Here is a 57,671-nt window from a genome sequence, read left to right on the forward strand (position 1 = left end):
TCGACGACGTGCTGAACGTGTCGGGCCACCGGCTCGGCACGATGGAGATCGAGTCGGCGCTGGTGTCGCACGAGCTGGTGGCGGAAGCGGCCGTGGTCGGCCGGCCGGACGACACGACGGGCGAGGCAGTGGTCGCGTTCGTGGTGCTCAAGCGCTCGCGCCCTGAAGGTGACGAGGCCGCGGCGCTGGCCAAGGCGCTGCGCGACTGGGTCGGCAAGCAGATCGGGCCGATCGCGAAGCCGAAGGACATCCGCTTCGGCGACAACCTGCCGAAGACGCGCTCGGGCAAGATCATGCGGCGCCTGCTGCGCTCGCTCGCGAAGGGCGAGGCGATCACGCAGGACACCTCCACGCTCGAGAATCCGGCGATTCTGGAGCAGCTCACCGAGGTGCGGTAAACGTTCCTGTCGCGCGCGTTGCGCGCACGAGCCCCTGCGCGGCAATCCCGATTGCTCCGCGCAGGGGCTTTTTGCTAAATAACGGCATGACCGTTTCGTCCCGTCCGGCGCGCGCTGCGCCGCCGCCCGTCCCAGAGCCGCTCGCGCGCGCCCATGCGCGCTATTGGCGCTTCAACGTCGCGCTGATCGCGGTGCTGATGACGATCGGCTTCACCGTGTCGTTCGTCGTGCCGTTCTTCGCACCCGCGCTCGCGGGCATTCGCTTCGCCGGTTTCAGCCTGCCGTTCTACTTCGGCGCGCAGGGGGCGATCCTCGTGTACCTCGTGCTGATCGTCGTGTACATCGGCCTGATGCAGCGCGCCGATCGCTTGCTGCGGCGCGCGTACGACCAGCATGCCGCGCATGCCGACGACGTCGGAACCGGAACCGGGCGCTGATCCATGCTCACGCATCGACTGATTCGCGCCTACGCGCTCTACACGCTGGGTTTTCTCGGCTTCGTGCTGCTGCTGTGGCGCATCGAGCGCGCGACCGGCTCCGGCGTGTGGATCGGCTACGTATTCCTGTTCGTGCCGATCGCCGTGTATGCGGTGATCGGGTTGCTGTCGCGCACGTCCGATCTCGTCGAATACTACGTGGCCGGGCGGCGCGTGCCGTCCGCGTTCAACGGGATGGCGACGGCGGCCGACTGGCTGTCGGCGGCGTCGTTCATCGGGCTGGCCGGCTCGCTCTATGCAACCGGTTACGACGCGCTCGCCTACGTGATGGGGTGGACGGGCGGTTTCTGTCTGGTCGCGTTCCTGCTCGCGCCGTACGTGCGCAAGCTCGCGCGGTACACGATCCCGGACTTTCTCGGCACGCGCTTTTCGAGCACCGCGGTGCGGGCGCTCGCGGCGGGTGCGGCGATCCTGTGCTCGTTCGTCTATCTGGTCGCGCAGATCCAGGGGATCGGGCTGATCGCGACGCGCTTCATCGGCGTCGATTTCGCGATCGGGATCTTCTGCGGACTCGCCGGCATTCTCGTGTGCTCGTTTCTCGGCGGCATGCGTGCGGTCACGTGGACGCAGGTCGCGCAGTACGTCATTCTCATCAGTGCGATTCTGGTTCCGGTGTCGCTGATCGCGATGAAGAACGGGCTCGGGCCCGTGCCGCAGTTCAATTACGGCAAGCTGATGGAGCGCATCGCGGCGCGCGAGGCGCAGGTGCGCGACGCCGCCGACGAGCAGCAGGTGCGCGCTGAGTATCGGCGGCAAGCCGCGCTCGTGCAGGCGCAACTGGATCGCCTGCCGGCGTCGTATGCGGACGCGCGCCGGCGACTCGTCGAGCAGCTGGCGGACCTGCGGCGTCACAATGGGCCGCTGCGCGAGATCAACCAGCGGGAACGGGAGCTTGCCGACTTTCCGCGCGACCCGACGGCGGCGCGCGTGGCGTGGGGCCAGGCGCGCGACGACCTGCTCGCGCGGGCCGAGCCGCCGGTGCCGATGCACGCGCCGTTTCCCGCGGCGAGCGAAGATGCGCGCAAGCCGCGCGAGCGGAATTTTCTTGCGCTGCTGTTGTGCCTGTCGCTCGGGACCGCGAGCCTCCCGCACATCCTCACGCGCTACAACACGACGACGTCGGTGGCATCCGCGCGGCGCTCCGTCGGCTGGACATTGTTCTTCATCGCATTGTTCTACCTGAGCGTGCCCGTGCTCGCGGTGATGATCAAGTACGAGATTCTGACGAACCTCGTCGGGCGGCCGATCGCGGAGCTACCGGCGTGGGTCACGCAGTGGCATCACTTCGAACCGGACCTGATCAGCGTGGTCGAGGTGATACGCGACGGTATCGTCCACTGGTCGGAGATCCAGATGCAGCCGGACATGGTCGTGCTCGCTGCGCCGGAGATCGCGGGCCTGCCGTACGTCGTGTCGGGGCTGATTGCGGCGGGCGCGCTGGCGGCGGCGCTGTCGACCGCGGACGGGTTGCTGCTGACGATCGCGAACGCGTTGTCGCATGACGTCTATTACTGCATGGTCGCGCCGCACGCCACGAGCCAGCGGCGTGTGACGATTTCGAAGGTGCTGCTGCTTGGCGTGGCGCTGTTCGCGTCGTATGTCGCGTCGCTCAATACGGGGAAGATTCTGTTTCTGGTGGGCGCGGCGTTTTCGCTCGCGGCGTCCAGTTTCTTTCCGGTACTCGTGCTCGGTGTGTTCTGGAAGCGGACCACCACGCGCGGTGCAATCGCCGGGATGGTGACCGGGCTCGCGGTGTGCGTGTATTACATCGTGTCGACGTATCCGCTTTTCACGCAGCTTACCGGGTTTGCGGGGCCGACCTGGTTCGGTATCGAGCCGATCAGTTCGGGCGTGTTCGGCGTGCCGGCCGGGTTTGCGGTGGCGATCGCGGTCAGTTTGGTCGATCGGGAGCCGGATGAGTATACGCGGGCGTTGGTGGATTATATTCGGCATCCTTGAGGGGGAGGGGCGCCCCATCTTGGTTCGCGAAGTTTGCGGACCAGGGGAGACGCCTTTTAAGGATACATATATTCGGTGTGATGCCCGATGAACTTGTCTCCGACAAATTCGAAGCAGAAGTTTCCTTCTTCGAACGACCGGTAGACCAATATTGCGCCTCTGATGCAAACCTTGTTGCTGTTTATAGAGTAACTTATCTGCCCTCCGTCTTTGGCTGTTGGGCGGCCGTGCATGAATCCGGAAAACGAGTCAATTGGAAGTGGGTATGCCAATCCCGATTGAGTGTCGATCGCGACAACCGACTTTTGGTGGTATTTCTCAAATTCCGGGCGCGCTAAAATTATGTAGTGACCGTTGAAATTAGCGGGTGCCGAGTTCAGCGTATTGTTGTATGCGGCGACGTGCTCGTCGTCACAAAAATTGATTGGGCTGTATTGGAATGAGCATTTTGTCAACTCCGACGTTGCGTATGCAATCTTTACTCCGGTGTATGCGTGATTGCGCTGTGAGTTTGACGATTTTGCAAAAACATCGGGCAGAATGAGGGAAGTGATTGTCAGGATGAGGGTGATGAATAATTTTCTCATTTCTCTGTCGGGCTGGATTCCGGTGAGGATTTATCGAAATTTTTTGGTGGGGATCGTGTAGGTGCGGATCCTTGTCAATGGTGTGCGGCTCGTGTGACGTTAATTTTCGTAAGATTGGCTATCGATTGCTGGCTCAATTCACTATTTTTGAAGCAGCGTCTTTAAATAATCAACCCGCTGTTTTGTTATCGTAGTGAGGCATTCTTTCGTAATTAGGCTGGAGCCGATGCCTTGAGATGCCGACGCCTCAGCTGCAACATACCCAGTACACTGCTTGCTCCGGTAAGCGAGCCAAGCTTCCTGCGCTTGCTGAAGCTCGTTCTTGTATCGTGTGGATAAGTATAATTTTTGATATGTCGAATTTAATTCGGTTTTTGATTTATTTAGTTCCGCATTGATGCGTGATAAGTCGTCGTACGCATTCCCATTGTTGATGGCTGCGTCGGCAAAAGCGATTGCCGGTAGGGCGATAAATGCAAGTGTGATGGTTTTCTTCGTGATATTCATCGGGTGTCGCATTTGTGTTTGTGGCCTGGGCGGGAATTTTGCGAGGTGATATAAGGCAGAATAAATCAGAAGGCGCGTACTTTTAATTGGTGCATCCTGGATTCCGGGGAAATGTGTCAATTTCAGGTTTCGAGTTGCTCTGGCTGAGTTCGTCGCAGTTCGAGGCTGCCATCGATGGCTAGTGGATGCAATTCGAAATGAATTTTCGTAATTTCACCTCATCTACTCCTAGTATGTCTGGATGCTCGGGGTCTCGTGTCAGATCCAATGCTTGCATCGAATTCTTATCCAAGTTTATCCAACCGATAGTAACTTGTTTGTCAAGATTGTCGGGGCTATCCGCAGCGACGTACAGTCTGATGCTATAGACTCCGTTAGCCGCATCGGCAATATCCACGTGAATGTCTTTCTTGTTCACCGCAACATGCTTGAGCGGAGGTACAACCAATTCTCTTAGCTCGTTTTTGCAGATATCGGCTCTGGCATGGGCTCCGCATGAAATGGTCAGGAGTAGGGGGAGCGTTGCGATTTTGTAAAGAATCCTCATGTTCGATGAAAAGTGGATTTGTGGTTCACAGTGTTATGAAGCGGAGTAGCCCGTATCACCTAACGACTCGATCGGTGACTTCGACAGCAGGCGGGGCTGTTTTTCCGAGACTGCTGATTGGTGTGAGCCGCGTGCGGTGTTCCATCTCCCAATCACGCCAGACTCGAGATCAGGTGACAGCCGCACGTAGCGCGATGGCCATGCCGTGCGATCGGGATGCCGTCGTCCGTCATCGACGGGTCGCCTTCCTCGATGAGGTTCGGTGAGACATCTGGATGCTGCGGGCACGATACGCGGTCGCCCTTGCGGGCGACATAGCGGCCGTCGAAGCGCATCGAAGTTGACGCTGTTTCGACCTTGCCGCCGTGGTCCGTGTCGTCACCGATACGAATCAGGTCCATCACGTCAGTCCTTCGTTTTCCGAGAAGAGGCTTCAAATAGTCAACTCCCTATCTAAGTGGCGCAGGCAATAGTTCGTGTTTAGGCTGAGTGGGCATCGCGGAATTTTGGAGTGGTCGAATGCTAAATGAAATCATGGTCTGATTTTATTGTCGGGATAATTTATGTCGATACATTTCACCCATTTTTCGATAATCTTCCCATTTTTCGCTATGTAGCGAAATTTGATATATCCATCGTGAGGGCTTCCCAGTGTTTCAACTTTGTCGCCAGCTATTAGGTACGCCTTTCCTGCGGCTTGAGGGAGTGGTCGGTCATAGAGGTACGCACGTTCGCTCACTACTAAAAAATAATTATTGCTTTCGTGATCAGCAGCGGCTTTCCATGAGGGAAGTGTTCTTTTGGTGATGGTTGTTAAACTATTTTTGTCCGATTCGCTGAGGCCAGAGAAATAGGATCGGTTGTTGACTTTTTTACCATCCTCGATGAAATTAATGCTGCCGTCTCTTTCTACAACATAGATCGTGTCGTAGCAATATGGATCCTTTTCTCCGGCTGATGGTTGCTTGTCGAGCAATATAAATGTGCTTTGATCGATCATCTTTTTATCCGCCGGTTTGCACATGGAATGCGATGCCATGATGTCTGGCACCATTGGACTTAGATTTTCCGAGAAAAATGATCGGGGAAAACGGCGGCCAATCTCAAGGCCAATAACCGATCCATTGCGAGCAACAAACCAGTTCTTATTGTCCTGCTCAGAACAATTGCATGAACATGATACTAACGTCCAACTGCTATTTTTGTTCCAAGAAATCTGCAGTGGTGCATTCGGGCACAGGTTTTTTGCTTCGTTGGTGATGGTCGTTGTGCATTCGTCACCAGGCCCACATTCAACGGTATCGTATTTTACCTCCGCTATTGCATTTACGGCACTTGTCGCGATAACAATTACGAGCAACAGTCTTATTAATGATTTTTTACAATCCGCAGACATTTTTATCCGCCTTTCCACTAAGTAATTTGAAATTGATGTTGTCTCTTGGCATGGGCTTCTCACCCTTGACTGGTGGGTGTGGGTATGGCTTCTGTTGTATAATTCCCATTCGCCGGCTGGTGGCGTCGAATATCCATTTAGGGTTGGCTGTTTTGGCTCTCTCTTGAACTGCGATTTTAAGAAGTTCTATCTGTGTGGCTGGTTTTTCCGTGGCAACGCGTTCTGCTATCTGATGCGATGCTTTGCTTAAGTCATGCTGCTGTACGCATAAATCATAGAGGGCGCAGTAGGTAACGAGCTGCACGGATTTCATCAGGTCGGGGCGCAGTTCCCGTAAGAGCTTCAGGCAGCTTAGAATATCTTGATGATATTTTGCTGCCTCTTTAATTTGAATCTCTTGAAATTTTTCATTCGATCCGATGGCCTTGAATGTTTTCTGCCAATTATCCCTATTGCTATTTTGTTGCGCAATCGCCCAATTTTTTTGGGCGGCGAAATCCCCGCTTATTATCGCGCTCCAGATGGCTTGATAATTCGTTCCGGGAGCAAATGCAGCTTCAAACGCTTGAGGGTCGGCATCATGCATCTTTTTGAGGACGGGGCCAAGCGTATTCATTCCAAAATTCCACTGGATCAGTCCAAACGACATGCCCATGCCGTCAAAATTATCGGCGCATCCGTCAAATTTTGGATTTCCGTTTTCGAACGATGCCGAAATAAATAGTGCGATCCGCTGGGCCTCAACCAACGGAATGCAGTCTCCATCGCCGCACGCGAAATTCCCAATCAACCCGATCGGATGAAAATGCCATGGCTTCGGCTCTTTCGGAAGAATCGTTGCGTCGATCCCTTGAACCTCTTCCCACCACTGGAGCTTCTTTATCCGCTCCATCTCGTTCTGCCATTTCCATGGCACGAGCTTCATGTAAGGCGTGATGTCCTCCCACTTGCCCATGTTGCCGCCCCATTCGCTCTCGCTCTTCACGACAATGTGCGAGATCGCTTCGGCCAGCCAGGGCATTTTCTGCGCGTCCGCCAATTCCGCTGCGGTCACCTTGCCGTCGTGGTTGGTGTCAATTGCCTTTTCGAGCTTCTGGATAAGGTCGCTGGTGGCCAATGCGTCCGCACTAGGCTTGAAGTTGTCCTGATCCTCTCCCATGGCGAGCCCGGCGACAAACAGATACCGCTTGAACATATCGACCATCGTGGTCGAACTGTTATCGACGAGTTCGAACCCCGGCCAGTCCCACGGACTACACAGCGTCACCTTGGGGTGGTCGCGTTCGCGCGCCCAGCCTTGAAGCGTTCCACCGTCTTTCGTGCCCAGGGTCACATTCCACCAGCGTATCGCTTTTCCGCTCGCGTCCTTGTCTTCTCGGGCAAAGTTTTGCGGGCCAGGCTTCTCGAGTTCGACGATCTGGAACACGTTGCGAAAGTCCGCTGCGGGTCCGTCTGCCTGACTCACTTTTAGCGGAAAGTCTTTCCAACCCTTGATGGGTGCCGTGGTCAGTTGATTGATCAGCACCACGCCGCTGTCAATCCAAAAGGGGCTCCCGATCGGCGTCTCGATGGGCTCCGGCTTTTTCGCCGGCTTCGGCTTGTGCTTTTTCCCGGTCCCAGCCGGAGCAGGGGGCTCCGGCTGCGGGGCAGGCATCTTGACAGTTTTGGGCTGCACCTTGACCCACCGCGATTTCGAATCGCTGACCGGCGCCAGTTTCAAACCAGTCTGCTGAAGAACGTAGTCCGGTTCCCGGACCTTCGTTACCAGTTTTGCGCCGGCCAGAATTTCCAAAAATGGCTTTTCCATATTCGGATCTGCCTCTGACAACTCTTTTGCGCGTAACTGGCTCTTGGCAATGAACGTCGGAAGGTCGGGACCCGCAAAAACTTCGAGGTGCAGCAATGGCCGCGTCGGCAGCGGAGGAGTGTGCTTCGCTTCTCTGTACCGTTGGTATTGTCCGATATGCGCGACGATGTCTCCCGCTTTGACCGGGTATGGCTTCTTGAGTACAACGACCTTATCGACGGGGCCCGACTGAGGAATCGGCTCGAGCTCTGAGACAAAAACGTAACCCCACTTCAGTTGTACATCAGGAGGCTGCCCGACGATGGGGCCAACCGGATCCCCTTTAATGATCTTCGTGATTTTTGCCCAACCGTTCCGGCCGCCATTATCCGCCTCATTCACGGTCAATTCCGTCCCCTCGGGTAGCAACCCGAGCAACTTTCCGTTCGGAATAATGCGAACCCGGACCCCTGATACTGGTTGGGGAAGCGAATCGTTCCCGTCTGGTTGCGGCAATGAATCGTCGCCCGCCGCGCTGGGATCGACCGGCTTCGGTTTCGGAACGCCCTGCGCGTTTGGTTTCAATGCTCGATACGAGCGCTCCACTTCGAGATACGGCGGAAGCGTGAACTGCGACGCCTTGGCAGCCGCATTGTTCGTTTTGGTCTCATCAAGCATCGCCTTATACGTTTTCCAGTCGAGCGTATGCATGTACAAACTGAAGAACGTCAGCGTTTCACCGGGCGGCGGCCCGGACGGCGCCGGCGACTTTGTCGGAGCGGGGGCCGGAGGAGTCGCATTGTTTCCGGAGGCGGGTGCTGTCGGCGCATTCGACGGTGCCGGCGCGGGTTCGGGCTTTTTCGGTGCGGGCGGCAATTGCAGTGTATGGCGGATCAGCACAAAGCCGCGCGAGTACAGCGCGTGGCGCTGGTCCTGATAGGTCAGCGTGGGGTATTCCTTGTCGAGCCGATAAGCGACGACCTCTCCCGTGGCGATTGCCCGTATTCCCTCGTCCTGCTTCAGCGCTTCACCTGTCTTCTGACCGAAGTGAATGCCGCCATGCCAGATCCCGCTTGCTCCCAGTGGATAAAAGCCGTCCTCTGCAGTCGCAAGCACCTGCATATAGGTGAGGGGATCCGTGGTGTCCGGAGCTGCACCTCCCTGAGTAGAAGGAGAAAACGGATAGCTCCATGCAAGTGGCGTGTACGCCGGCTTGGCGTCCGGCTCAGGCTTTTTCGGCGGTTGTTTGGGAGGGTGCTTGTCCGTCATGTCAGATTGAATCGCAAGTCGTTATCGTGCATCAGAAGCCGGCATCCGCTCAGCCAGAAAAATCGTCCGCGTAACCGCCGTGTTTGGACACCGGCGTACCGTTTAGTGGGTCTCGCAACGTCATGGTCGACGCACCGGGCTTGTCCCAGGATGCGCATTTTTCGAGAATCTGGCCCGACGTCCCGTTTTCGATCATGTTCGGCGTGATCTTGATATACGAGGAGCCGACGTTGAGAATCAGTTCCTTTTCCGCGCGCAGGATCACCCGCCCTGACGCGCTCTCGATCTTGACGTCCTGTTGTGCCAGCATTGTCAGCGCATCGGTTTGAGCTTGGATCTCGATCGCGCCTTTCGTCGCGAAGATTTTCACTCCCAGGTTTTGGGCGTACAGGCTGATCTTGTCCATTACGCTGGCGAGAAACGACTTCCCGGCTGCGAGGTTAACGTTTTTCCCCGCCACCAAATTGACCTGCTGATTAGCCGATGTGTGAATCGATTGATGGCTCGACAGTCCGATGCCGGCCGGGCTCGACAGTAGCAGCGCGGGTTTTGCAAAGCCATTGGCGTTCCCCGTCCCGCCGCCAGCGGTGCGCCCGCCTTTTGTTGCAGCGGGCACCGTGTGCTGCGTCATCTCGGTAAAGGCTTTCAACGCATCGCTGCCGTCCTGCAAGCTCTCGGCCCGATTCGTTTCGCTCGCCTGCGACACCGTTTCGAGCACGGCTTCCGAAGCCGCGAGCTGATCGGTCGCCGCGGACACGTTCATTGGTTGTACTGCGGCGGGGTGGGTCGAGATAGACATACCCTGAACGGCCCGGATCGCACCATGAGCCTCCGATTTGAGGTCGAACCCACTGCCCACGAACGACCCCCGCGTGTTGTCGCTCTGTTCGATCAGATAGCCCAAATGCAGGTGCGAACTGTAGCTCGACGAGTAAAGGTGGACCCGGTTCTGACCGGTAGCATCGTCCATGACGAGCTGGTTGAAGCCGTCGCCGCCATACTCACGCGAACGAAACCCGGACAGCAGGCCGTGCGTGTGCCACACCGGCATCGTCGCGCCCCCATGCAAACGCGACACGATGACGGGCCGGTCGCAGTCGCCATTGACGAATCCGAGGAGCACCTGATCACCTTTGCGCAACGGGAAGTAGCCGCCGCGCTTCGAGCCTGCGTCCGGCATCGCCGCGCGAATCCACGACGTCGACTTTGTATTGCGATCGTTCCGGCTGTTCGACGTCCGGACCCGCACGCGATTGCCATCGTCCGTGGCGATTTCTTCGTCGCTGTCGGTTACGACGATCGCCGTCTGCAAGTGCATCTCCGGCTTCTCATGCTCGAACGGGCTGCGGAACGGCGTCTTGCGGCGTTGCGCTTCGATCTCGACGTGGAAGAATCCGATACCGCCATCGCGGTGGCTCACAGTCGCGCCGGCCCCGGCCGCCTTCACCTGTTCGATCTCGCTGCGCAGGCTGCGCGGGAAGCGGGTGAGGGCGTCCATTCCTGGCAAGTTGTTTTGAATCAGCCAATCGCTCGCGATGATCGACAGCTCGCGCTCTTCGTCAGGCAATGCGTCGAGGACGGGATGCCCCGACACTTTGAACCAGTAGCCGGGCAGCGCGTAGCGGGGACTACCGATCGCAAAATAGCGCTTTGCTCTGGACGCCCATTCCTCGGTTCGAATACGCGCCTGTTGTTGTCCGGCATCGGATTCGGCCCAGGTCTGTGAGCCGGTATATAGATAATCCTCGCCTTGGCCCGGCAGATCTTCCAGGTCGGCCGCCGGCATGCTGATTTGTTTGTCGAGATCCGGGCGCTTGTAGTCGACGGTGCCGAGCGCAAGCGTTGCGCTTTGTGCATCTTGCTGCTCGCTCAGCTGCGTGAGGCCATCGAAATCCTCGTCGGTACCCGCGTGGCTGAACTTCATCTCCGAATTCGGCAGTGACGGCCCGAAATACAGGTCGTCCATCATCACGACCTTGTGCGACTTGCCATCCTTCGCGAAATCGAAGCGCGCAAATACGCCGACTTCCTCCAGGCTGCGATGCACGAAATTCCAGTCGGTTTCCCACTGCACGCGGTGCGAATACGAGCGCATCGCCGCGCGCAGTTCCTGCCCATAGTTACCGGAAGCCTGCGAATGCTTGTCGAACACGTCGGTGAGAATTTGCCAGCCGCTCGCTTCCTGCCAGTCGCGCCGATCGCTGCTCAGCTTCAGAAAGCTCAGCCACGAAGAAAACTGAAGCTGGAAATACGAGACGCTCCCGTCGTTTCCGAGGCGGCGAGCCCGCTGCACATAGCCATGGATCGGCAGATAGCCGCCGTCGGTCTGGCGAATCCACAGCGTGACGGGTTGCAGCATCAGCGCGCTGAGCTTGATCTTGTCGCCCATGACGGACGACGCGTCGACGGTCACTTCGAAATTGCGCCCGAGTCGCGCGTTGACCTTGACGTACAGCGGCGTGAGCCAGTCCTCGCCGAGCGGCGTGTCGAGTTTGACGATGCGATCGAACTGCGCGTAACCGCCGCGCAACACCTTCAGCAATACTTCCCCGCTCATGCCATTACCCCGTTTCTCGAGAACGCGATCGTTATCCGACATCCCGGCGCCGGAATTGTGTCAGTGCCAAATGAATCTTTCAAACAAATAACGATTTATTTGGATTTGCTTTCATTTTGGTGCGGAAATCCTAAAAGCCGCGCCTCGGCTGATCGCGCGAAAGATCATATCAAAGGGAATTCAATACGGTAAATGTCCGGTAACCATTTTTGAAAGTCTTCTCGAAACCATCGGGCATGTAATTTTTACTATTTTGTGGCTGTCTCGTTATGTGGTGAGTAAATAATTACCGATTTTCGATGCGGCGTCATATCCCGTCACCGGATGATAAGGGGCACATCGTCTTTCCGTCGGCAACGTCGAGCACGAGTGCGCACGCGCCCCCTACCTGGACGTACGCCAGCATCAGTCACTTTCCTGACCGGAGTTTTCATCCGGATAAGACGGATGGGTGCTTGATATCCTGCCTTTGATATAGGCGATTCGGTTGCGATATGCGTCGAGTAAGCACGCACTGTCTGCGCAGGAATTGCGGACCGTCCTGAGCCATTCGATTTGATCCAGCCGAATCGGGTCCTGATATGAGATTTCTTTCGAATCGGCTTGGCGCATCGCGACGTAGCCACGATTGACGGTTGCATCCAGCTTGAGCAGTTCTCGGTTTCTACAAATGAGAGATGCTCGCCATTCGTGCCGGGCTTACTGCAATCAAAAACTCTCCCTGCATGCGCCGGCGCACGGGTCGAGCGCTCGAACACGTATGCCCAGGAACCGTCGAGGAGTACCAGTTTGTCCGGCGATCACTCGTGCGTAACGAAATTGACCGTTCGCCGGTGACGCCTGCCACGGAGGCTTGGGCGGAAGTAGAGAACGCCGAGCTGCGATGTAGCGACGTACGAAGAAGATAGCGCGAAGGCGGGTTGATCCACGAAAAACTCAGGCTCGCTTGGCGAAACGAGTGTCGTGAACCAATGAAAAAAGCCCTTGAAGACTCATGGGCTTTTAGGGTGTTCTGGCGGAGAGAGGGGGATTCGAACCCCCGATAGGCGATTAACCTATACACGCTTTCCAGGCGTGCGACTTAAACCACTCATCCATCTCTCCGGAAGACCGAGAGTATAGCAAACTCTGGCGGCGGCCCGCCAGCCCCTCGATTTCCCGGCAGAGCGTCCCACGCTGGCAGGGCTGCCGGGGTCGGTCATGCGTCTTCGGCCCGCCAGGGAAGTCGTGCCTGCCACCGGGCATCGGCGCTCTCTTGGATCAGGCGATCTATGCGCATCGATCGCATCCAGGCGAAGACGCGAACACGCATGCAATCGCGCGTCGCACACCTCCAAGTCGACACCCCCGACGCCGGCCGACATCCACTGCACACTGCGCACGCAGACCAATGCAATCCCTTCGCTCTACTGCGCATGAAGCCCGCCTTCATCGTGACGAGCAATTCGACGTACTACGCGGTTCATCACGGCCAGCTTGCCGCGCTTTATTGCCCGATCAGGGTCAATCAAGCCAGCCGCCGAGCATTCCCTCTTCCGAGCATCGAATGCCCACCGATCCGTCGCGCCACCCCTTCGAACCCCGACATTTCATTTCTCTTTCGCATTCGTCGCGCGTGTAAGGTTGTGCGCCTTCCGCAGTCCCGAAAACTGCCCCGATAGCGGAATAACCGCAGCCTTTTCACCACCAAGCTCGCACAAGACCTTACAAAACGAATGGAAATTGTAAAAATCACGTCGCTTGACGCGATGCGCGTCGGCATTTATTGTCCGTCTGCCGTACGTGAGAGAGCACGTACGTCAATCGCAGATGCGCGCATCTGCGCACACCACAACGCGTAGCAAAAAGCAGAAAAGGAAACGTGGTAGCCACATGAGGCCGCTATTCGACGACAAGAAATCCGATGCGGTCAACGATCGTCCTTCCATGCCGTCTTCGGCGCCCGTCGCAGTATCCGCCGCGGCCGATGCAGCCAACACAGCCAACGTTCTTCGCGTGCCGCCGGCGCATCCGACGGAGCCCGCGCGCCTGATCACCGTCGACGAAATCGATCAGCTCGGCGCCACGCAGGGCGCGCGCATCGCCGGCTTCTCGCAGCAGATCCTGGCGAGCGTGCGCGCGTCCGACGCCGACCAGTTCGGTGACAAGCTCAACGAACTGATCGCGACGGCAAAGGGGCTCGACCCGCGCGGCGCCGACAAGGGCGGCCTCCTCACGCAGGTCACGCGGCTGTTCCGCTCGACGAAGGAGAAGCTTCTTTCGCAGTACGAGTCGGTGAGCAAGCGCATGGACACGCTCGTCGTCGAGCTCGAACACCACGCACAGCGGCAGAAGGCCGGCATCGACGAGCTCGAGCGGATGTACAACGACAACTACGCGCTGCATCAGGATCTCGCACAGGCCAAAGCGCATGGCGAAGCGGCGCTTGCGGCGTTGCGCGCGCACGCCGCGGCAGGCCATCCTGCGGACGACGCGTTCGCCGCGCAACGCCTGCTCGACGTGAAACGCAAGATCGACGCGCTCGAAAGCAAGCTCGACGACCTCGATCGCGCGATGCTGATGTCGAAGCAGCTTGCGCCGCAGATCCGGATGGAGCAGGACCAGAAACGCACGCTCACGTCGAAGTTCATGACGATCAAGACCGTGCTGATCCCGGCATGGACCAATGCCTTCGCGCTCTACCTCGAGCAGCTGAGCACGAAGCGCGCCGCGGCGCTGGCGAACGCGACCTACGACGCGGCCGCCGAGGCGATCCGCGCCCAGGCCGACCTGAACCGTCAGAACGCGCAGGAAATCGCGAAGCTGGGCCAGCGTCCGGTGATCTCGACCGACACGTTCGAATACGCACAGCAACAACTGTTCGGCGCATTCGACGACGTCACGCAGATCATCGCCGACGGCAAGCGTCAGCGCGAGCAGGACGCACCGCGCCTGCGCCAGCTCGAACAGGAACTGATCACCCGATTCGCTCCGAAGCACAACTGAGAGAACCCCGCATGATTACGCTTGAGAAACGCGCGGCGAAGGTCGCGATCGTCCTCGAAAAACGTCAGCTGCTGAAGCCGCCCGTCGTGCGCGTCGGCGCCGCGCTCGATATCTCCGGCTCCGCGAAGCCGCTGTACGAATCGGGCGTGATCCAGGAGACGCACGACCGGATCCTCGGCATTGCGCTGAAGTTCGACGACAACGGCGAAGTCGATACGTGGACCTTCACCGAAGGCTACGACCGCCTGCCGACCGCGACGCCCGACAACTACGGCGCGTACATCTCCGACCACGTGCTGAACGCGCGGATCGACAAGTGGGGCGGCACGCAGTACGCGCCGGTGATGAACGACATCGTCGACTTCTTCTTCAGGGCGCCGGAGCCGAAGCACGCAGCGAAACGCGGCTTCCTGAGCCGGCTGTTCGGCGCCGCAGAGGAGGCGGCGCCGGCCGCGTCGACGCCCGCGAACGGACACCTGCCCGCATGGGTGCTGTTCGTCACCGACGGCCAGAACCCGAAGAACGACCGCAAGCGCGTACGTCAGCTGCTGGCCGAATCGCAGCACTTCCCGCTGTACTGGTCGCTCGTCGGCGTCGGCGATCCGAGCGAATTCGACTTTCTCGCGGAAGTCGCCGATGACATGCCGAACGTCGGCTTCCTGCATCTCGAATCGCTCGACGTCAGCGACGAGCAGATCTACGAGCAACTGATCACGCAGGAATTCTGCGACTGGGTGCGCGCGAAGTAAGCGCGACCCGCTCGCCCATTTTTCCCCAACCCGATTACTCCATCATGTTGAAAGACTTCAAGATTCCGCTGGCCCTTACGGTGCTCGCACTGGTCGCCGCCTATCTGCTCGGCGGCGTGAAGGACATGCTGATCGTCGCCGTGCTGTCGGTGCTCGAAATCTCGCTGTCGCTCGACAACGCGGTCGTCAATGCATCGGTCCTCAAGAACTGGTCGGAGAAGTGGCGCAACCGCTTCATGGTGTTCGGCCTGCCGGTCGCGGTGTTCGGCATGCGGCTCGTGTTCCCGCTGCTGATCGTCGCGGTGATCGGCCATATCGGCCTGCTCGACGCACTGACGCTCGCGATCGAAGCGCCGGAGAAGTACGCGGCGGTGCTGACGTCCGCGCATCACGAGGTGTCGGCGTTCGGCGGCGCGTTCCTGCTGATGGTGTTCTTCAAGTTCATGCTCGACAAGGAGAAGGACGAACACTGGATCGGCTTCCTCGAAGGCCCGATGCGTCATCTCGGCCGCATCACGGCGCTCGAAGTGGCGCTGACGCTCGCGATCGTGATCGTCGCGTCATTCTACGTGCCCGCGGCCGAGCAGGTCAGCTTCCTGCTCGCCGGCGCGTTCGGCGTGATCGGCTTCGTGATCGCGCATGGCGTGGGCGACCTGGTCGGCGGCGAGGATACGGGCACGCGCGTGGTGCGCGAAGGCGTCGCGGGCTTCATGTATCTCGAAGTGCTCGACTCGTCGTTCAGCTTCGACGGCGTGATCGGCGCCTTCGCGCTGTCGAACAACATCTTCCTGATCGCGCTGGGCCTCGGCGTCGGCGCGGCCTACATCCGCGAGATGACGCTCGTGCTGCTCAAGAAGGGCACGCTCGCGCAGTACCGCTATCTCGAGCACGGCGCGTTCTGGGCGATCGGCGCGCTCGCGACGATCATGTTCGTCGGCGTGAAGCTCGACGTGCCCGAGGTCGTCACCGGGCTGATCGGCGCGGCGACGATCGCAGCGGCGGTGGGGTCGTCGATCGTCGTGCAACGCAAGGAAGACCGGGCCGCCGTCGTGGGCGAGTGAGTGCGCGGCGCGCAGCGATCAAAGAAGGGCCGCGCGGTGCGGCCCGGCATTGCCGCCGGCGCAACGGCGGTTCCAGCAGAAGAGGTTCAGATGATCAATTTGTCGAAAGGCGGTCGCGTCAACCTGTCGAAGGAAGCGCCCGGCACGCAGAAATTCCGCATCGGTCTCGGTTGGGACGCGAACGGGACGGACACCGGCACGGACTTCGATCTCGACGTGTCGGTGTTTCTTTGCAAGTACGACGCGCAGAGCAATCCGAAGCTGATCTCGGATCAGCACTTCGTGTTCTACAACAGCGAGGTGCGCACGATGGATCGCAACGAAACGTTCATCCAGCCCGGTGACGACTTTCCGAAGCGCGGGATGCCGGCGTCGAAGTGTCTGGGCGTCGTGCACAGCGGCGACAACCGCACGGGCAGCGGCGACGGCGACGACGAAGTGATCTTCATCGACATGACGAAGCTGGCGGCCGACATCGACGAGATCTCGGTGATCGTGACGATCGATCAGGCTGAAGCGCGCCGCCAGAATTTCGGCCAGGTGCGTAACAGCTACATCCAGATCGCCGACGAAGTGTCCGGCGCGGTGATCGCGAAGTACGCGCTCGAGGAAGACTTCTCGATGGAGACGTCGGTGCAGGTCGGCAGCTTCTATCGGCGCGATGGCCAGTTCATGTTCAAGGCGGTCGGCGCGGGCTACAACCGCGGGCTCGGCGACTTCGTGCGCGCATACGGCGGCGCCGTCTGACCGGCGGCCGCGCCAAGCGAACCGCCGCGGGGCAGGACACACGCGATGAAGAAGCCGTCCGACGGGCCGAAGCCGCTCGAATTCGACACGACGCCCGTGCGCACGGTCGGGCGACCGCTGTTCGACCCGCAGCCCGCCGCGGGCGCGTCGGGCGAACGCGCGCCCGCGCGGCCCGTGCCGCAAGCGCTCGAGTTCGGGCCGGTGCCCGAGCGTGCGCCGCGCGCGGCGCCCGTCGATGCGCCCGGCCGCGCGCTGTTCGGCGAATCGAATCACCCGCAGCTCGACGCGTGCTTTCGCGCGGCGCAGGCGCGCTTCCCGAATCTTTATCCCGATTGCGCGCCGCGCATCGAGCGGCACATCCGGCAACTGGTGCCGCTCAAGCTCGCGACGGTCGCGACGATCGGCGACGCCGCGCTCGAGACGGCCGGCAACCTCGTCGAGGCCGTCGCGGCGACGACCCGCGAGTTCAACGCGCTCGGCGCGGCCGACATGATGGCCGGCATGCTCGCGCAGGCGACGCGCAAGGCGGGCAGGTTCGAGCGCTGGTTCGGCGCGGCGTCCGCGGAGGTCGACTACCGCGCGGCGCTCGGCGCGCTCAAGCATTCGCTCGGCTTCTTTCCGCGTCGCACCGAAGAACTCGCGGCGAAGGTTCGCCACGCGGAGGAGCATCTCGTGATCGTGCTCGCCGCGTTGAGCGCAGTCGCGGACGTCGTGCGCGCGCCGGATGACGCGGGCGTCGAACGCACGCTGCACGATCGCCGCAACATCGTCGCGCAGGCGGTTCGGCAGATCGGGATGCAACCGGCGCAGCTGCGCGCGCTCGACGAACGCGTGACCGATCTGTTGTCGCGCGCGGATCATCTGATGAACGTCGTGTTGCCGGCGGCGCTGGCGGCGCGGCCGCAGCGCTGAGCGGGGGCGGCGAGCGCACCGACAGCACCGATCACAACGCCGGGTGACACAAGCAACGCCAGCAACACCATCGACGCCAGCAGCGCCCCACCATCCCCGCATGCTCCACCGCACGCGATCCGGTTTCGCGCGTCTTGCCGAGAGTCTGCTATCTTCCCCGGCATTTCATCGCTTTCCCGTTGCCATGACCGACCGCATCGTCGCCGCATTCGATTTCGACGGCACCATCACGACCTCCGACAGCTTCCGTCATTTCGTTCGCTACGCGGTCGGCACGCGGCGATTCGCGTGGGCCGGCCTGCGCGCGCTGCCGTGGATCGTCGCGATGAAAGCGGGGCTGCTGTCGCGCGGCGACGCGAAGGCGAAGTTCGCATGGTTCGCGCTCGGACCGGCCGGCGAAGCCGCGCTCGACGCCCTCGCGTGCAGCTTCGTCGCCGACTATCTGCCGCAGCTCGTGCGCGCCGACATGCTCGAGCGCGTGCGCGAGCATCACGCGCGCGGTCACGAGGTCGTGCTGGTCAGCGCATCGCCGTCGCTGTATCTCGAGAAGTGGGCGAAGACGGCCGGCATCGATACGGTGCTCGCCACGCGCCTTGCCTTCGAGCGCGGCAGGTTCACGGGCCGGCTCGCGGGCGAGAACTGCTGGGGTCCGCAGAAGGTCGTGCGACTGCGCGGCTGGTGGGGGAACCGGCCGCCCGCCACGCTGTTCGCGTACGGCGACAGTCGCGGCGACAAGGAAATGGCCGAACTCGCGAACCACGCATGGATCCGCGGACAAGGCCCGCTGCCGCCCATCGCCGAATGACGCGATCGGCGCATGCCGTGCTCACGCGTCTTGCTGCAAGTGCGGCGCGCCGCCGGCCGGACCGCGGCGCGCACCCCATCGGTTCGCACGCTTGAACGTCCCGACGTCGTTGAAGCGCACGCCGACGTCACGCAGCGCCGCGTGTGCGGTGCGCGCGGTCAGCTGCCGGATATAGAACGGATCGCGCACCACGAAGTGATGGATCGCGTGCGTGCTGCCGAAATTGCAGCAGAACAGCTGAAACGGCAGCATCCACCACGGGTTGAGCACCTGGGTCTGCTGGATCACGTTACGCGGATCGATGTCGCCGAAATAATGCATGTTCGAGCTGACGAAGTTGATGCAGAAGCTGCGCACGAAGTTCGGCGCCAGCCACACGACCGCGACGAAATCGACGACGTGCATCGCGCGCGCGATGACGACCGGCACGCTCGCCGCGTAGCCGAACGCATGCAGCACGAACGACCCGGCGTGGTAGACGATGAACGCATGCCACAGCGCGTAATACAGGTGTGCGAGCGGCATGTACGACGACACCTGCTCGACGCGCAATTGCGCGCGCTCCGCCGCGTCGCGCACCGGTTGCGCGGCCACGTACTGGCCGACCTTGCGGCGCATCGCCTGCGACCGCAGCACGACGGCGAGCATTCCGTCCGCGAGCATCAGCAGCCGCTTGATACCCCACGGCTCGCCGTTGGTGATGCCGAATTCCTCGAGATCCGATTCGCCGCCCGACACCTTGTGATGATGCAGGTGCATGCGGCGGCGCGTCCACGGGTTGATCGTGCCCGGCCGGGCGAGCCAGCAGAGCGCCATCATCAGGTGATGGGCCCACGGCGTCTTCTTGAAGTACATCAGATGGATCAGGTCGTGTTCGAGCTCGTGAATCAGCGACGTGACGAACGCGACGGCCGGCACCGCGACGTACCACGCGATCGCGCCGCGCGCGTACAGCTACGCGATCGCGAGCATCGCAGCGACCGATACGGCCATCACGGTCGCACCCACGAGGCTCTGCTGGTCGAGCAACGGAAAGCGCGCGCGCAGCGCGTCGCTCGCCGCATTGACCTCGCGGCGCACGTACGCGACCTTGTCCGCGTCGTCGCGAAAAACGGGTGGTGCGGGTTGGCTCATCGACCGGAATCCATGTGGAAAAGTGAGGCGCAATGCCGATCCCGGCAGGATAGGCCGCACGAGCCGCGCGCGCGAGGGCCGCCGGTGCCAATTGCGGTGTCATATCGGGCCATCGCGTGCGGGGCGCCCGCCATTGCCGCAGGCAGCAGGCCACAGGCCCTAGAGGCGCGCCGCGGTGTCATCACGGGCCGCCGACGCTACAATCCGCCGAAACCGCCCGGGAGTCCGCCGCATGGCCCAGTCAGTCCCGGATGCCGCGCGCCAGCTGCACAAGGCGACGGTGTCCTCCGCGTATGCGCTGTTCATGCTGATGCTGGCGGAGGAGCGCGGCATCGACGGCGATCGCATCCTGGCCGGCTCGGGCGTCGAGCGTGAGCGGCTCGCGCAACCCGACGCGCGCATCACGCCGTTGCAGCAGGCGGCGATCGTGTTCAACCTGCTCGACGCGACGAACGACCCGTCGATCGCGATCGAGATCGGCCTGCGCAGCAGTCTGACCAAAGCCGGCTTGATCGGCTTCGGGCTGATGAGCTGCGCAACGCTCGGCGAGGCCATCGCGCTCGGGATCCGCTATCTGCCGACCCGTGTGCCATTCTTTTCGGTGCGGCTCGTGCAGCTCGACGGGACGGTCGACATCGACGTGTACGACGCGTTTCCGCTCGGCCGGCTGCGTCAGTTCGCGGTCGAGAATTTCCTCGTCGAGACGGCGATGCTGTTCAACTCGCTGCTCGACCCGGCGCCGGCGCGCACGTGGCAGTCGCGCGCGGAGCTGCATTTCGAATGGCCGGAGCCGCCGTGGTTCGAGCGCTACCGCGCGCGGTTGCCGCGCTGCCATTTCGATGCGAGCGCGAATCGCATCCGCTGCGACGCCGCGCTGCTCGACGAGCCGATCGGCACGGCGAACGCACAGACCGCGCAGATGATCGTGCAGCAATGCGACGCGGAGCTCGCGCGGCTCGGCTATGCGGAAAGCATCGTCGAGCGCGTGCGCAACCTGCTGATCTGCGGCGCGCACGGCTATCCGTCGGTGGACGACGTCGCGCGCGAGCTGCATGTGTCGACGCGCACGTTGAAGCGCAAGCTCGCGGAATTCGGCGCAACCTATTCGGCGCTGCTCGACGAAATCCGGCTGCGCGACGCGCTGCGGCTGCTCGAGGGCACGCAATTGCCGGTCGACGAGATCGCGGCGCGGGTCGGCTACACCGACCGCGCGAATTTCACGCGCGCGTTCAAGCGTTGGACCGGCGTGGCCCCAAGCGCGCGGCGCTGATCGCGCCGGCGGCGCGGCCCGTCGGCGGTCCGATCGTTCAAATCATCGCGATCCAGTTCGCACCGCGTCCGCCCGCCACGCGTGCATGCGGCGTGAGCGTGCCGTCGTCCGGCGCGATCGCGTACACCGACACGTATTCCGACAGCTCGCCGCACGCGACGAGCCAGCGTCCCGACGGATCGATTGCGAAGCCGCGCGGCTGCGTTTCGGTGGGCGTCGCATGCGCGGGCGCGTACGTGCCGTCGGGCGTACGGCGATAGCACAGCAACTGGCTCGACGTCCGCTCGCTGACATAGGCGAACCGTTCGTCGGGCGTCAGGTGCAGATCCGCCGCCCATACGGACGGCACGGCGGGCGCCGGCGGACGCGCATGGCCGTGCGCGAGCCCCGCGACGGCCGGGTGATGGGCGCTGACCTGCGCGTCGCCGAGGCGGCCGCTCGCCGCGTCGCGCGTGAAGGTCGCGAGCGTCGCCTGGAATTCGCTGACCGCGACGAGTGCATGGCCGTCGCGCGCGAAGTGCAGGTGACGCGGCCCGAAGCCGCCCGGCACGCGGGTTTCGCCGTGTTCGAGCACACGCAGGCCGTCGGCATCCTCGGCCAGCGCGAACGTGAAGATCCGGTCCGAACCGAGCGAGCTGACGTAGGCGAAACGATTGTCCGGCGACACGACGACCGCATGCGCTTTCGCGAGGTCGGTCACGACCTGCAGCGGCGTGCCGTCGCCGTCGCGCACGCGCGCGGCGTCGTAGACGCTCAACGAGCTGCCGCCGTACGACGCGCCGAGCAGCCAGCGGCCGCTGCGGTCGAGCGACAGATAGGCATGGCTCGCGTCGATCGCGGTCGCGCCGACGCGCGCGAATGCGCCGCTCGCCGGCGCGATGCGGAACGCGACGATGGCCGGCTGCTCGCCGCGGGCCGCGACGTACAGACGCGCGCGATCGGGCTGCACGGCGATCGGCATCACGGCGTCGCCGGCCGGGTAGCGAGCGAGCGGCGCAAACGCACCGTCGGACGTGAGCGAGAAGGTGGCGAGCTCGCCGTCGGCGGCATTCGATACGACGACGGTCAGGCGGTCAGTGTTCGGCATGGCGGAGCATCGTGGTGGGCGTGATGAGGCTGGGGTCGGCGGGCCGCGCGGTCGGCATGAGCGGGCGCACGTGCGACTTCACTTTCGGGACGGCCGGTGCGCAGGCGGCGCGGGCGGGCAGAGCGGGCGAGGTCAAGGAGTCTCCAGTCGGGCGACGCGCGGGGCGAAGGCCTTGGGTGGCGTCAGCGGTGGTGTATCGAGTAGCGGACGGGTATTTGTGGTATGTCGTCGTATGACATGGTACGACGTTGACTTCGAGGTGGCGTCACGGGTTTACCCGAGAGGCCGCGGCGAAGGTCGCCCCCGCGCAGCTTTTCGGCGTACCCACAAGCGGTTGCGGCAAAATACGCGCCGCAACCGCGCGCCATCGGCAGCGCTATTGCGCGGCGCGGTTCGCGTGCCGGAAGATGATGGGCAAGGAGCGACGCGCCATGCGAACGCCAGCGATTTCACGCGCCGACGAAGGGACAACGGATCATGCAGGAACAACGACAGGGGCGGCACTTCTTCGCGTTCAACGGCGACGCGGATGGCTTGTGCGCGCTGCAACAACTGCGGCTCGCGGAGGGCGAGTGCGGCACGCTCGTGACCGGCGTGAAGCGCGACATCAGGCTGCTCGAGCGCATCGACGCGCGGGCGGGCGACTGCGTGACCGTGCTCGACGTGTCGCACGACCAGAACCGCGACGCCTGCGCACGGTTGCTGCGCGACGGCGCGGCGGTGCGCTATTTCGATCATCACTTCGCGGGCGAACTGCCCGGCGCGCCGCATTTCGACGCCCATATCGACACGTCGGCCGACGTATGCACGAGCGCGCTCGTGAACCGCTACCTCGCCGGGCGGTACGTGCGCTGGGCGATCGTCGCCGCGTTCGGCGACGAACTGCCGGCGCTCGGCTGCGCGCTCGCGCGCGACTGCGGGATCGACGAAGCCGACCGCCGCACGCTCGCCGAGCTGGGGCTGTACCTGAACTACAACGCGTACGGCGACTGCGTCGACGATCTGCATTTCGATCCGGCCGCGCTGGCCGATGCGATGCTGCCGTGTGTCGATCCGCTCGAATTCGTGCGCGACACGGCGGTGTTCGCGGCGCTGCGCGACGGCTATCGCGACGACATGGCGCGCGCCCGCGCGCTCGTGCCGCTGCGCGACGTGCCGGGCGCGACCGTGATCCGGATGCCCGCTCAGCCCTGGGCGCGCCGCGCCACCGGGATGCTCGCCAACGAGCGGATGCGCCATGCACCGCATGCGGCGCTTGCGGTGCTGTCGCCGTGTGCGCAGGGCGGGCTGGTGGTCAGCGTGCGCGTGCCCGATGGCCGGCCGCTCGGGGCCGACGACTTCTGTCGCGCTTTCCCGACCGGCGGCGGACGCAAGCGCGCGGCGGGCATCAACCATCTGCCGGAAGCCGAGTTCGACGCGTTCGTCGAGCGCTTTGAAGCCGCGTTTCGCCTCGACTGACCGACGCGCGCGACGCGCATGTGACGCTCATGTGACACGCCCGCCGCGGCCGGCGAACAATCCGGCGCACTGGCAGTGGATGGACGGCTGCGGCGCGGACGCCGCGCCGTACTTCCGCATCTTCAACCCGGTCACGCAGGGGCGGAAGTTCGATTCGCAAGGTGCCTGCGTGCGCCGTTGGGCGCCGGAACGCGCGGGCCTCGACGCGGCGACGCTCCATGCGCCGTGGCACGCGTCGCCGCTCGCGCGCGCGGCGGCCGGTGTGCGGCTCGGCGTCGACTATCCGGCGCCGATCGTCGATCACGACGACGCGCGTCGCCAGCGCTCGATGCCTCGCCACGTTGCGGAAGCCGCGTTAAGCGCTGCACACACGCCGGCTTGCCACATCAGTTGCACGACGCCGCGCGCTCGAGCAGCGCGAGCGCGACGCCCGCGTTGAAGTAGGCCGCGCCGCACCACGCGACGAACGCAAGCATGCCAGCGGCCAAGGCCGCGCGCATCATGCCCATGCGGCCCCGCGCGGCGCGGCGCGCACGATGCGCGCATCGTCGATCGGCAGGTGCAGCAGCGCGGCCAGCACGCCGAGCGCGATCGAGCCGATCCACAGCGGCAGGTACGAGTGCGTGGCGTCGTACACGCGTGCGCCGAGCCATACGCCGAAGAAGCTGCCGAGCTGGTGGCCGAAGAATACGAAGCCGAACAACGTCCCGATGTAGCGCACGCCGAACACCTGCGAGATCACGCCATTCGTCAGCGGCACGGTGCCGAGCCACGTGAACCCCATCACGGCCGCGAACACGTAGACGCTCGCGGGCGACAACGGCGCCGCGACGAACACGGTCATCACCAATGCGCGCACGAGATACAGCACCGCCAGCAGATACTTGCGCCGCAGCAGCCCGCCGAGATGACCGCACGCGTACGTGCCGGCCACGTTGGTCAGCGCGATCAGCGCGAGCGCGACGCTCGCGTGCCGCGCCGGCAGGCCGTGATCGAGCAGGTAGGCGGGCAGGTGGGTCGCGATGAACGCGAGCTGGAAGCCGCAGGCGAAGAATCCGATGTTCAGCAGCCAGAAGCCGTGGTGCGCGAATGCCTCGCGCAGCGCCGCGCCGATCGACTGGTCGGCGCCGTGCGCTCGTGCGGCGGCCGCTGCGGGCCGGTCGCGCACCAGCACGGCGAGCGGTGCGAGCAATGCCGCGACGAGCGCGAGCGCGACGAATGCATGCTGCCAGCCGATCCCGCCGATCAGCACCTGCGCGACCGGCACCATGCAGAACTGTCCGAGCCCGCCGATCGCGCCGGCGACGCCGAGCGCCCAGCCGCGCTGCTCGGGCGCAAACAGCCGGCTGAGCGCGCCGTAGATCGACGCGAACGCCGAGCCCGACAGCGCGATGCCGATCACGAGCCCGGCACCCACGGTGAAGCTGCCGGTCGATGCGGCCAGCGCCATCGTGACGAGCCCGGCCGCATACAGCAGCATCCCGACGACGATCACGCGCACCGACCCGAAGCGGTCGGCAATCATTCCGGTGAACGGTTGCGCGACGCCCCAGACCAGGTTCTGCAGCGCGAGCGCCAGGCCGAACGCTTCGCGCGACCAGCCGTGCTCGAGCGTCACCGGCGTGAAGAACAGCCCCTGCACGTGGCGGATGCCGAGCGCGGCGCCCATGATCAGGCCGCCCGCGAGCACCGGCAGCCAGCGGCGGCGAGTGTCTTGTTCGATCGGGGTCATGCGTGTCTCCGGATGAAGGCGTGCGGCGCGACGGCCGCGTTCGAACCGATTAGACGATCGCGCCGCGTCGTCGCTCAAGCGATCATTCGGTCGGATTCGCATGCGTGACGGGAATGTGAGTCCGGGCGGCTACGGGCACGCCGGGCGCGGCGATGCAAACCCGGCCGGGGCGAAGGCGGTCGGCCTCGGCGATGCAGACGCGGACGGGGCGCAAGCGGTCGGCGTGTAATCGGATCGACGTGAGAGGAGGGTGAGCCGGTTCGGCTGCAAGTGCGCCGCGCGCGGAGATGCAAGCGGGACAGGCCGACAGCACTCGGCGCGAAGCGGATCAACGTGACGGGAATGCGAGCCGATGCGACTGAGCTGAGCGCGGCGATGCAGACGGGACAGGCCGCAAGCGTTCCGCGCGCAGCAACTCAACGCGGCGCGCGCCAACGATTGGGCGGCGTGCCCCGGCTCGCTGCCCGCCGCCGCGATCACCCCTGCGCGACGTCGTACGCGCGCATCGCGTCCGCGCAGTCGGCGGCTTCCGCGAGAATCCAGTCGCGTACGTCGGTCACTTCGCGGCGCGGCGCCGCATCGTGCCGGAACAACCAGTAGCCATACGCATTCGAGCGCACGTGCGAGTGCGGGCCGACGACCGCGAGGCGGCCGTCGGCGAGCATCGGCGCGACGAGCGCGAGCCGTCCGAGCGCGATGCCCTGGCCCGCGATCGCCGCGTGGATCACCTGATCGTACTGGTTGAAGCGCAGCACGCCCTTCGGCCGCGCGTCGCTGAGGCCCGCCGCGTGCAGGTGCGCGCGCCACTGCAGCTGCGTCTGCGGCGGCCCGTCGAATTCGAGCAGCACGTGGTCGGCGATCGCCGCAGCATCGGCGACGGGGCGCGCGGCGAGCGCCGGGTGCGCGACCGGCACGACGATCTCGTCGAACAGATGCAGCGCGCCGGCCGGCGCGCGCTCGCGCGGGCAGTAGCGGATGCCGAGGTCGATGCCTTCCGCACGCAAATCGAGTACCTTGTCGTTCGCGGCCACGCGCAAGTCGATGTCGGGCAGGCGCGCCTGCAGGCGGCCCAGCCGCGGCAGCAGCCATAGCGCCGTCACGCCGATGCTCGCGGTGATCGTCACGGGCTGGCGCTCGCGCGCGGCGGCGAGCGCGGCGACGGTGTCCTGCAGGCTGAGCAGCGCGGCGTCCGCGACGCGGAACAGTCGCTCGCCCTCGGGCGTGAACGCGATCTTGCGATAGCCGCGCTGCAGCAGTGCGACGCCGAGATGCGCTTCGAGCGCATGCACCTGTCGGCTGACCGCCGACTGCGTGACACAGAGATCCTGCGCGGCGAGCGTGATGCTCATGCGGCGGCCGACGGCGACGAAGCCGCGCACGAGGTCGAGCGACGGGAGACGGACGAGCGGCGTTGACATGCGTATGGCTCATGCGAACGGAGCAGCAAAGATTGGTTGAGAACGCCGCATGCGTCAAGTTCAATGGAAGCCGGTCGAGCAGATGGAGCGCCGCCGCATCCGCGGCGGCACAGGAGACGGGATGACGAATTCGAACCAGGCCCGCGAGGCCGTGCACCACGCCGCGCCGGCCGACGAGCGTACGGCCGATGCGCTGCCGCCGCAGGCCGTGACGCTGACCGCCGCCGACGGCTACACGCTGCGCGCGCACGTGTGGCGGCATCGCGGCGGCGCGAGCGCCGGCCGGCCGGTGACGGTCGTCAATTGCGCGACGTCGGTGCGCTGCGACTATTACTTCCGCTTCGCCGCGTGGCTGTTCGCGCATGGCCGCGACGTACTCGTCTACGACTACCGCGGGATCGGCGGGTCGCGCCCCGCGCGGCTCGCGACGCTGCGCGCGAACTGGCTCGACTGGGGGCGGCTCGATTGCGAGGCCGCGTTGCAGTACGCGCGCGATGCGTTTCCCGGCCAGCCGATCGACGTCGTCGCACACAGCATCGGCGGCTGCGTGCTCGGGCTCGCGGCGTCGAACGCAACGGTGCGTCGCGTGGTGACGGTCGGCGCGCAGTACGCGTACTGGCGCGACTATCGGCAGCAGCAGCGGCGCCGCATGTGGTGGAAGTGGCACGTCGCGATGCCGGCGCTCGCCGCGGCGTTCGGCTACGTGCCCGCGAAGCGGCTCGGCTGGATGGAAGACACGCCGCGCGGCGTCGCGCTGTCGTGGGTGCGCTCGCAGGCTCGCTTCGAAGACGCATACACGCGCGGCCCGCTCGCCGAGACCGCCGCGAGCCGCGCCGCGCTGCCCGGCCGCTTCGCACGGCTGTCGGCGCCGATGCTGGCGATCGGACTCGACGACGACGCATTCGGCACGATCGACGCGATCGAACGACTGGCCGGCTACTACACGGGCAGCGACGTCACGCATCTGCGGCTTGCACCGCACGACATCGGCGTCGCCGAGATCGGGCACTTCGCGTTCTTCCACAGCCGCTTCGCCGACACGCTGTGGCCGCTCGCGCTGCACTGGCTGCAGCACGGCGCGTTGCCGGCCGATGCGCCGGGCCGCGTCCACGCGCGCCGTCGCGCGACGGTCGCGGCAAGCGACATGCCGGGCGCCGCGGCGCAGGGGTGACGCGCCACGCACTTGCAGCTGCGCGACGCCATCGCCCCAAGCCCGCGATATGCACGCGATATGAACCCAATACGCCCGCGACCGGGCGCGCACCGTGACGATGTTCGAGCGCGCATTCGATTAACATCGGACGTTTGATTCGACCACCCCCTACGTGCCGATGTCCCGTTCGCCCGCTTCCCCCTCCGACTCCGCCCCCGATGCCGATCCGTGCCGCGCGTGGCGCGTGCAGATGCTCGATCTGCCGCCGGCCGCAGCGCATGCCGGCGTGCGCGTCGCGCGCGTCGATTTCGACTGGCGCGTGCCGCTCGCGTCGCCCGCTTACGCGGCATTGAGCGACGTCGAGCGTGCGCGCGCCGCGCGCTATCTGCGCCACGAGGACACGATACGCAGCGCGTCGACGCGTGCCGCGCTGCGCGACGTGCTCGGCGCGGCGCTCGGCATCGCGCCGCGCGAGGTCGCGCTCGTCGTCGACGCGTCGGGCCGGCCGTCGCTGGACCCCGTGCATCGCGCCGCGCTCGACTTCAACGTGTCGCACGCGGGCGCGCACGCGCTGATCGCGTGGGCCGTGGCGCGCCGGGTGGGCGTCGACATCGAAAGCTGCAAACGCCCGGCCGACTGGCGCGCGTTGACGGCCGAAGTCTGCGCGCCGGCCGAAGCCGCCTACCTCGACGGCCTGCCGCTCGCCGCGCGAGCCGACGCCTTCATGCGCGTATGGTGCGCGAAGGAGGCGTTGCTGAAGGCATTGGGCACCGGCATCGTCGGCGGACTGCGCGCGTTCGCGGTCGTGCCGCCGCGCGACACGGCGACGCCTGCGACCACCATCGTCGAGCCTGCTGCGCCTGCTGCCGGCGTGGCGGCGTTCGACGCCGGCTGGTTCGACGCGGCGCCCGGCTATGTGGCGTGCGTCGCGTGGGCGCGCCGAGCCGAGGACGCTCCGTCGAGCGGCGCCGCGTAGCGCGGATCGCGTCGCTCATCGGGAAGTCGCAAGCGAGTCCGTTCGGCGGCATCGGCTTCGTGAATCACTTGTCGTACGGCCCACGATCTCGCCGATCTCGCCGCGCTTCATCAGCTGCACGAGCACGCCGTCGACGAGCGCGTTGAACGGCGGATCGTCCTTGCGCAGCATGAAACCGTACGCTTGCGCTGACTGCTGCGTGCCGACGATCGCCCAGTCGGCCGGCTTCGCCGCGAGCTGGCGCACGCCGGCGAGCGGCACGCCGTCCACCATCTACGCGACCGCGCGGCCCGATTCGAGCGCGAGGCTCACTTCGCCGTAATCCTTCGCGCTGATGATCTGCGCGTTCATCCTCCTTTCCTCGTTCATCTTGCGCAGCAGCCGCTCGGCCGTCGCGCCCTGATTCATCACGACCGTCTTGCCGGCGAGCTCGGCGAAGTCGTGGATACCGGCGCGCGTGAGCACGCCGCTCGCCGCGACGAAGAAGGTGATCGAGAACGCGACCTGCGCATGACGGGCGGCGAAGTGTGGTCGTGACGCCGCTTTCGAGGTCGACGGTGCCGTTCCGCACGAGCGGAATGCGGTTCCGCGACGCCGCCGGCGTCATTTCACCGAGGCGCCGCCGCGCTCAGGCCGGCCGTGTCGCGCCTCAGGGAAACTCCCGAGCCGGAATTATGAAATTCGGGTTGTCTAGACAAGTCGCGATCGCTACACTTCAATCCATCCCGAACTTGTCTAGACAGGATTGCACCCATGATTACGTTGACCCCCGGCCACCTGACCCTCCCGCAACTGCGCCGGATCGCACGCGAGTCCGTGCAGTTGCAGCTCGATCCCGCGAGCTTCGCGAAGATCGACGCGGGTGCGAAGGCCGTCGCCGACATCGCGGCGAAGGGCGAGCCCGCGTACGGCATCAACACGGGCTTCGGCCGGCTGGCCAGCACGCACATCCCGCACGACCAGCTCGAGCTGCTGCAGAAGAACCTGGTGCTGTCGCATGCGGTCGGCGTGGGCGAGCCGATGGCGCGCTCGTCGGTGCGGCTGCTGATGGCGCTGAAGCTGTCGAGCCTCGGCCGCGGTCATTCGGGCATCCGTCGCGAGGTGATGGACGCGCTGATCACGCTGTTCAACGCCGACGTGCTGCCGCTGATCCCGGTGAAAGGGTCGGTCGGCGCATCGGGCGATCTCGCGCCGCTCGCGCACATGTCGGCCGTGCTGCTCGGCGTCGGCGAAGTGTTCATCCGCGGCGAACGCGCGAGCGCGCTCGACGGGCTGCGCGTCGCGGGCCTCGCACCGCTGACGCTGCAGGCGAAGGAAGGCCTGGCGCTGCTGAACGGCACGCAGGCGTCCACCGCGCTCGCGCTCGACAACATGTTCGCGATCGAAGACCTGTACCGCACCGCGCTGGTCGCGGGCGCGCTGTCGGTCGACGCGGCCGCCGGCTCGGTGAAGCCGTTCGACGCGCGCATCCACGAGCTGCGCGGCCATCGCGGCCAGATCGACGCGGCCGCGTCGTACCGCGAGCTGCTCGAAGGCTCGCCGATCAACCAGTCGCATCGCGATTGCGACAAGGTGCAGGACCCGTACAGCCTGCGCTGCCAGCCGCAGGTGATGGGCGCGTGCCTGGACCAGATGCGCCACGCGGCCGACGTGCTGCTGGTCGAGGCGAACGCGGTGTCGGACAACCCGCTGATCTTCCCGGATACCGGCGAAGTGCTGTCGGGCGGCAACTTCCACGCGGAGCCGGTCGCGTTCGCCGCCGACAACCTCGCGCTCGCGGCCGCGGAAATCGGCGCGCTCGCCGAGCGCCGCATCGCGCTGCTGATCGACGCGACGCTGTCGGGCCTGCCGCCGTTCCTCGTGAAGGACGGCGGCGTGAATTCGGGCTTCATGATCGCCCACGTGACGGCTGCCGCGCTCGCGTCGGAGAACAAGACGCTCGCGCACCCGGCGTCGGTCGATTCGCTGCCGACTTCCGCGAACCAGGAGGACCACGTGTCGATGGCGACGTTCGCCGCGCGCAAGCTCTCCGACATCGCCGACAACACCAAGCACATCCTCGCGATCGAGCTGCTGGCCGCCGCCCAGGGCGTCGACCTGCGCGCGCCGCATCACACGAGCCCGAAGCTCGCGCCGGTGATGGAGACGATCCGCAGCAAGGTCGCGCACTACGAGCTCGATCACTACTTCGCACCGGACATCGCGGTGATCGCGCAGCTCGTCGGCGAACGCGCGTTCGCGAAGATCGCACCGTTCTCGTTCGCCTCGGAACAGTGAGTCGATGAGCGCGCCGGTCTACCAGGAGATCAAGGACTTCATCCTGGGTCGCATTCACGCCGGCGAGTGGGCGGAGGGCGATCAGGTGCCCTCCGAGAACGAACTGGCCCGCGAGTTCAAGGTGGCGCGCATGACCGTCAACCGGGCGCTGCGCGAGCTGGCGGCCGAGCAGGTGCTCACGCGCATGAAGGGTGCGGGCACCTATGTCGCGCGGCCGAAGTACGAGTCGACGCTGGTGGCGATCCGCAGCATCTCGGAGGAGGTCGGCGCGCGCGGGCATGCGTATCGCGCGAGCGTGCTCGGCCTCGATACGGTGCGCGCCGACGAGGCGCTCGCCGACGAGATGCAGGTGGCCGTGCGCGCCAGGCTGTTTCATTCGCAGGTGCTGCACTTCGAGAACGACGAGCCGGTGCAGCTCGAAGAGCGGTGGGTGAATCCGGCGGTCGCGCCGGATTACGCCAAGCAGGATTTCACGAACACGACGCCGAACCAGTACCTGATGCGCGCGGCGCCGCTGCTGCGCGTCGAGTACCGGATCGAGGCGGCGGCGCCCGGCGCCGAGTTGCGCGAGCAGCTGCGGATGGACGACGTCGAGCCGTGTCTGGTTTTACATCGGCGCACGTGGTCGCAGGGCGTGGTCGCATCGGTCGCGAATCTGTGGCACCCCGGCAGCCGGTATCGCTTCACCGGGCATTTCTGATTCCCCCATTGATATTCATTTTCCTTCGGGAGCAGTCGTCATGAACCATCCGAAACACATCGATCCCCGTCTCGATCCGACCCGCACGATCCGCGCGCCGCGCGGCAGCGAGAAGGTCTGCAAGACCTGGCTGGCCGAAGCGGCCTACCGGATGATCCAGAACAACCTCGATCCCGAAGTCGCCGAGCATCCGCATGCGCTCGTCGTCTACGGCGGCATCGGGCGCGCTGCGCGCAACTGGGAATGCTACGACCAGATCCTCGCGTCGCTGAAGGATCTGAATGAAGACGAAACGCTGCTCGTGCAGTCGGGCAAGCCGGTCGGCGTGTTCCGCACGCACAAGGATGCGCCGCGCGTGCTGCTCGCCAATTCGAACCTCGTGCCGCACTGGGCCACCTGGGACCACTTCAACGAGCTCGACCGCAAGGGCCTGATGATGTACGGCCAGATGACGGCCGGCAGCTGGATCTACATCGGCAGCCAGGGGATCGTTCAGGGTACCTACGAAACCTTCTTCTCGGTCGCGAACCAGCACTTCAACGGCGACCCGTCGGGCCGCTGGATCCTCACCGGCGGCCTCGGCGGGATGGGCGGCGCGCAGCCGCTCGCGGCGACGATGGCCGGCTTCTCGATGATCGCGGTCGAATGCGACGAGACGCGCATCGACTTCCGTCTGAAGACGCGTTACGTCGACAAGAAGGCGACGACGCTCGACGAAGCGCTCGGCATGCTCGACGAAGCGAAGCGCACCGGCAAGCCGGTGTCGGTCGGCCTGCTCGGCAACGCGGCCGACGTGTTCACCGAATGCGTCGCGCGCGGCATCACGCCGGATTGCGTGACCGACCAGACGAGCGCGCACGATCCGATCAACGGCTACCTGCCGCAGGGCTGGAGCGTCGCGCAATGGCGCGAGACGCAGAAGGTCGATCCGCAGAGCATCGTGAAGGCGGCGAAGCAGTCGATGGCCGTCCAGGTGCGCGCGATGCTGACGCTGCAGGAGCGCGGCGCGGCCACGCTCGACTACGGCAACAACATCCGCCAGATGGCGCTGGACATGGGCGTCGAGAACGCGTTCGACTTCCCGGGCTTCGTGCCGGCCTATATCCGCCCGCTGTTCTGCGAAGGCAAGGGGCCGTTCCGCTGGGTCGCGCTGTCGGGCGATCCGGAGGACATCTACAAGACCGATCAGAAGGTGAAGGAGCTGATCCCCGACGATGCGCACCTGCACAACTGGCTCGACATGGCGCGCGAGCGCATCGCGTTCCAGGGCTTGCCGGCGCGGATCTGCTGGGTCGGCGTGAAGGACCGCTATCGCCTCGGCCAGGCGTTCAACGAGATGGTCAGGAACGGCGAGCTGAAGGCGCCGATCGTGATCGGCCGCGACCACCTCGACACCGGCTCGGTCGCGAGCCCGAACCGCGAGACCGAATCGATGAAGGACGGCTCGGATGCCGTGAGCGACTGGCCGCTGCTGAACGCGCTGCTGAACACCGCGGGCGGCGCGACCTGGGTGTCGCTGCACCACGGCGGCGGCGTCGGGATGGGCTTCTCGCAGCATGCGGGCGTCGTGATCGTCGCGGACGGCAGCGCCGACGCGCACGAGCGCCTCGGCCGCGTGCTGCTGAACGATCCGGCAACCGGCGTGATGCGCCATGCGGACGCCGGCTACGAACTCGCGCAGCAGACGGCCCGCGAAGTGGGCCTGAAGCTGCCGATGCTCGGCCGCTGAGCATGACGGCGCTCGACCAGGCGCCGGCCGACGCGCGGCCCGCCGTCGCGACGATCCGCGGCGCGGCGCTCGTCGCGTCGCCGTGGAAGAACGGCGGCGGCGTGACGCGCGAGATCGCGGCCTATCCGCCGGGCGCCGCGCTCGATGCGTTCGCGTGGCGCGTGAGCGTCGCGGACGTCGGCGCGGGCGGGCCGTTCTCGCGGTTCGACGGCGTCGACCGCACGCTCGTGCTGCTGTCGGGCGCGGGCATGACGCTGGCCGAAGCGGGCGGTGCGCGCCATGTGCTCGACACGCCGCTCGCGCGCGCGGACTTCGCCGGCGAAGCGGCCATCGACGCGACGCTGCACGCCGGCGCGACGCGCGACTTCAATCTGATGACGCGCCGCTCGGCCGCGCGCGCGACGCTCGCCGTGTGGCGCGCGGGCACGCATCGCGTCGAACCCGCCGACACCGTGCTGCTGTTCTGCGCGGCCGGCGCGCTCGAGGTCGCGATCGGCGGCGCGCGCTACGCACTGCAGGAACTGGACACGCTGCGGCTCGACGCGCCGCAGCGTGCGTTTGACGTCGTGGTGAGCGCGGGCGGCGCGTTGCTCGCCGTGTCGCTCACCGTCGATGCACGAGACTGAACGCATGAAACCGACTGTCTGGCATCACCTGAGGCTGTGTACGCACGGCCATCCCGACGAAACGATCGACGATGCGGCGATCGTCGTCGACGAAACCGGCACGATCCGGTGGCTCGGCACGTTCTCCGCGCTGCCGCAAGACTATGCGCACTGGCAGCGCGAAGACCTGCACGGCGCGTGGGTGACGCCGGGCCTCGTCGACTGCCATACCCACCTCGTGTACGGCGGCACGCGCGCGGACGAGTTCGCGCAGCGCCTCGCCGGCGTCAGCTACGAGGAGATCGCACGGCAGGGCGGCGGGATCGTGTCGACCGTGCGCGCGACGCGCGCGGCCGACGAGACCGCGCTGTTCGTGCAGGCCGCCGCGCGTCTGCAGCCGTTGCTCGCCGAAGGCGTGACCGCGATCGAGATCAAGTCGGGCTACGGCCTCGACCTCGCGAGCGAGCGCAAGATGCTGCGCGTCGCGCGCCAGCTCGGCGAGCGCTTCCCCGTCGCCGTCTACACGACCTTCCTCGGCGCGCATGCGCTGCCGCCCGAATATGCGGGGCGCGCCGACGCATACATCGACGACGTGTGCGAGCGGATGCTGCCGGCGCTCGCCGACGAAGGGCTGGTCGACGCGGTCGACGTGTTCTGCGAGCGCATCGGTTTTTCGCTCGCGCAGACCGAGCGCGTGTTCGACGCCGCGACGCGACGCGGGCTGCCGGTGAAGCTGCATGCGGAGCAGCTGTCGAACGCCGGCGGCACCGCGCTGGCCGCGCGCTATCGCGCGCTGTCGGCCGATCACCTCGAATTCCTCGACGAGGCCGGCGTCGCCGCGATGAAAGCGGCCGGCACGGTCGCCGTGCTGCTGCCCGGCGCGTATTACTTCATCCGCGAAACGCAGTTGCCGCCGCTCGAGCTGCTGCGCAAGCACGGCGTGCCGATTGCGCTCGCGACCGATCACAACCCCGGCACGTCGCCGCTCGAATCGTTGCTGCTGACCATGAACCTCGGCTGCACGCTGTTCCGGATGACCGTGCCGGAGGTGCTGCAGGGCGTGACGCGCCATGCGGCGGCGGCGCTCGGCCGCGCGGATCGGCATGGCGTGCTCGAGGCCGGACGCCCGGCCGATTTCGCGGTGTGGTCGATCGGCTCGCTGTCGGAGCTCGCGTACTGGATCGGCCGTCCGCTGTGCGAGCAGGTCGTGCGCGGCGGCGCGACGGTGTTTCGCCGGATCGACGGCTAGCCTTGCAACGGACCACATTGACGATGACCGAAACGACGTTGTTCGCGGATCATGCATACCTGCCCGACGGCTGGCGCCGCAACGTGCTGCTGCGCTGGGACGCCACCGGCACCCTGACCGGCGTGCGTGCCGATACCGACGCGCCGGCGGGCGCGGCGCGCGCGGCCGGGCCCGTGCTGCCCGGCATGCCGAACCTGCATTCGCACGCGTTCCAGCGCGCGATGGCGGGGCTCACCGAATACCGCGCGAATCCCGCCGACAGCTTCTGGAGCTGGCGCGACCTGATGTACCGCTTCGCGCTGAAGATCACGCCCGACGCGCTCGCGGCGATCGCGCGCTGGCTGTACGTCGAGATGCTCAAGTGCGGCTATACGTCGGTGTGCGAATTCCATTACGTGCACCACGCGCAGGACGGTTCGCGCTATCCGCAGATCGCGGAACTCGGCACGCGCGTGATCGACGCGGCGCGCGCGGCCGGCATCGGCATCACGATGCTGCCGGTGTCCTACCAGTTCGCCGGCTTCGGCAACAAGCCGCCGCGCGACGACCAGCGCCGCTTCATCAACACGCCGGACGGCCTGCTCGAACTGCTCGACGCGATGCGTCGCGTCGCGCCCGAGCATGGCGGGCTGCGCTACGGCGTCGCGCCGCATTCGCTGCGCGCGGTGTCCGAGAACGGCCTGCGTGCGTTGCTCGACGGCGTGCCCGACGATGCACCCGTGCATATCCACATCGCCGAGCAGACGGCCGAAGTCGACGACTGCGTGCGCGCGTACGGCGCGCGCCCGGTGCAATGGCTGCTCGATCGCTTCGACGTCGATGCGCGCTGGTGCGTCGTGCACGCCACGCACGTCGATGCAGCCGAGACGGCGGCGCTCGCGAAGCGGCGCGCGGTGGCGGGGCTGTGCCTCACTACCGAGGCGAATCTCGGCGACGGCGTGTTCCCGGCCGTCGACTATCTCGCGCAGGGCGGCGTGTTCGGCGTCGGCTCCGACAGTCACGCATCGGTCGACTGGCGCGCGGAGCTGCGCCTGCTCGAATACGGGCAGCGGCTCGTGCATCGCGCGCGCAACGTGCTCGCCAGCGACGCGCAGCCGCGCGTGGCCGACCGGCTGTTCGACGCGGCGCTCGCGGGCGGCGCGCAGGCGAGCGGGCGGCGCATCGGTGCGCTGCGCGAAGGCTGCCGCGCCGACTGGCTCGTGCTCGATCCCGCGCATCCGGCGATCGCCGAACACGACAGCGGCGCATGGCTGTCGGGTGCGGTGTTCGCCGAGCATGGCGACACGCCGGTGCTCGACGTGTATGCCGGCGGCGAGCGCGTCGTGAGCGGCCGCCGCCATCGCGACGAGGCCGAGGCCTATGCGGACTACCGCGCCGCGCTTGCGCAACTGCTGCGCTGACGCGCGACCCCGGCGCACGCCGCGCGCGTGCGCCGGCACACTTTTACGGTGAGGCGACATGACTGAACAACCGGCTGTATTCACGCTGAAGCAGGGCACGCTGCCGCTGCTGATCTCGATTCCGCATGCGGGCACCTACATCCCCGACGACATCGCCGCGACGATGACGCCGGACGCGCGCTTCGTCGACGATTGCGACTGGCACCTCGAGCGGCTGTACGGATTCGCCGCGCAGCTCGGCGCGTCGATCCTGGTGCCGTCGCATGCGCGCTACGTCGTCGACCTGAACCGTCCGCCCGACGACGAGAACCTCTACCCGGGGCAGGACACGACCGGGCTCGTGCCGGTCGACACCTTCGACAAGGCGCCGCTGTATCGGGCCGACACGCTGCCGGGCAGCGACGAGATCATGCGCCGTCGCGACCGCTACTGGCGTCCGTATCACGACGCGCTGCAACGCGAGATCGCGCGGCTGAAGGGCGAGCACGGCCGCGTGCTCGTCTGGGAGGCGCATTCGATCCGCTCGCACGTGCCGCGCTTCTTCGAAGGCCGCTTGCCGGACTTCAACTTCGGCACGTCGAACGGCGCGAGCGCGGCGCCTGGGCTCGCCGAGGCGCTCGCCGCCTGCGTGCACGCGCACGGCGGCTACACGGCGGTCGCGAACGGACGTTTCAAGGGCGGCTACATCACGCGTCACTACGGCGTACCGGCGAGCGGCGTCGAAGCCGTGCAGCTCGAGCTGTCGCAGATCACCTACATGGACGAGACGCGCCCGTATGCGTACGACGACGCGCGTGCCGCGCAGGTCGTGCCGTTGCTGCGCACGCTGGTGGAGACCGCGCTGGCGCATCGCGGATAGCGTGTCGCGGCGTGCGTCGTTGCATGGTGCTGCGGCGTGCCCGGTGTGTTGACGCGCCGCACAAAACGGCATCGACTGCGCCGGTCGATGCCGTTTTTTCATTCGTACGATGCGTGGAGCGACCGCCGAAAATTTGACGCAATTTTTGGGTGATATAAGCTGAATGTCAGGCAGTCGTCACGCGAGCCGGTGCGTTCAGCGTCACGCCGCATTGCCGCATTCGCTCGAACGCGACCCGTGTGCTGCCTCAATCAAGTCAGTCGAGTACGATCGTGAAAGCCGCCAGCCCATCGATACGCCGGACCCGAAGTCCGTCGGCGGGCGCGCCGCCTCAGGCCGGGTCGATCCGGCATGCTGAGCGCGGCACGCACGCCGATCTCCTGCATGCGCCTCGTCTTTTCGCCGCCTCCGACCGCGGCGTGCGCCGCTTCAACGTCGTCACCGCGCATGTGTTCAGCGCAGTGCAGTGCGACGGCAGCGCTTCATTGTTGCCCTAGCGTCCTTGTTTGTTTTCTCTTCGTGCCGCAGCGAGCGTTGCCGCGTCGCGCGCACGTGCGCGGCTGCGCGCGACGCAGCACCAGATGTCCATCGGCCGGTGCATGCGCATGCGCATGCATTGTGCGCTCGACGCGGAGGCGCTCATGCGCGCGCGGCCGATCGTAGCGGTCAGCGCCGACCGCGTGCTGCGCGGCGCACACCCGAACCACACGGCCGGCGAGAAATATCTGGTCGCGGTGGTCGACGGCGCCGGTGCGCTCGCGTTCGTGTTGCCGGCGCTGGGCGCGCGGCAGCCGGTCGACGCGATCGTCGCGTCGCTCGACGGGCTGCTGCTGACCGGCAGTCATTCGAACGTCGAGCCGCATCACTACGGCGGCCCGGCAAGCGCCGCTGACACGCTGCACGACGCCGCGCGCGACGCGACCGTGCTGCCGCTCGTGCGCGCGGCGATCGACGCCGGCGTGCCAGTGCTCGCGATCTGCCGTGGCATGCAGGAGCTGAACGTCGCGTATGGCGGCACGCTGCATCAGCGGCTGCATGCGAGCGTCGGGTTCCACGATCATCGCGAGCGCGACGGCGATCCGCTCGAGCGGCAATACGGCCCCGCACACCGCGTGCGATTCGCGCCGGGCGGCCTGCTGCAACGCATCGCGCGCGGTGCGCATGACGCAATGGTCAATTCGCTGCACGATCAGGGCATCGCGCGGCTCGGTGCGGGGCTCGCGGTCGAGGCGAGCGCGCCGGACGGGCTGATCGAGGCCGTGAGCGTGCGCGGCGCGCGCGCGTTCGCGCTGGGCGTGCAGTGGCATCCCGAATGGCGGTTCGCGGAACGGCCGCTTTCGCGCGACATCTTCGCGGCATTCGGCGCGGCGTGCCGCGCGCGCATGACGCATCGCCTTCATGCGGCCGGCTACGCGATGCCGTCTCGGGAGGCGAGCGATATCGACACCGATACTGATACCGACACCGACACCGACACCGACTAAACGAGAGCGATCATGCAATCCGAACTGAGCGAATTCCTGCGTCAGCACCGCATCACCGAGGTCGAGGCGATCATTCCGGACATGGCCGGCATCGCGCGCGGCAAGATCATTCCGCGCAACAAGTTCGAATCCGGCGAGTCGATGCGGCTGCCGCAGGCCGTGATGGTGCAGACGGTCACGGGCGATTATCCGGAGGACGGCTCGCTGACCGGCGTGACCGATCCCGACATGGTGTGCGTGCCCGATCCGTCGACGATCTGCCTGATTCCGTGGGCCGTCGATCCGACCGCGCAGGTGATCCACGACTGCGTACACTTCGACGGTTCGCCGGTCGAGATCTCGCCGCGCTATGTGCTGCGGCGCGTGCTGGATCTCTACGAGGCGAAGGGCTGGAAGCCGGTGGTCGCGCCGGAGCTGGAGTTCTATCTGGTCGACATGAACGCCGATCCCGACTTGCCGTTGAGGCCGCCGGTCGGCCGCACGGGGCGCGCGGAGACGGGGCGTCAGTCGTATTCGATCGAGGCGGTCAACGAGTTCGATCCGCTGTTCGAGGACATCTACGAATACTGCGAGATGCAGGGGCTCGACATCGAGACGCTGATTCACGAAGTGGGCGCCGCGCAGATGGAGATCAACTTCATGCACGGCGACGCGCTGTCGCTTGCGGATCAAGTGTTCCTGTTCAAGCGCACGGTGCGCGAGGCCGCGTTGCGCCACAACATGTACGCGACGTTCATGGCCAAGCCGATGGAAGACGAGCCGGGCTCGGCGATGCACATTCACCAGAGCCTCGCCGATGCGCGCACCGGCCGCAACCTGTTCGCCGACGAAGGCGGCGACGTGTCGCCGATGTTCCAGAGCTATCTCGCCGGGCTGCAGAAGTACACGCCGGCGCTGATGCCGATCTTCGCGCCGTACATCAACTCGTATCGCCGGCTGTCGCGCTTCATGGCCGCGCCGATCAACGTGCAGTGGGGCTACGACAACCGCACGGTCGGCTTTCGCATTCCGCAGTCGGCGCCTGCGGCGCGGCGCATCGAGAACCGGATTCCGGGCGTCGACTGCAACCCGTACCTCGCGTTCGCGGCGACGCTCGCGGCCGGTTATCTCGGTCTCACGCAGCAGCTCGCGCCGACCGAGCCGATCGCTTCGGATGGCTACGACCTGCCGTATCAACTGCCGCGCAATCTCGAGGAGGGCATCTCGCTGATGGCCGCCTGCACGCCGCTCGCCGGCATTCTCGGCGACAAGTTCGTGAAGGCGTATCTGGCGTTGAAGGAGACGGAGTACGAGGCGTTCTTCCGCGTGATCAGTTCGTGGGAGCGCCGTCATTTGCTGCTTCATGTGTGAGGGGCGCGGGGAAGGGGGAGTCGATAGGGTCGAACGGAGCGCAGCCAGCGCTGGCGCAGTGATGGGCTGGTTGGGGCGCGGCGACGAATGGTTCACTCAGCTACATTCCGCGTTCGGACCGGACTTGCTCGCGATGGCTAAGGCGTGGCGTCGGGCCACGTGTCGATGAGCGGGGCGGCATTCATGAACGCGTCGCGGGGGCGATACGCGCGTTGATTCGACGACGGCTCGGCGCGAAATCTGCGCGTTTGCTCAACGATGGTCGAGGAGCAGATGGACTGCTCCTCATCTCTTCCGCTTGCAGATGTGGTTGCCGCGTTGTGCGCTGAGTTCGAGTCACAGTTAGCGGTTCATTCCGCTTCTGCCGGCACTGCGATCAGATGCGGTTCGGCGCGCGGCCATATCTTGAGTGCTCGCTCAAGAAGTTCGTGCCCGCGCTGTTCGATAGTAGCCTCGTCCCAGCTATCGTATTGCGATAGTCTCCCGTTGATCGGTAGGACGGAGTTGGCCAGAATGCCAGCGCGTTTTTCTACCCAAGCGCCGTGCTTTATCGCGCTATTGAGGCTGCCGGTGATTAGCGTGAGATTCCCAAACGTGTGTATCAAATTGTCTCGACGTTTACTTGCCAAAATTTCGGGCGTTTCTTCGTCACGAAGCCAGGCATCCTTAACGCCCTGTAACCCGTTTTGAAGCGGCCAGTGCTCGATCCAGCTTTGCGGCATCACATGCTCAATCGTGACTTGACTGTCGAATTTAATAACTTCAGTTTTTGCCGATCGATAGGTTTCGCTCACCCGAGCTAGGATGTAGGTGAGACGTCGGTTGTTGAGCACGTTATAAATGTCGCTGCTCATCCAGGCGCGAGCAAATACCTCGTCACTTAACCATTGGTCGGTTGCACTGCGGAGGGATGAAAGATAATCATACACGACTTTGGCGGTGGGGCCACTTTCGCGAATCGCACGGGTCAAGCCCATGAAAATACGGTTGTATGCTTTCGTTTCCGCGCCGCACACTGCGCGTCGGATCAGATAGCTTTCCAACATTTCTGCCGCACGCAACGCTTCAACATCTGTGGCGCCTCGATCGAACATGGCAAGCAGCGGCGGATAGACCGTGCTCACGTCGAATACGTCAAGAAAGTGTGCAAGTTTGCTGAACGTCTGGTCATCACTGTCCGGTGCAATTCGTCTATACGAATCCCGCTGATTAACAAGCGCTATCAGTTCATCTTCGACCGTCAAAAATGGCTTGTCACGTTCGATCCAGTATTTATACTCAACAAAAAGATGTTTAATGGGAATGTCGCGCGCCTGTTTGCTGGCGAGGAAGTGCTGCATGAACAGGTCGCTACGCGGCCGCTTGAGACGGCCCTGTGTTACCTCTTCTCGCCAAAAAATCTGATCGAACCCTGCCCAATATTGTTCATAAAGTTTCTCTTGGGCCTCTTCTTGGCGAGCCGCGCGCAGAAAGATGTAGTTACGCAGCAAGTCTGCCGGCAGAAGGGGTTCGCCGCGCGCGTTGAGAGTCTCAAAGATAACTTGAGCATCATCTTCGCGATCAAGATCGATGGCCACGACTTTGAGGGCGGTTTTCAGTGCCTCGAAGCACTCTTCGACACGATCGGCAAGCGGCATATTCTCGGCGACCGCAGGTATCCCCTCGGAGCCTTTGAAAAATTCGGCGAGCTGGTCATAGAAGAACAGATATGCCTCGACCATTCTGGGGCGAGGTAAGGGCTTGCGGGCGTACTTCTCGCGAATCAGCGGATAGGCAGCTTCCAGTGCTGCCTTTGATCCAGCCAAAATCACGGATGTGAACTGAGCTCGATCGGAGAGTGTTGGCCAAACCTTGAAACGTTCAACTTCCGACTCTGCCATGCGCCCTTTATTCGTGACGTAGGCATCGCACTCTTCGGCGAAGTCATCCAAGCCTTCGGCACGGCAAAAGTCCCGGAATGCCGCGAGGAAAATTTGAAATGTAGTGAGTCGCTGCTGTCCGTCGATGACGCTACGTCGCTCGACTTTGCCAGTTTGCGTCTGCTTTTGGTCGATAACCATCGCTCCAAGGAAGTGAACCGGAGCATCTTTTCTATCTTCGATGAACTCGGAGAACTTGCGGGCAATGTCTTCCCAAAGCGGTTCCCATTGATGTTCCCGTCGCCAGACGTATTGGCGTTGAAAAGTGGGAATCTCTAGGCGCATCTTTTTCTCGAAGATATCGAGCAACGTTATTGCGTTGGCATCCATTGGATAGGTCTCTTCTTGCTCTTAGGGTGTGGCTTCGTTTGGTCGCCGCCATGATACCAACCTCCGTTCACACGTGCGCTCGCAGCCCTTCATTTGCCTGATGGTCATCTACTTCGGGTAGTAGCTGATTCGCCGCGCCTAGGCTTCATCAACCGCTCGGTCAGGTTTGCGGTGCCAATAGGTCGCTTTTTGGGCGACTCGGCGCGGATGCTTGGCCGCGTTTCGACAAATGAAGAGCGAAGACGGATTGCTTTTGCGGCGGTTGCTCGTATCGTTCGGCCAGAGTTGAGTGGTCACTGGTAGGTCGTCACCAAGAGCACTCATAGCACCGTGAAAGGTTGATGTAACGAGGAGCACCGCAATCGCCCTCAATCGGGGCGATTTTTTAATGCCGCTCTCGCGTTAGGCCGCGTAGCGATGGACTCGGCTGGTAGTTGATATTAGTTCCCGCATTCGGACTACACCCGGCCTTTGCCAAATGAAGAAGGAAAATCATGGCTGACCTCAATGCCGCGTTTATCGCGTTGCTCGGAGTGCTCGTTGGCGGGTACCGGATCAGCAGTTTGCTCAACGGCGTTTTGCTGGATTCGGTCGGCCTCGAGAACGACCCGGCCAGCATTTCGGATTCGATGCGGGCAGCCCGGGCCTCAGCCTCTTTGCGACTGATGAAGGTTTTGGTTAGTGGGGGGATCCCTGACGACGGACGATCGCCTGAAATTGGCAGTCGCCGCGTTTGCGAATGGTTGGCACCAGACACCTCGAAGAAGAAGTGTGACAAGAACGTGCCAACAATCCGGTTGGGCGAGAGGACACTTGACGAACACTTCGCCAAGTGCTGACCCGGAAAGCAAGAAGGGCCGGCGATTGCCGGCCCTTCGAATCTTTGGTGGGCGGTACTGGGATCGAACCAGTGACCCCTGCCGTGTGAAGGCAGTGCTCTACCGCTGAGCTAACCGCCCAAAGAAGCTGAAATTATGTCAGAGCTTTTTCGCTTCGTAAAGTACTTTCTTCAAATATTTTTGCGGGCCGCAGCGAACGGACCGCGCGCAAGCACCGCACCGTTCCGCTCGCACATCCCCAAAAGCAAACGGCACCGCGCGATGCACGGTGCCGTTTGCTCGACATCGCGCCGCGACGCCCCCGTCGCAACGCGCATCGCGTCAGCCTTCGGTCGGCGGCACGTAGCCGGACGCCTGGTCCGCGCCGTCGCCGAAGAAATACTTCTCGGTCTGCTTCATCAGGTACTGACGCGCGCGCGGGTCGGCCATGTTCAGGCGGTTCTCGTTGATCAGCATCGTCTGCTGCTTGAGCCAGCCTTGCCATGCTTCCTTCGAGACGCTTTCGTAAATGCGCTTGCCGAGCTCGCCCGGCAGCGGCGGGAAATCGAGACCTTCGGCTTCCTTGCCGAGCTTCGCGCATTGGATCATTCGAGCCATCGTGTACTTCTCCTGTAATCGGTCTGGGGGAAGGGCAGTCGTACCTGCGCTCAGAGCTGCTTCATCAGCACGAGCGACTTGCGCTGCCAGTTGTAGAGCTTGCGGCGGTCTTCCGGCAGGTCGTCGACGCTGACCTTGACGAAGCCGCGCTTGAGGAACCAGTGCTCCGTGCGCGTCGTCAGCACGAAGATATGCGTGAGCCCGCGTGCGCGCGCACGCTGCTCGATGCGCTTGAGCAGGCGCTCGCCGTCGCCCGAACCCTGCGCTTCCGGCGCCACCGTCAGGCACGCCATCTCGCCGATCTTTTCCTGCTGGTACGGATACAGCGCCGCACAGCCGAACAGCACGCCATCGTGCTCGATCACCGAGAAATGGTCGATGTCGCGTTCGATCTGGTGACGCCCGCGCCGCACCAGCGTGCCGTCGGACTCGAGCGGCTCGATCAGCGACAGGATGCCGCCGACGTCGTCCGGCGTCGCCTCGCGCAGGCTCTCCAGATTCTCGTACGAGATCATCGTGCCGACGCCGTCGTGCAGGAACAGTTCGAGCAGCATGCTGCCGTCGAGCGATTGCGGAATCAGATGCGCACGCGTCACGCCGCCGCGACATGCGCGGATCGAATGCTTCAGGAAGAACGCATCGTCGCCCTGAATGTTGCCCGAATCGAGCAGCTCGGCGGCCGCATCGAGCGACATTTCGCGGACCAGCTCGCCTTCGTCGTCGACGATGCCGGGCGCTTCGGTCAGGAAGATGATCTTGTCGGCGCGCAGCGCGATCGCGGCGGCCGACGCGACGTCTTCCATCGACAGGTTGAACGCCTCGCCGGTCGGCGAGAAACCGAGCGGCGACAGCAGCACGAGCTTGCGGCTCGCGAGCGAATGACGGATCGACTCGGCGTCGATCTTGCGCACGATGCCGGTGTGCGCGAAGTCCACGCCGTCGAGAATCCCCACCGGCCGTGCGGTCACGAAGTTGCCGGACACGACGCTGATGTGCGCATGCGCCATCGGCGAGTTCGGCAGCCCCTGGCTGATCGCGGCCTCGATGTCCAGTCGCACTTCGCCGGCCGCCTCCTTCGCCGATTCGAGTGCGCGCGCATCGGTGATGCGCAGCCCGTGCGAGAACTCCGACTCGACGCCATGCAGGCTCAGCTGCTCCTCGACCTGCGGCCGCGAGCCGTGCACCAGCACGATCTGGATGCCCATCGCCTGCAACAGCGCGATGTCCGACACGAGCGCGTTCAGCAGCCCTTGCTGCACCACCTCGCCACCGAACCCCACGACGAACGTGCTGTTGCGGAACTTGTGGATATAGGGCGCGACGGAGCGCATCCAGTCGACGAACTGCGCGTGGCTGACGGCCGAATCGTCGGGAGCCGGCGGCGTCGTGGCGCCGGTCTGGGCGGGAGGGAGGTCGGTTTGGGAATTCATGGGCGGGATTATAATGCGCCCCCATGTCGAATGTACCTAAAAGTCCCGCGCCGACGCGGGCCAACGCGGACCCGGCGCAGCACCCGGACGGTGCAGCCGATGCGCGTCAGCAGCCGGGCCGGCAGCAGCAATCGCGGCAGGGCGGCAAGCCGCCGCGCGACGACGAACGGCGCCGCGATGCGGGCCAGCCGGCCGCGCCGGCTACGCGCGCGGCCGACGGCGAGCGTACGCCGCGTCGCGAACGTGCGCCGCGCGCGCCGATCGCACCGAACCCCGTCCCGAAGATCAGCTATCCGGAAAGCCTGCCCGTGTCGGGCCGGCGCGACGAGATCGCGCGCGCGATCGCCGCGCATCAGGTCGTCATCGTTTGCGGCGAAACAGGTTCGGGCAAGACCACCCAGCTGCCGAAGATCTGCCTCGATCTCGGCCGCGGCCTCGGCGCCGGCGGCACGGGCCTGATCGGCCACACGCAGCCGCGGCGGCTCGCCGCGTCGTCGACGGGCCGGCGCATCGCCGAGGAGCTCGGCACGCCGTTCGGCGAAGTGGTCGGCTACAAGGTGCGCTTCACCGACAACCTCGCGCCGGGCGCGTCGGTCAAGCTGATGACCGACGGCATCCTGCTCGCCGAGACGCAGAACGATCCGCTGCTGAAGGCGTACGACACGCTGATCATCGACGAGGCGCACGAGCGCAGCCTGAACATCGACTTCCTGCTCGGCTACCTGAAGGAGATCCTGCCGCGCCGGCCGGACCTGAAGCTGATCGTCACGTCCGCGACGATCGACGCCGACCGCTTCGCGCGCCATTTCGGCAGCGACGCGCGCCCGGCGCCCGTGATCGAGGTGAGCGGGCGGCTGTATCCGGTCGAGGTCCGCTATCGGCCGGTGGCCGAGGACCGCCCGGCCGTGAAGAACGCCGAAGGCACCGGCGGGCGCGACCGCGTGAAGACCGCGCGCGAGGCCGAACGCGACCTGATGGACGCGATCGTCGACGCGGTCGACGAACTGTGCCGCGAAGGCCCCGGCGACGTGCTGGTGTTCCTGCCCGGCGAGCGCGAGATCCGCGACGCGGCCGAGGCGCTGCGCAAGCACCATCCGCCGCACACCGAGATCCTGCCGCTGTTCGCGCGGCTGTCGGCGGCCGACCAGGACAAGGTGTTCAAGGCGTCGAACGCGCGCCGCATCGTGCTCGCCACCAACGTGGCCGAAACGTCGCTGACCGTGCCGGGCATCCGCTACGTCGTCGACACCGGCCTGGCGCGCGTGAAGCGCTATTCGTACCGCAACAAGGTCGAGCAGCTGCAGGTCGAGTCGATCTCGCAGGCCGCCGCGAACCAGCGCGCGGGCCGCTGCGGCCGCGTGGCCGACGGCATCTGCATCCGTCTGTACGAAGAAAGCGACTTCCAGGCGCGCGCGCGCTTCACCGATCCGGAAATCCTGCGCTCGTCGCTCGCGGCGGTGATCCTGCGGATGAAGTCGCTGCACCTCACCGCGATCGAATCGTTTCCGTTCCTCGAGCCGCCGCCCGGCCGTGCGATCGCCGACGGCTATCAGCTGCTCAACGAGCTCGGCGCGGTCGACGACGACAACGCGCTGACGCCTCTCGGCCGCGAGCTCGCGCGCTTGCCGCTCGACCCGCGCGTCGGCCGGATGATCCTCGCCGCGCGCGACCAGCAGGCGTTGCGCGAAGTGCTGATCATCGCGAGTGCGCTGTCGGTGCAGGATCCGCGCGACCGTCCGAGCGACGCGCAGGAGCAGGCCGATCAGGCGCACCGCCGGTTCGCCGACGAGCGCTCCGAATTCCTGCAATGGCTGAAGATCTGGGCGTGGTTCGAAGAGGCCGTCGCGCACAAGAAATCGAACCGCCAGCTGGTCGATGCGTGCCGCCAGAACTTCCTGTCGCACCTGCGGCTGCGCGAATGGCGCGACGTTCATTCGCAACTGCTGACGGTCGTGCGCGAGCACGGCTGGCGTCTGAACGAAGCCGAGGCAACCTACGAGCAGATTCATCTGGCCCTGTTGACCGGCCTGCTCGGCAACCTCGGCCTGAAGGCCGACGACGATCCGCATTACCTCGGCGCGCGCGGGATCAAGTTCTATCTGTGGCCGGGCTCCGCGCTCGCGAAGAAGGCCGGCCGCTGGGTGATGGCGGCCGAGCTCGTCGAGACGAGCCGGCTGTACGCGCGCTGCCTCGCGAAGATCGAGCCGGAGTGGGTCGAGAAGGTCGGCGCGCATCTGTTGAAGAAGTCGCTGTCGGAGCCGCATTGGGAGAAGCGTCCCGCGCAGGTCAGCGCGTTCGAGCGCGCGACGCTGTACGGGCTGCCGATCTACCATCGGCGGCGCGTCGCGTTCGGCCGGCAGGACCCGGCGCGCGCCCGTGAGCTGTTCATCCGCGGCGCGCTGGTCGAAGGCGAATTCGACACGCGGCTGCCGTTCTTCGCGCACAACCGCAAGTTGCTCGCCGACATCGAGCAGCTCGAGCACAAGTCGCGCCGCCAGGACGTGCTGGTCGACGACGAGCTGATCTACGCGTACTACGACCAGGCGATTCCGCAAGGCATCCATACGGGTGCGGCGTTCGAGCGCTGGTATCGCGACGAGGTGAAGAAGGGCGGTCAGCCGGAGGACAAGCAGCGCCTGCTGTATCTGTCGCGCGACGACCTGATGCGTCACGAGGCGGCCGGCGTGACGACCGAGCTGTTCCCGAAGCGCATGACGATGGCCGGCGTCGAGATGGCGCTCACCTACCATTTCGAGCCCGGCACGCCGCGCGACGGCGTGACGCTCGCGGTGCCGCTGTACGCGCTGAACCAGGTCGACGCGCGCCGTTGCGAATGGCTGGTGCCGGGGATGCTGAAGGAGAAGGTGCAGCTGCTGCTGAAGTCGCTGCCGCAGAAGCTGCGCCGGCACTGCGTGCCGCTGCCCGAGTACGCGGCCGGCTTCGTCGAGCGCATGGGTCGCGAGCGCTTCGGCGCGGGCGGCCTCGTCGACGCGCTGATCGCCGACGTGCGCGGCGAAACGCAGGTCGCGATGAAGACGGCCGACTTCAAGCTCGAGACGTTGCCCGCGCACCTGTTCATGAACTTCAAGGTGATCGACGAGCACGGGCGCCAGCTCGCGATGGGCCGCAATCTCGCGCAGCTGCGCCAGGAGCTCGGCGCGCAGGCGCAGCAGCAGTTCCAGAAGATCGCGGCCGCGTCGTCGATCGCGGCGAGCGGCGATGTGGCCGGCGACGCCCCGGCCGGCGCATCGGCGCCGGGCGGAGCGGGTGCGCCAGGCGCGCTGGCGAAGGGCGGCAAGCCGGCCAGGGGCGCGGCGCCGCACACGGCGGCGCCCGCGGAAGCCGGCGCGACCGCGCTGTACGAGAACCTGACGACGTGGAATTTCGGCAAGCTTCCCGAGCTGCTGGAGATCCGCCGGCGCGGCCAGACGCTGTACGGCTATCCGGCGCTCGTCGATCGCGGCACGCATTGCGACGTCGAGGTGTTCGACTCGCCCGAGGAAGCCGCGCGCATCCATCGTGCGGGCTTGCGGCGGCTGTTCGCGCTGCAGCTGAAGGAGCCGATCAAGTTCCTCGAGAAGAACCTGCCGGGGCTGCGCGAGATGGCGATGCAGTACATGTCGCTCGGTACGCAGGACGAACTGCGCGATCAGCTGATCGACACGGCGCTCGACCGCGCGTGCCTGCAGGAGCCGCTGCCCGACGACGACGCGAGCTTCCACGCGCGCCGCGACGAGGGCCGCAGCCGCCTGAACCTGCTCGCGCAGGAGATCGCGCGGCTCGTCGCGCAGATCCTCGCCGAATACGCGGGGCTCGCGAAGAAGCTCGCGCAGGCGAAGCCGTTCGCGCAAGCGCACGCCGATCTGCAGCAGCAGCTCGCGGCGCTGGTCGGCAAGCGCTTCGTGATCGACACGCCTTACGTGCAGCTTGCGCACTTTCCGCGCTATCTGAAGGGCATCGCGCTGCGGATCGACAAGCTGAAGGCGGACCCGGCGCGCGACGCGAAGCAGTTCGCCGAGCTGCAGCCGCTCGTCCAGCAGTACCAGCGCGCGGTGTCGCAGCGCGGCGGCGTCGTCGATCCGCGGCTCGCGGAATTCCGCTGGCTGCTCGAGGAACTGCGCATTTCGCTGTTCGCGCAGGAACTGCGCACGCCGATGCCTGTCTCTGTCAAGCGTCTGCACAAGGTGTGGGAGTCGATGCAGCGCTAGCGCCGCCGCGGCCGGATGCACGTCATGGCGAGCGGCCACGGCCGGTCGTCGCGGCGTGCGTCGAAATGGCGCAATGCTGTCCGCGGTCAACCGGGCGGGCCGGTCGGGCGTTTTACAATGACAGTAGTTCCACGACGTGAGTCTTCATGCGCACTTTCCTCTCCTTCGGCCGCACGCTCGCGCTGGCCGCCGCCGTGCTGGCGCCCGCCGCACACGCGAATAACGTGATCATCCTCAACTCGGCCGAGGCGACGCTTTCCCTGATCGATCAGCAGACCCGTCAAGTCGTGGCGACCATGCCGACCGGCAAGGAGCCGCATCACCTGATGGCGACGCCCGACAATTCGTCGCTGATCGTCGCGAATTCGGTCTCGAACAGCCTGATGTTCGTCGATCCGAAAACGGGCAAGCTGCAGCGCACCGTCGAAGGCATCGAAGATCCTTACCAGCTCGGCTTCTCGCCCGATCGCAAGTGGTTCGTGTCGACCGGGCTGCGCCTCGATCGCCTGGACATCTATACGTACGACGGCCACGACGTGCATCTCGCGAAGCGCCTGCCGCTCGCGGTGATGCCGAGCCACCTCGCGTTCACGAAGGACAGCAAAACGGTGCTCGTGTCGCTGCAGGTGTCCGGCGAGATCGCGGCGGTCGATCTGGCGACGCAGACGCTCAAGTGGCGGATGAAGGTCGGCAAGGTGCCGGCCGGCCTGTGGCTCACGCCGGACGACAAATACCTGCTGGTCGGGATGACCGGCTCGGATTACGTCGCGGTGGTCGACTGGCGCAACCAGAAGATCGTCAAGCAGATCGTCACCGGCAACGGCGCGCACAACTTCCGTTCGCTCGCCGACGGCACGCACGTCGCGATCACCAACCGCGTCGCCAACACGATCAGCATCATCGACGAAAACACGCTCACCAACGTCGGCGACATCACTGGCCTGCTGCCGGGGCCGGACGACATGGAGCTGTCCGCCGACCGGAAGACGCTGTGGGTGACGTTCCGCTTCGCGAAGAAGGTCGGGATCATCGATCTCGCGTCGCGCAAGCTGGTGCAGACGATTTCCGTCGGCCGATCGCCGCACGGTATCTACTTCTACGACCGCGCGCCCTGGAAGGCGGCGAACGGCGCGTGACGAGCGGAGACGAACGATGCTGCACCTGATCGATGCGTTCGTGTCGGACATCCAGACCTGGCTGTACATCGACGTCGTGCAGCCGCTGCTGTTCAAGTTCAACCTGATGGGCTACGACGAGGGCACCTACGACGCGCTGTACTGGGTGATCGTCGGCGCGCTGCAGATGGTCCTGATGTTCGCGGTGCTGCGCCCGCTCGAGGCGCTGCTGCCGGTCGAACGCTGGACCAACCGCCGCGCGGTGCGGGTCGACGTGATCTACACGGCGATCGCGAAGCTCGGCATCTATTCGCTGTTCTTCTTCTTCGCGCTGCAGCCGCTGTTCGACCGTTTGCAGGGCTGGTTGCGGCTGCACGGCGTGTCGAACGTCAATCTCGACTATTTGTGGCCGGGCGTGACGTCGCAGCCGATCGTCGCGTTCGCGATCTACCTCGTGGTGCTCGATTTCGCCGGCTACTGGTATCACCGCTGGGAGCACAAGTTCGGGATCTGGTGGGAGCTGCACGCCGTGCATCACAGCCAGCGGCAGATGTCGCTGTGGTGCGATGACCGCAACCACCTGCTCGACAACGTGATCCAGTCGTGCTTCTTCGCGACGATCGCGCTCGTGATCGGCGTGACGCCGTCGCAGTTCGTCGTGCTGACCGCGTTCACGAACTTCATCCAGAGCATCCAGCATGCGAACGTGCGGCTGCGCCTCGGCTGGCTCGGCGAGCGCCTGATCGTGAGCCCGACGTTCCACCGGCGTCATCATGCGGTCGGCTACGGTCACGAAGGCACCAAGTACGGCTGCAACTTCGGCGTGCTGTTCCCGTGGTGGGACATGATGTTCGGCACCGCGTCGTGGAACCGCACGGTCGAGCCGACCGGCATCCGCGAGCAGATGGAGGGCGTGTCCTACGGCGACGGCTTCTGGGCGCAGCACGGCCTCGCGTTCGTGCGGATCTTCCGCCGGCTCGTGCCGGCGAAGCGCGGTGCGGCATCGGCCTGACCCGTCGTTTCCCGTCGAGCGGTAGCCTGCGCGGCCCGCATGTGCTTTGGCGCATGCGGGCCGCGTGGTTTATCCTTTCCCCGTTTTTCATCGTCGATACAGGGTCCGCATGAACGATCTGCTGCGCTCCTTCCTCCGCGCATTCGCGAGCGCGCTGCATCCGCGCATGCTGTGGCTCACGCTGATGCCGTTCGTCGTGTCGGCGCTGTTCTGGGGCGTCGTGCTGTGGTTCTCGTGGCAGACGCTGATCGACGCCGCGCGCGGCGCGCTCGACGGCTTCGTGCTGACCGCCGCGCTGTACCGCGCGTTCGATGCGTTGGGGATGTCGCAGCTGCATGCGGTCGTCGCGCCGTTCATCGTCGTGTCGCTCGCGATCCCGTTGATCGTGCTGACCGTGCTGCTGCTGATCGCGACGATCTCGATGCCGGTCGTGATCAAGCATCTGGCGAGCCGGCAGTTCGCCGCACTCGCCGCGAAGCGCGGCGGCACCTTCTTCGGCAGCGTGGTCAATTCGCTCGGCGCGGCGCTGGTCGGCGTCGTGCTGCTCGTCGTGACGATCCCGCTGTGGCTGATTCCGCCGTTCTTCGCGCTGCTGCCGCCGGTGATCTGGGGCTGGCTCACCTATCGCGTGATGACCTACGACGCGCTCGCGCTGCACGCGAGCCGCGACGAGCGCCGCGAGCTCGTGCGGCGCCACCGCTGGCCGCTGATCGGCATCGGCGTCGCGACCGGCCTGCTCGGCACCGTGCCGACTTTCGTGTGGGTGTCGTCGGTCTGGATGATGGTGCTGTTTCCGTTCGTCGCGGCGGCCATGATCTGGGTTTACGCTTTCATTCTCGTTTTCTCGGCGCTGTGGTTCGGGCACTATTGCCTGCGCGCGCTGGACGACCTGCGCGCGAGTTCGCGCGCCACCGCAATCGACATGGGGCAGGCATGAGCATCGGCATCATCATCATCGGCGACGAAATCCTTTCCGGCCGCCGGCAGGACAAGCATCTGGCGAAGGTCATCGAGCTGCTCGGCGCGCGCGGGCTCGCGCTCGACTGGGCCGAATACGTCGGCGACGATCCCGCGCGGATCACCGCGACGCTCGCCCGCGCGATCGCATCCGGCGACATCGTGTTCTCGACGGGCGGCATCGGCGCGACACCGGACGACCACACGCGCCAGTGTGCGGCCGCCGCGCTCGGCGTGCCGCTCGAGTTGCACCAGGAAGCGCGCGCGCTGATCGCCGAGCGCATCCGCGAGACGCAGCCCGACGCAAGCGCGCCGGTCGACTTCGATTCGCCGGAGAACCAGCACCGTTTCAACATGGGCGTATTCCCGGTCGGCGCGACGATCATCCCGAACGGCTACAACCGGATTCCCGGCTTCTCCGTCGGCGATCTGCATTTCGTGCCGGGCTTCCCGGTGATGGCGTGGCCGATGATCGAATGGGTGCTGGACACGAAGTACGCGCATCTGCACCATGCGACGCCGCACGCGGAGCGCTCGCTGTACGTGTTCGAGCTGCCCGAGTCGACGCTGACGCCGCTGATGGAGCGGATCGAACGCGACTTCCCCGGCGTGCGCGTGTTCAGCCTGCCGAGCGTCGGCGACGCCGAGCGCGGCGGCATCTATGCGCGCCGGCACATCGACCTCGGCGTGAAGGGCGAGCCTGAAGCGGTCGCGGCCGCGTTCGTGAAGCTGCGCGAAGGCGTGCATCTGCTCGGCGGCGACGTCGTCGAGCCCGATGCGCCGCGGGCGTGAGCGTCGCGTAGATCGCGCACGATTCTCTCGGCGCGCACAACTACCTGGCCCGCTGAACGGGCCGTGCAAAAGAAGCGGGCCGCGCAACGCGGCCCGTCATCGGGGTGTCATCGCCCGGCTCGACGATGTCGCAGTCGGGCGTGCGGGAACGGATGCGCGTTCAGGCGCCGATCCACGGCAGTTTCCGGAAGCACCAGCCGTCGACCGTCTTGCGATGGCCTTCGGCATCCTTGCCGCCCTCGAACCCTTCGAGCAGATCGAAAGCCTTCGTGAAGCCGGCCTGCTTGGACGCAACTGCCGCGAGCTTCGAGCGTGCAGCGCTGCGGCACAGGAACAGCACCGGCGTATCGGGCGACACGGCCGCCTTCAGCTGCTCGACGAATTCCGTGTTCGGCACGCCGCCGGGATAGCGCGTCCACTCGATGTGCAGATACTGGCCGTCGCCGACGAGCGGGCGGCCGATCCAGTCGAGCTCGGCGCGCGTGCGCACGTCGACGAGGCGGGCGGACGGGTCGAGCTGCAGCAGTTCGAACGCCTCGACGGGCAGCAGGGCGCCCGCATAGTCGAGCGCGCTCTCGGCGCGGCGTTGATCGGCCTTCGCGTAAAGCTGGTCGAGCGTACTCATGGCAGGAGGTCTCCGTATCGGTCAAACGAACATTCTAGCGCGCCGCTGCCGCGCGGACGTCGGTACGCTGGCCGGCCGCATGCACCGCGCACGGGTTCACCAAAAAAGTGCAGAATGGCGTGCATGCACCGAATCGGCGCTCGCAAAATGCTGTCACACGCTCGTTGCACCATGGAGGTGCCAAAGCGCGAATGCCGGTGCGTCCCGTGGCCCCGGAATCGCGCAGCGCGGCCCCGCTGCGGCGCGGGCCGGCGCGATTCGCGTCGGATTTGCGATGATTGGCACGGAAGCTGCTATATAGAATTCGGTCGACCCGGGGCGCGCTGCGCCAAAGCCAGACTCCGGGCAGCTCGATAAACGAGGCGGTTCCCAGTCCGCCGGAATTGTTCAATCAGGAGAAGAGGTTATGAGTAAAACCGTCGCCGACGTCATGCAGCTCGTGAAGGACGAGGACGTCAAGTTCGTCGATTTCCGCTTCACGGATACGCGCGGCAAGGAGCAGCACGTGTCGGTGCCGGTTTCGGCGTTTGACGAAGACAAGTTCGAAAGCGGCCATGCCTTCGACGGTTCGTCGATCGCCGGCTGGAAGGGCATCGAGGCGTCGGACATGCTGCTCATGCCGGATCCGACCGCGGCGTTCATCGACCCGTTCTACGAAGAGTCGACCCTCGTGATGACCTGCGACGTGGTCGAGCCGGCCGACGGCAAGGGCTACGAGCGCGATCCGCGCTCGCTCGCGAAGCGCGGCGAAGCGTACCTGAAGAGCACGGGCCTCGGCGACACCGCGTACTTCGGTCCGGAGCCGGAATTCTTCATTTTCGACTCGGTCCAGTGGAACACGGACATGTCGGGCTGCTTCGTGAAGATCAACTCCGAAGAAGCACCGTGGTCGGCAGGCAAGGAATTCGAAGGCGGCAACACCGGCCACCGTCCGGGCACGAAGGGCGGCTACTTCCCGGTCGCGCCGGTCGACACGTTCCAGGACATGCGTTCGGAAATGTGCCTGCTGCTCGAACAGCTCGGCATTCCGGTCGAAGTGCACCACCACGAAGTCGCGGGCCAGGGCCAGAACGAAATCGGCACGAAGTTCTCGACGCTCGTGCAACGCGCCGACTGGACGCAATGGTCGAAGTACATCATCCATAACGTCGCGCACTCGTACGGCAAGACGGCGACGTTCATGCCGAAGCCGGTCGTCGGCGACAACGGTTCGGGCATGCACGTTCACCAGTCGATCTGGAAGGACGGCCAGAACCTGTTCGCGGGCAACGGCTACGCCGGCCTGTCGGAATTCGCGCTGTTCTACATCGGCGGCATCATCAAGCACGCCCGTGCACTGAACGCGATCACGAACCCGACGACGAACTCGTACAAGCGTCTCGTGCCGCACTTCGAAGCACCGGTGAAGCTCGCCTACTCGGCGCGCAACCGTTCGGCATCGATCCGCATTCCGCACGTGTCGAACCCGAAGGGTCGCCGCATCGAAACGCGCTTCCCGGACCCGATGGCCAACCCGTACCTGTGCTTCACCGCGCTGATGATGGCGGGCCTCGACGGCGTGCAGAACAAGATCCATCCGGGCGAAGCAGCCGACAAGAACCTGTACGACCTGCCGCCGGAAGAGGATGCAAAGATCCCGACCGTCTGCGCAGGCCTCGACCAGGCGCTGGAAGCACTCGACAAGGATCGCGAGTTCCTGACGCGCGGTGGCGTGTTCACCGACGGCATGATCGATGCGTACCTCGCGCTGAAGGAGCAGGAGCTGGCGAAGTTCCGCATGACGACGCATCCGATCGAGTTCGAGATGTACTACTCGCTGTAAGTGGCGATGGCGCTTCCAGTCAGCGCCGTCACGCCGCTTCGTTCCCGTCGGGCAGTGTGCGGCGGGAGCGGCGGAGTCTGAAAGGGGACGGCGTCCAGCCGTCCCTTTTTTGTTCCGAAATTCCTCATTCACGGCCCCGGTGGGGCGCGACGATACGCACGATGGCTCTGAAGAATCTGATCAAGGCGAAGACGGGGCAGCCCGAGCGACTGACGGAAGACGAGCGGCTCGCGCGCTCCGGGCTGCTTGCCGGGCTCGAAGCGCTGCCGACGGTCGTGCTCGTGCTCGACCGCAAGACGCTGCGGGTCGCGTTCGCGAACCCGTCCGCGGAGGCGATGCTCGACATCTCGCGCCGGCAGCTCGCGCAGCGGCCGTGGGGCGAGATCTTCCCGAACGCGAACGAGCTCGCGTCGACGATCACCGCGATCGGCGAGGAGCGCTTTCACGCGACGCATCTCGACACCGTGCTCGATCGGCCCGGCCACGAGGCGTTGCACGTGCATGCGATCGTCGGCTTCCTCGAGACCGCGCCCGATTTCGTGCTCGTCGAGCTGTTCGAGAACGAACGCCAGTCGCGCACCGATCGCGAGGAGCGCATCCACGACCTGACCGCGGTCAACAAGCAGCTGATCCGCAATCTCGCGCACGAGATCAAGAATCCGCTCGGCGGCATTCGCGGCGCCGCGCAGCTGCTCGAATTCGAGCTGGGCGAGCGCGAGCGTGGCGAGTTGCGCGAATACACGCAGGTGATCATCAAGGAGTCCGACCGCCTGCAGACGCTCGTCGACCGGTTGCTGGAGCCGCATCGGCATCCGCACATCGTCGGCGACGTGAACATTCATGAAGTATGCGAACGCGTGCGCGCGGTGATGCTCGCGGAGTTTCCGCGCGGCCTCACGATCGAGCGCGACTACGACGTGAGCGTGCCGGACCTGCGCGGCGACAAGGAGCAGCTGATCCAGGCGCTGCTGAACATCGTGCGCAATGCGGCGCAGGCGCTGCGCGAACGCATCGCGCAGGGCGACGCGAGAATCGAATTGCGCACGCGCATCGCGCGCAAGGTGACGATCGCGAAGCGCCTGTACCGGCTGGCACTGGACTTGCACGTGGTCGACAACGGGCCGGGCATTCCGGAGGAGATTCGCGACCGCATCTTCTACCCGCTCGTGTCCGGGCGCGACGACGGCAGCGGGCTCGGCCTCACGCTCGCGCAAACCTTCGTGCAGCAGCACGACGGGATGATCGAGGTCGAGAGCCGGCCCGGACGTACCGAATTTCAGATCCTGTTGCCGCTCGATCACTGAGCGGCGGCATGGCGATTCACCGGATTCACCAATATCTGACCGACCTATGAAGCCGATCTGGATAGTAGACGACGATCA

The 57,671-nt window shown here is 65.0% G+C and carries 44 protein-coding genes, 2 tRNA genes and 4 pseudogenes (1 of these 50 running past the window's edge); 33 read left to right on the plus strand and 17 right to left on the minus strand.

Features of this window, described 5'->3' with window-relative positions:
- The 3 genes and pseudogenes from C3Y15_RS05425 to C3Y15_RS05435 all read left to right on the plus strand — a co-directional run.
- A pseudogene (locus C3Y15_RS05425) lies at positions 1–398 on the plus strand (acetyl-coenzyme A synthetase); the annotation flags it as partial.
- A gap of 86 nt (positions 399–484) precedes the next feature.
- On the plus strand, positions 485–835 hold the full coding sequence (locus tag C3Y15_RS05430) for a DUF4212 domain-containing protein (protein ID WP_011885479.1): 351 nt from the start codon (positions 485–487) through the stop codon (positions 833–835).
- Between the two features lie 3 nt (positions 836–838).
- The gene (locus C3Y15_RS05435; protein ID WP_011885478.1) at positions 839–2,854 is read left to right on the plus strand and encodes a sodium:solute symporter family protein; all 2,016 of its coding nucleotides are present in this window, start codon (positions 839–841) and stop codon (positions 2,852–2,854) included.
- 56 nt (positions 2,855–2,910) lie between these two features.
- Here the strand turns inward: C3Y15_RS05435 and C3Y15_RS05440 are convergent, their stop codons facing one another.
- From C3Y15_RS05440 to C3Y15_RS05475, 7 genes are all read right to left on the minus strand, one after another.
- Positions 2,911–3,441, minus strand: coding sequence for a hypothetical protein (locus tag C3Y15_RS05440; protein WP_080484201.1), 531 nt, complete (start codon positions 3,439–3,441; stop codon positions 2,911–2,913).
- A 141-nt stretch (positions 3,442–3,582) separates the two neighbouring features.
- Positions 3,583–3,948: a lysozyme inhibitor LprI family protein gene (locus C3Y15_RS05445; RefSeq protein ID WP_072465541.1), complete on the minus strand. Its 366-nt coding sequence runs from the start codon at positions 3,946–3,948 to the stop codon at positions 3,583–3,585.
- 699 nt (positions 3,949–4,647) lie between these two features.
- Positions 4,648–4,899 carry a PAAR domain-containing protein gene (locus tag C3Y15_RS05455; RefSeq protein ID WP_034194581.1) on the minus strand — a complete coding sequence of 84 codons (252 nt, stop codon included), beginning with the start codon at positions 4,897–4,899 and terminating at the stop codon, positions 4,648–4,650.
- Between the two features lie 128 nt (positions 4,900–5,027).
- Positions 5,028–5,891 carry a hypothetical protein gene (locus tag C3Y15_RS05460; protein ID WP_124259907.1) on the minus strand — a complete coding sequence of 288 codons (864 nt, stop codon included), beginning with the start codon at positions 5,889–5,891 and terminating at the stop codon, positions 5,028–5,030.
- A complete protein-coding gene (locus C3Y15_RS05465; protein WP_175658140.1) occupies positions 5,875–8,946 on the minus strand; it encodes a lytic transglycosylase domain-containing protein in 3,072 nt (1,023 codons plus the stop codon). The genes C3Y15_RS05460 and C3Y15_RS05465 overlap by 17 nt, the downstream gene beginning before the upstream one ends.
- A gap of 49 nt (positions 8,947–8,995) precedes the next feature.
- Positions 8,996–11,503 carry a type VI secretion system Vgr family protein gene (locus C3Y15_RS05470; protein ID WP_059475955.1) on the minus strand — a complete coding sequence of 836 codons (2,508 nt, stop codon included), beginning with the start codon at positions 11,501–11,503 and terminating at the stop codon, positions 8,996–8,998.
- Positions 11,504–12,516: 1,013 nt separating this feature from the next.
- Positions 12,517–12,607 (minus strand) — tRNA-Ser (locus tag C3Y15_RS05475).
- A gap of 768 nt (positions 12,608–13,375) precedes the next feature.
- Here C3Y15_RS05475 and C3Y15_RS05480 point away from each other — a divergent pair.
- The 6 genes from C3Y15_RS05480 to C3Y15_RS05505 all read left to right on the plus strand — a co-directional run bounded on the left by C3Y15_RS05480 (position 13,376) and on the right by C3Y15_RS05505 (position 18,762).
- Positions 13,376–14,488: a toxic anion resistance protein gene (locus C3Y15_RS05480; protein ID WP_124259908.1), complete on the plus strand. Its 1,113-nt coding sequence runs from the start codon at positions 13,376–13,378 to the stop codon at positions 14,486–14,488.
- 11 nt (positions 14,489–14,499) lie between these two features.
- The gene (locus tag C3Y15_RS05485; protein WP_124259909.1) at positions 14,500–15,237 is read left to right on the plus strand and encodes a VWA domain-containing protein; all 738 of its coding nucleotides are present in this window, start codon (positions 14,500–14,502) and stop codon (positions 15,235–15,237) included.
- Between the two features lie 44 nt (positions 15,238–15,281).
- Entirely contained in the window at positions 15,282–16,298 is a 1,017-nt protein-coding gene (locus C3Y15_RS05490; protein WP_045578939.1) for a DUF475 domain-containing protein, read from the plus strand.
- A gap of 90 nt (positions 16,299–16,388) precedes the next feature.
- Positions 16,389–17,045, plus strand: a complete 657-nt coding sequence (locus C3Y15_RS05495) for a TerD family protein (protein ID WP_034194585.1) — start codon at positions 16,389–16,391, stop codon at positions 17,043–17,045.
- A 45-nt stretch (positions 17,046–17,090) separates the two neighbouring features.
- On the plus strand, positions 17,091–17,957 hold the full coding sequence (locus tag C3Y15_RS05500; RefSeq protein WP_124259910.1) for a hypothetical protein: 867 nt from the start codon (positions 17,091–17,093) through the stop codon (positions 17,955–17,957).
- Positions 17,958–18,141: 184 nt separating this feature from the next.
- Positions 18,142–18,762 carry an HAD family hydrolase gene (locus C3Y15_RS05505; protein WP_124259911.1) on the plus strand — a complete coding sequence of 207 codons (621 nt, stop codon included), beginning with the start codon at positions 18,142–18,144 and terminating at the stop codon, positions 18,760–18,762.
- 21 nt (positions 18,763–18,783) lie between these two features.
- On the opposite strand, the pseudogene C3Y15_RS05510 reads toward C3Y15_RS05505, so the two are convergent.
- Positions 18,784–19,896: pseudogene (locus C3Y15_RS05510) on the minus strand (fatty acid desaturase).
- 232 nt (positions 19,897–20,128) lie between these two features.
- On the opposite strand from C3Y15_RS05510, the gene C3Y15_RS05515 reads away from it, so the two are divergent.
- A complete protein-coding gene (locus tag C3Y15_RS05515; RefSeq protein WP_046428776.1) occupies positions 20,129–21,166 on the plus strand; it encodes an AraC family transcriptional regulator in 1,038 nt (345 codons plus the stop codon).
- Positions 21,167–21,203: 37 nt separating this feature from the next.
- Here the strand turns inward: C3Y15_RS05515 and C3Y15_RS05520 are convergent, their stop codons facing one another.
- Complete coding sequence (locus C3Y15_RS05520) at positions 21,204–22,253, minus strand: beta-propeller fold lactonase family protein (protein WP_124259912.1); 1,050 nt, start codon at positions 22,251–22,253, stop codon at positions 21,204–21,206.
- 477 nt (positions 22,254–22,730) lie between these two features.
- On the opposite strand from C3Y15_RS05520, the gene C3Y15_RS05525 reads away from it, so the two are divergent.
- Both C3Y15_RS05525 and C3Y15_RS05530 read left to right on the plus strand, forming a co-directional pair.
- Positions 22,731–23,711: a hypothetical protein gene (locus tag C3Y15_RS05525; protein WP_011885458.1), complete on the plus strand. Its 981-nt coding sequence runs from the start codon at positions 22,731–22,733 to the stop codon at positions 23,709–23,711.
- A gap of 49 nt (positions 23,712–23,760) precedes the next feature.
- Positions 23,761–24,150: pseudogene (locus tag C3Y15_RS05530) on the plus strand (FAD-binding domain-containing protein); the annotation flags it as partial.
- Positions 24,151–24,210: 60 nt separating this feature from the next.
- Here C3Y15_RS05530 and C3Y15_RS05535 read toward each other — a convergent pair.
- Positions 24,211–25,443 carry an MFS transporter gene (locus tag C3Y15_RS05535; RefSeq protein WP_124259913.1) on the minus strand — a complete coding sequence of 411 codons (1,233 nt, stop codon included), beginning with the start codon at positions 25,441–25,443 and terminating at the stop codon, positions 24,211–24,213.
- A 476-nt stretch (positions 25,444–25,919) separates the two neighbouring features.
- Entirely contained in the window at positions 25,920–26,861 is a 942-nt protein-coding gene (locus C3Y15_RS05540) for a LysR substrate-binding domain-containing protein (protein ID WP_124259914.1), read from the minus strand.
- Between the two features lie 121 nt (positions 26,862–26,982).
- Here C3Y15_RS05540 and C3Y15_RS05545 point away from each other — a divergent pair, with 121 nt between their 5' ends.
- Both C3Y15_RS05545 and C3Y15_RS05550 read left to right on the plus strand, forming a co-directional pair.
- Positions 26,983–28,032, plus strand: coding sequence for an alpha/beta fold hydrolase (locus C3Y15_RS05545; RefSeq protein WP_176314573.1), 1,050 nt, complete (start codon positions 26,983–26,985; stop codon positions 28,030–28,032).
- Between the two features lie 160 nt (positions 28,033–28,192).
- Positions 28,193–28,990, plus strand: coding sequence for a 4'-phosphopantetheinyl transferase superfamily protein (locus tag C3Y15_RS05550; protein WP_124259915.1), 798 nt, complete (start codon positions 28,193–28,195; stop codon positions 28,988–28,990).
- Here C3Y15_RS05550 and C3Y15_RS05555 read toward each other — a convergent pair.
- Positions 28,989–29,582: pseudogene (locus C3Y15_RS05555) on the minus strand (transporter substrate-binding domain-containing protein); the annotation flags it as partial. The gene C3Y15_RS05550 and the pseudogene C3Y15_RS05555 overlap by 2 nt on opposite strands.
- A gap of 161 nt (positions 29,583–29,743) precedes the next feature.
- Here C3Y15_RS05555 and hutH point away from each other — a divergent pair.
- The 10 genes from hutH (at position 29,744) to C3Y15_RS05605 (ending at position 40,643) form a co-directional block, all read left to right on the plus strand.
- Complete coding sequence (hutH, locus tag C3Y15_RS05560; protein WP_124259916.1) at positions 29,744–31,267, plus strand: histidine ammonia-lyase; 1,524 nt, start codon at positions 29,744–29,746, stop codon at positions 31,265–31,267.
- A gap of 4 nt (positions 31,268–31,271) precedes the next feature.
- The gene (hutC, locus tag C3Y15_RS05565; RefSeq protein WP_011885452.1) at positions 31,272–31,967 is read left to right on the plus strand and encodes a histidine utilization repressor; all 696 of its coding nucleotides are present in this window, start codon (positions 31,272–31,274) and stop codon (positions 31,965–31,967) included.
- Positions 31,968–32,007: 40 nt separating this feature from the next.
- Positions 32,008–33,696, plus strand: a complete 1,689-nt coding sequence (hutU, locus tag C3Y15_RS05570) for a urocanate hydratase (protein ID WP_011885451.1) — start codon at positions 32,008–32,010, stop codon at positions 33,694–33,696.
- Positions 33,697–33,698: 2 nt separating this feature from the next.
- Positions 33,699–34,322 carry a HutD family protein gene (locus tag C3Y15_RS05575; protein ID WP_014723313.1) on the plus strand — a complete coding sequence of 208 codons (624 nt, stop codon included), beginning with the start codon at positions 33,699–33,701 and terminating at the stop codon, positions 34,320–34,322.
- Between the two features lie 4 nt (positions 34,323–34,326).
- Entirely contained in the window at positions 34,327–35,550 is a 1,224-nt protein-coding gene (gene hutI, locus C3Y15_RS05580; RefSeq protein WP_059462101.1) for an imidazolonepropionase, read from the plus strand.
- A 23-nt stretch (positions 35,551–35,573) separates the two neighbouring features.
- A complete protein-coding gene (locus tag C3Y15_RS05585) occupies positions 35,574–36,950 on the plus strand; it encodes a formimidoylglutamate deiminase (RefSeq protein WP_059462102.1) in 1,377 nt (458 codons plus the stop codon).
- 58 nt (positions 36,951–37,008) lie between these two features.
- Positions 37,009–37,809 carry an N-formylglutamate deformylase gene (gene hutG, locus C3Y15_RS05590; protein ID WP_059561119.1) on the plus strand — a complete coding sequence of 267 codons (801 nt, stop codon included), beginning with the start codon at positions 37,009–37,011 and terminating at the stop codon, positions 37,807–37,809.
- Between the two features lie 272 nt (positions 37,810–38,081).
- Positions 38,082–38,306, plus strand: a complete 225-nt coding sequence (locus C3Y15_RS05595; RefSeq protein WP_080938748.1) for a hypothetical protein — start codon at positions 38,082–38,084, stop codon at positions 38,304–38,306.
- 144 nt (positions 38,307–38,450) lie between these two features.
- Positions 38,451–39,293 carry a gamma-glutamyl-gamma-aminobutyrate hydrolase family protein gene (locus C3Y15_RS05600; protein ID WP_069246386.1) on the plus strand — a complete coding sequence of 281 codons (843 nt, stop codon included), beginning with the start codon at positions 38,451–38,453 and terminating at the stop codon, positions 39,291–39,293.
- Between the two features lie 12 nt (positions 39,294–39,305).
- Positions 39,306–40,643 carry a glutamine synthetase family protein gene (locus C3Y15_RS05605; protein ID WP_011885444.1) on the plus strand — a complete coding sequence of 446 codons (1,338 nt, stop codon included), beginning with the start codon at positions 39,306–39,308 and terminating at the stop codon, positions 40,641–40,643.
- Between the two features lie 350 nt (positions 40,644–40,993).
- Here C3Y15_RS05605 and C3Y15_RS05610 read toward each other — a convergent pair whose 3' ends face one another.
- Complete coding sequence (locus C3Y15_RS05610) at positions 40,994–42,892, minus strand: DUF262 domain-containing protein (protein ID WP_059475965.1); 1,899 nt, start codon at positions 42,890–42,892, stop codon at positions 40,994–40,996.
- Positions 42,893–43,386: 494 nt separating this feature from the next.
- Here C3Y15_RS05610 and C3Y15_RS05615 point away from each other — a divergent pair, with 494 nt between their 5' ends.
- A complete protein-coding gene (locus C3Y15_RS05615; RefSeq protein WP_059696978.1) occupies positions 43,387–43,731 on the plus strand; it encodes a hypothetical protein in 345 nt (114 codons plus the stop codon).
- 45 nt (positions 43,732–43,776) lie between these two features.
- Here C3Y15_RS05615 and C3Y15_RS05620 read toward each other — a convergent pair.
- From C3Y15_RS05620 to argA, 3 genes are all read right to left on the minus strand, one after another.
- A tRNA-Val gene (locus C3Y15_RS05620) sits at positions 43,777–43,851 on the minus strand.
- A 201-nt stretch (positions 43,852–44,052) separates the two neighbouring features.
- Positions 44,053–44,328, minus strand: a complete 276-nt coding sequence (locus C3Y15_RS05625; RefSeq protein ID WP_006478357.1) for an oxidative damage protection protein — start codon at positions 44,326–44,328, stop codon at positions 44,053–44,055.
- A 50-nt stretch (positions 44,329–44,378) separates the two neighbouring features.
- Entirely contained in the window at positions 44,379–45,758 is a 1,380-nt protein-coding gene (argA, locus tag C3Y15_RS05630; protein WP_014723300.1) for an amino-acid N-acetyltransferase, read from the minus strand.
- Positions 45,759–45,781: 23 nt separating this feature from the next.
- On the opposite strand from argA, the gene hrpA reads away from it, so the two are divergent.
- From hrpA to C3Y15_RS05655, 5 genes are all read left to right on the plus strand, one after another.
- A complete protein-coding gene (gene hrpA / locus C3Y15_RS05635; protein WP_124259917.1) occupies positions 45,782–49,966 on the plus strand; it encodes an ATP-dependent RNA helicase HrpA in 4,185 nt (1,394 codons plus the stop codon).
- 146 nt (positions 49,967–50,112) lie between these two features.
- A complete protein-coding gene (locus tag C3Y15_RS05640) occupies positions 50,113–51,102 on the plus strand; it encodes a beta-propeller fold lactonase family protein (RefSeq protein ID WP_011885441.1) in 990 nt (329 codons plus the stop codon).
- Positions 51,103–51,118: 16 nt separating this feature from the next.
- A complete protein-coding gene (locus tag C3Y15_RS05645; RefSeq protein WP_011885440.1) occupies positions 51,119–52,093 on the plus strand; it encodes a sterol desaturase family protein in 975 nt (324 codons plus the stop codon).
- A 109-nt stretch (positions 52,094–52,202) separates the two neighbouring features.
- Complete coding sequence (locus C3Y15_RS05650; RefSeq protein ID WP_059474586.1) at positions 52,203–53,030, plus strand: EI24 domain-containing protein; 828 nt, start codon at positions 52,203–52,205, stop codon at positions 53,028–53,030.
- Positions 53,027–53,842, plus strand: coding sequence for a molybdopterin-binding protein (locus C3Y15_RS05655; protein ID WP_011885438.1), 816 nt, complete (start codon positions 53,027–53,029; stop codon positions 53,840–53,842). Before C3Y15_RS05650 ends, C3Y15_RS05655 begins: the two co-directional genes overlap by 4 nt.
- A 160-nt stretch (positions 53,843–54,002) precedes the next feature.
- On the opposite strand, the gene C3Y15_RS05660 is transcribed toward C3Y15_RS05655, so the two are convergent.
- A complete protein-coding gene (locus C3Y15_RS05660; RefSeq protein ID WP_011885437.1) occupies positions 54,003–54,467 on the minus strand; it encodes a rhodanese-like domain-containing protein in 465 nt (154 codons plus the stop codon).
- 406 nt (positions 54,468–54,873) lie between these two features.
- On the opposite strand from C3Y15_RS05660, the gene glnA reads away from it, so the two are divergent.
- From glnA to ntrC, 3 genes are all read left to right on the plus strand, one after another.
- Entirely contained in the window at positions 54,874–56,289 is a 1,416-nt protein-coding gene (glnA, locus tag C3Y15_RS05665; protein WP_011885436.1) for a type I glutamate--ammonia ligase, read from the plus strand.
- A 161-nt stretch (positions 56,290–56,450) separates the two neighbouring features.
- On the plus strand, positions 56,451–57,593 hold the full coding sequence (glnL, locus tag C3Y15_RS05670) for a nitrogen regulation protein NR(II) (protein ID WP_014723296.1): 1,143 nt from the start codon (positions 56,451–56,453) through the stop codon (positions 57,591–57,593).
- A gap of 46 nt (positions 57,594–57,639) precedes the next feature.
- Positions 57,640–57,671: the 5' portion of a nitrogen regulation protein NR(I) gene (gene ntrC / locus C3Y15_RS05675; protein WP_011885434.1), read on the plus strand. The gene runs 1,489 nt beyond the window's last position; the window shows 32 of its 1,521 coding nt (coding positions 1–32); the start codon lies at positions 57,640–57,642; the stop codon falls past the right edge of the window.

This window comes from Burkholderia sp. B10, assembly GCF_004368385.1.
In the GTDB taxonomy this organism is placed as follows: Bacteria; Pseudomonadota; Gammaproteobacteria; order Burkholderiales; family Burkholderiaceae; genus Burkholderia; species Burkholderia vietnamiensis.

What these genes read in the sequence shown, in the direction of transcription:
- C3Y15_RS05430 (WP_011885479.1), top strand. Translation starts at nt 485, where the DNA reads ATGACCGTTTCGTCCCGTCCGGCGCGCGCTGCGCCGCCGCCCGTCCCA.
- C3Y15_RS05435 (WP_011885478.1), top strand. Translation starts at nt 839, where the DNA reads ATGCTCACGCATCGACTGATTCGCGCCTACGCGCTCTACACGCTGGGT.
- C3Y15_RS05440 (WP_080484201.1), bottom strand. Translation starts at nt 3,441, where the DNA reads ATGAGAAAATTATTCATCACCCTCATCCTGACAATCACTTCCCTCATT.
- C3Y15_RS05445 (WP_072465541.1), bottom strand. Translation starts at nt 3,948, where the DNA reads ATGAATATCACGAAGAAAACCATCACACTTGCATTTATCGCCCTACCG.
- C3Y15_RS05460 (WP_124259907.1), bottom strand. Translation starts at nt 5,891, where the DNA reads ATGTCTGCGGATTGTAAAAAATCATTAATAAGACTGTTGCTCGTAATT.
- C3Y15_RS05465 (WP_175658140.1), bottom strand. Translation starts at nt 8,946, where the DNA reads ATGACGGACAAGCACCCTCCCAAACAACCGCCGAAAAAGCCTGAGCCG.
- C3Y15_RS05470 (WP_059475955.1), bottom strand. Translation starts at nt 11,503, where the DNA reads ATGAGCGGGGAAGTATTGCTGAAGGTGTTGCGCGGCGGTTACGCGCAG.
- C3Y15_RS05480 (WP_124259908.1), top strand. Translation starts at nt 13,376, where the DNA reads ATGAGGCCGCTATTCGACGACAAGAAATCCGATGCGGTCAACGATCGT.
- C3Y15_RS05485 (WP_124259909.1), top strand. Translation starts at nt 14,500, where the DNA reads ATGATTACGCTTGAGAAACGCGCGGCGAAGGTCGCGATCGTCCTCGAA.
- C3Y15_RS05490 (WP_045578939.1), top strand. Translation starts at nt 15,282, where the DNA reads ATGTTGAAAGACTTCAAGATTCCGCTGGCCCTTACGGTGCTCGCACTG.
- C3Y15_RS05495 (WP_034194585.1), top strand. Translation starts at nt 16,389, where the DNA reads ATGATCAATTTGTCGAAAGGCGGTCGCGTCAACCTGTCGAAGGAAGCG.
- C3Y15_RS05500 (WP_124259910.1), top strand. Translation starts at nt 17,091, where the DNA reads ATGAAGAAGCCGTCCGACGGGCCGAAGCCGCTCGAATTCGACACGACG.
- C3Y15_RS05505 (WP_124259911.1), top strand. Translation starts at nt 18,142, where the DNA reads ATGACCGACCGCATCGTCGCCGCATTCGATTTCGACGGCACCATCACG.
- C3Y15_RS05515 (WP_046428776.1), top strand. Translation starts at nt 20,129, where the DNA reads ATGGCCCAGTCAGTCCCGGATGCCGCGCGCCAGCTGCACAAGGCGACG.
- C3Y15_RS05520 (WP_124259912.1), bottom strand. Translation starts at nt 22,253, where the DNA reads ATGCCGAACACTGACCGCCTGACCGTCGTCGTATCGAATGCCGCCGAC.
- C3Y15_RS05525 (WP_011885458.1), top strand. Translation starts at nt 22,731, where the DNA reads ATGCAGGAACAACGACAGGGGCGGCACTTCTTCGCGTTCAACGGCGAC.
- C3Y15_RS05535 (WP_124259913.1), bottom strand. Translation starts at nt 25,443, where the DNA reads ATGACCCCGATCGAACAAGACACTCGCCGCCGCTGGCTGCCGGTGCTC.
- C3Y15_RS05540 (WP_124259914.1), bottom strand. Translation starts at nt 26,861, where the DNA reads ATGTCAACGCCGCTCGTCCGTCTCCCGTCGCTCGACCTCGTGCGCGGC.
- C3Y15_RS05545 (WP_176314573.1), top strand. Translation starts at nt 26,983, where the DNA reads ATGACGAATTCGAACCAGGCCCGCGAGGCCGTGCACCACGCCGCGCCG.
- C3Y15_RS05550 (WP_124259915.1), top strand. Translation starts at nt 28,193, where the DNA reads ATGTCCCGTTCGCCCGCTTCCCCCTCCGACTCCGCCCCCGATGCCGAT.
- hutH (WP_124259916.1), top strand. Translation starts at nt 29,744, where the DNA reads ATGATTACGTTGACCCCCGGCCACCTGACCCTCCCGCAACTGCGCCGG.
- hutC (WP_011885452.1), top strand. Translation starts at nt 31,272, where the DNA reads ATGAGCGCGCCGGTCTACCAGGAGATCAAGGACTTCATCCTGGGTCGC.
- hutU (WP_011885451.1), top strand. Translation starts at nt 32,008, where the DNA reads ATGAACCATCCGAAACACATCGATCCCCGTCTCGATCCGACCCGCACG.
- C3Y15_RS05575 (WP_014723313.1), top strand. Translation starts at nt 33,699, where the DNA reads ATGACGGCGCTCGACCAGGCGCCGGCCGACGCGCGGCCCGCCGTCGCG.
- hutI (WP_059462101.1), top strand. Translation starts at nt 34,327, where the DNA reads ATGAAACCGACTGTCTGGCATCACCTGAGGCTGTGTACGCACGGCCAT.
- C3Y15_RS05585 (WP_059462102.1), top strand. Translation starts at nt 35,574, where the DNA reads ATGACCGAAACGACGTTGTTCGCGGATCATGCATACCTGCCCGACGGC.
- hutG (WP_059561119.1), top strand. Translation starts at nt 37,009, where the DNA reads ATGACTGAACAACCGGCTGTATTCACGCTGAAGCAGGGCACGCTGCCG.
- C3Y15_RS05600 (WP_069246386.1), top strand. Translation starts at nt 38,451, where the DNA reads ATGCGCGCGCGGCCGATCGTAGCGGTCAGCGCCGACCGCGTGCTGCGC.
- C3Y15_RS05605 (WP_011885444.1), top strand. Translation starts at nt 39,306, where the DNA reads ATGCAATCCGAACTGAGCGAATTCCTGCGTCAGCACCGCATCACCGAG.
- C3Y15_RS05610 (WP_059475965.1), bottom strand. Translation starts at nt 42,892, where the DNA reads ATGGATGCCAACGCAATAACGTTGCTCGATATCTTCGAGAAAAAGATG.
- C3Y15_RS05615 (WP_059696978.1), top strand. Translation starts at nt 43,387, where the DNA reads ATGGCTGACCTCAATGCCGCGTTTATCGCGTTGCTCGGAGTGCTCGTT.
- C3Y15_RS05625 (WP_006478357.1), bottom strand. Translation starts at nt 44,328, where the DNA reads ATGGCTCGAATGATCCAATGCGCGAAGCTCGGCAAGGAAGCCGAAGGT.
- argA (WP_014723300.1), bottom strand. Translation starts at nt 45,758, where the DNA reads ATGAATTCCCAAACCGACCTCCCTCCCGCCCAGACCGGCGCCACGACG.
- hrpA (WP_124259917.1), top strand. Translation starts at nt 45,782, where the DNA reads ATGTCGAATGTACCTAAAAGTCCCGCGCCGACGCGGGCCAACGCGGAC.
- C3Y15_RS05640 (WP_011885441.1), top strand. Translation starts at nt 50,113, where the DNA reads ATGCGCACTTTCCTCTCCTTCGGCCGCACGCTCGCGCTGGCCGCCGCC.
- C3Y15_RS05645 (WP_011885440.1), top strand. Translation starts at nt 51,119, where the DNA reads ATGCTGCACCTGATCGATGCGTTCGTGTCGGACATCCAGACCTGGCTG.
- C3Y15_RS05650 (WP_059474586.1), top strand. Translation starts at nt 52,203, where the DNA reads ATGAACGATCTGCTGCGCTCCTTCCTCCGCGCATTCGCGAGCGCGCTG.
- C3Y15_RS05655 (WP_011885438.1), top strand. Translation starts at nt 53,027, where the DNA reads ATGAGCATCGGCATCATCATCATCGGCGACGAAATCCTTTCCGGCCGC.
- C3Y15_RS05660 (WP_011885437.1), bottom strand. Translation starts at nt 54,467, where the DNA reads ATGAGTACGCTCGACCAGCTTTACGCGAAGGCCGATCAACGCCGCGCC.
- glnA (WP_011885436.1), top strand. Translation starts at nt 54,874, where the DNA reads ATGAGTAAAACCGTCGCCGACGTCATGCAGCTCGTGAAGGACGAGGAC.
- glnL (WP_014723296.1), top strand. Translation starts at nt 56,451, where the DNA reads ATGGCTCTGAAGAATCTGATCAAGGCGAAGACGGGGCAGCCCGAGCGA.